This window comes from Streptomyces sp. NPDC096079 (assembly GCF_040303145.1).
In the GTDB taxonomy this organism is placed as follows: domain Bacteria; phylum Actinomycetota; class Actinomycetes; order Streptomycetales; family Streptomycetaceae; genus Streptomyces.
Genome location: NZ_JBEOST010000003.1, coordinates 56,109 through 111,440, shown reverse-complemented (window position 1 = coordinate 111,440; position 55,332 = coordinate 56,109). Strand labels below are relative to the sequence as shown.

The 55,332-nt window shown below is 72.8% G+C and carries 54 protein-coding genes, 4 tRNA genes and 1 pseudogene (2 of these 59 running past the window's edge); 34 read left to right on the top strand and 25 right to left on the bottom strand.

Annotated elements, in window-relative coordinates:
- Positions 1-1,092 carry the 5' portion of a PP2C family protein-serine/threonine phosphatase gene (locus ABTY59_RS07910; protein ID WP_403537232.1) on the bottom strand. Its footprint begins 360 nt before the window's first position, so the window shows 1,092 of its 1,452 coding nt (coding positions 1-1,092); it begins with the start codon at positions 1,090-1,092; its stop codon lies off the left edge, out of view.
- Positions 1,093-1,614: 522 nt separating this feature from the next.
- On the opposite strand from ABTY59_RS07910, the gene ABTY59_RS07905 reads away from it, so the two are divergent.
- Both ABTY59_RS07905 and ABTY59_RS07900 read left to right on the top strand, forming a co-directional pair.
- Positions 1,615-2,295 (top strand): bifunctional DNA primase/polymerase, encoded by a 681-nt coding sequence (locus ABTY59_RS07905; RefSeq protein WP_352018033.1) that lies wholly within the window; start codon positions 1,615-1,617, stop codon positions 2,293-2,295.
- A 142-nt stretch (positions 2,296-2,437) separates the two neighbouring features.
- Positions 2,438-3,028, top strand: coding sequence for a hypothetical protein (locus tag ABTY59_RS07900; protein WP_352018032.1), 591 nt, complete (start codon positions 2,438-2,440; stop codon positions 3,026-3,028).
- 221 nt (positions 3,029-3,249) lie between these two features.
- On the opposite strand, the gene ABTY59_RS07895 is transcribed toward ABTY59_RS07900, so the two are convergent.
- From ABTY59_RS07895 to ABTY59_RS07885, 3 genes are all read right to left on the bottom strand, one after another.
- On the bottom strand, positions 3,250-4,227 hold the full coding sequence (locus ABTY59_RS07895; RefSeq protein ID WP_352018031.1) for a DUF5926 family protein: 978 nt from the start codon (positions 4,225-4,227) through the stop codon (positions 3,250-3,252).
- Between the two features lie 302 nt (positions 4,228-4,529).
- The gene (locus ABTY59_RS07890) at positions 4,530-5,132 is read right to left on the bottom strand and encodes an ATP-binding protein (protein ID WP_352018030.1); all 603 of its coding nucleotides are present in this window, start codon (positions 5,130-5,132) and stop codon (positions 4,530-4,532) included.
- Between the two features lie 104 nt (positions 5,133-5,236).
- A complete protein-coding gene (locus ABTY59_RS07885) occupies positions 5,237-6,058 on the bottom strand; it encodes a glycerophosphodiester phosphodiesterase (RefSeq protein WP_352018029.1) in 822 nt (273 codons plus the stop codon).
- 198 nt (positions 6,059-6,256) lie between these two features.
- On the opposite strand from ABTY59_RS07885, the gene ABTY59_RS07880 reads away from it, so the two are divergent.
- The 13 genes from ABTY59_RS07880 (at position 6,257) to ABTY59_RS07820 (ending at position 18,508) form a co-directional block, all read left to right on the top strand.
- A complete protein-coding gene (locus tag ABTY59_RS07880) occupies positions 6,257-7,765 on the top strand; it encodes a S1C family serine protease (protein WP_352018028.1) in 1,509 nt (502 codons plus the stop codon).
- Between the two features lie 62 nt (positions 7,766-7,827).
- Positions 7,828-7,912 (top strand) — tRNA-Ser (locus ABTY59_RS07875).
- A 145-nt stretch (positions 7,913-8,057) separates the two neighbouring features.
- A complete protein-coding gene (locus tag ABTY59_RS07870) occupies positions 8,058-8,249 on the top strand; it encodes an antitoxin (protein ID WP_352018027.1) in 192 nt (63 codons plus the stop codon).
- A gap of 125 nt (positions 8,250-8,374) precedes the next feature.
- The gene (locus ABTY59_RS07865; RefSeq protein WP_352018026.1) at positions 8,375-8,893 is read left to right on the top strand and encodes an O-acetyl-ADP-ribose deacetylase; all 519 of its coding nucleotides are present in this window, start codon (positions 8,375-8,377) and stop codon (positions 8,891-8,893) included.
- A gap of 436 nt (positions 8,894-9,329) precedes the next feature.
- Positions 9,330-9,635: a hypothetical protein gene (locus ABTY59_RS07860; RefSeq protein ID WP_352018025.1), complete on the top strand. Its 306-nt coding sequence runs from the start codon at positions 9,330-9,332 to the stop codon at positions 9,633-9,635.
- A gap of 172 nt (positions 9,636-9,807) precedes the next feature.
- On the top strand, positions 9,808-10,974 hold the full coding sequence (locus ABTY59_RS07855) for an acyl-CoA dehydrogenase family protein (RefSeq protein ID WP_352018024.1): 1,167 nt from the start codon (positions 9,808-9,810) through the stop codon (positions 10,972-10,974).
- Entirely contained in the window at positions 10,971-11,942 is a 972-nt protein-coding gene (locus ABTY59_RS07850) for a bifunctional MaoC family dehydratase N-terminal/OB-fold nucleic acid binding domain-containing protein (protein WP_352018023.1), read from the top strand. The genes ABTY59_RS07855 and ABTY59_RS07850 overlap by 4 nt, the downstream gene beginning before the upstream one ends.
- 1 nt (position 11,943) lies before the next feature.
- Complete coding sequence (locus ABTY59_RS07845; RefSeq protein WP_352018022.1) at positions 11,944-13,011, top strand: acyl-CoA dehydrogenase family protein; 1,068 nt, start codon at positions 11,944-11,946, stop codon at positions 13,009-13,011.
- 14 nt (positions 13,012-13,025) lie between these two features.
- The gene (locus tag ABTY59_RS07840; protein WP_352018492.1) at positions 13,026-13,409 is read left to right on the top strand and encodes a MaoC family dehydratase; all 384 of its coding nucleotides are present in this window, start codon (positions 13,026-13,028) and stop codon (positions 13,407-13,409) included.
- Positions 13,406-14,572 carry a lipid-transfer protein gene (locus ABTY59_RS07835; RefSeq protein ID WP_352018021.1) on the top strand — a complete coding sequence of 389 codons (1,167 nt, stop codon included), beginning with the start codon at positions 13,406-13,408 and terminating at the stop codon, positions 14,570-14,572. Before ABTY59_RS07840 ends, ABTY59_RS07835 begins: the two co-directional genes overlap by 4 nt.
- A 52-nt stretch (positions 14,573-14,624) precedes the next feature.
- The gene (locus ABTY59_RS07830; RefSeq protein ID WP_352018020.1) at positions 14,625-15,977 is read left to right on the top strand and encodes a DUF1906 domain-containing protein; all 1,353 of its coding nucleotides are present in this window, start codon (positions 14,625-14,627) and stop codon (positions 15,975-15,977) included.
- A 195-nt stretch (positions 15,978-16,172) separates the two neighbouring features.
- On the top strand, positions 16,173-16,718 hold the full coding sequence (locus ABTY59_RS07825) for a SigE family RNA polymerase sigma factor (protein WP_352018019.1): 546 nt from the start codon (positions 16,173-16,175) through the stop codon (positions 16,716-16,718).
- Between the two features lie 137 nt (positions 16,719-16,855).
- Positions 16,856-18,508 (top strand): long-chain fatty acid--CoA ligase, encoded by a 1,653-nt coding sequence (locus tag ABTY59_RS07820; protein ID WP_352018018.1) that lies wholly within the window; start codon positions 16,856-16,858, stop codon positions 18,506-18,508.
- 77 nt (positions 18,509-18,585) lie between these two features.
- Here ABTY59_RS07820 and ABTY59_RS07815 read toward each other — a convergent pair whose 3' ends face one another.
- Positions 18,586-22,278 (bottom strand): PAS domain-containing protein, encoded by a 3,693-nt coding sequence (locus ABTY59_RS07815; RefSeq protein WP_352018017.1) that lies wholly within the window; start codon positions 22,276-22,278, stop codon positions 18,586-18,588.
- Positions 22,279-22,393: 115 nt separating this feature from the next.
- Positions 22,394-22,816, bottom strand: a complete 423-nt coding sequence (locus ABTY59_RS07810) for an SSI family serine proteinase inhibitor (RefSeq protein ID WP_352018491.1) — start codon at positions 22,814-22,816, stop codon at positions 22,394-22,396.
- A gap of 243 nt (positions 22,817-23,059) precedes the next feature.
- Between ABTY59_RS07810 and ABTY59_RS07805 the strand changes: the two genes are divergently transcribed.
- A tRNA-Ser gene (locus tag ABTY59_RS07805) sits at positions 23,060-23,150 on the top strand.
- A 297-nt stretch (positions 23,151-23,447) separates the two neighbouring features.
- A tRNA-Arg gene (locus tag ABTY59_RS07800) sits at positions 23,448-23,520 on the top strand.
- A 148-nt stretch (positions 23,521-23,668) separates the two neighbouring features.
- On the opposite strand, the gene ABTY59_RS07795 is transcribed toward ABTY59_RS07800, so the two are convergent.
- Together ABTY59_RS07795 and sigJ are read right to left on the bottom strand one after the other, a co-directional pair.
- Positions 23,669-24,865, bottom strand: coding sequence for an NAD(P)/FAD-dependent oxidoreductase (locus ABTY59_RS07795; protein WP_352018016.1), 1,197 nt, complete (start codon positions 24,863-24,865; stop codon positions 23,669-23,671).
- A gap of 105 nt (positions 24,866-24,970) precedes the next feature.
- Positions 24,971-25,918 (bottom strand): RNA polymerase sigma factor SigJ, encoded by a 948-nt coding sequence (sigJ, locus tag ABTY59_RS07790; RefSeq protein ID WP_352018015.1) that lies wholly within the window; start codon positions 25,916-25,918, stop codon positions 24,971-24,973.
- Between the two features lie 102 nt (positions 25,919-26,020).
- Between sigJ and ABTY59_RS07785 the strand changes: the two genes are divergently transcribed.
- Together ABTY59_RS07785 and ABTY59_RS07780 are read left to right on the top strand one after the other, a co-directional pair.
- A complete protein-coding gene (locus ABTY59_RS07785; protein ID WP_352018014.1) occupies positions 26,021-26,386 on the top strand; it encodes a PH domain-containing protein in 366 nt (121 codons plus the stop codon).
- A 147-nt stretch (positions 26,387-26,533) separates the two neighbouring features.
- A complete protein-coding gene (locus ABTY59_RS07780) occupies positions 26,534-27,361 on the top strand; it encodes a BRO family protein (protein WP_352018013.1) in 828 nt (275 codons plus the stop codon).
- On the opposite strand, the gene ABTY59_RS07775 is transcribed toward ABTY59_RS07780, so the two are convergent.
- Positions 27,346-27,762, bottom strand: a complete 417-nt coding sequence (locus ABTY59_RS07775) for a hypothetical protein (protein WP_352018012.1) — start codon at positions 27,760-27,762, stop codon at positions 27,346-27,348. The two genes, ABTY59_RS07780 and ABTY59_RS07775, sit on opposite strands and share 16 nt — an antisense overlap.
- 27 nt (positions 27,763-27,789) lie before the next feature.
- Between ABTY59_RS07775 and ABTY59_RS07770 the strand changes: the two genes are divergently transcribed.
- The 9 genes from ABTY59_RS07770 (at position 27,790) to ABTY59_RS07730 (ending at position 38,266) form a co-directional block, all read left to right on the top strand.
- Positions 27,790-28,659, top strand: coding sequence for a DUF2797 domain-containing protein (locus tag ABTY59_RS07770; protein WP_352018011.1), 870 nt, complete (start codon positions 27,790-27,792; stop codon positions 28,657-28,659).
- A gap of 128 nt (positions 28,660-28,787) precedes the next feature.
- On the top strand, positions 28,788-29,123 hold the full coding sequence (locus ABTY59_RS07765; RefSeq protein ID WP_352018010.1) for an antibiotic biosynthesis monooxygenase family protein: 336 nt from the start codon (positions 28,788-28,790) through the stop codon (positions 29,121-29,123).
- Entirely contained in the window at positions 29,110-29,985 is an 876-nt protein-coding gene (locus ABTY59_RS07760; RefSeq protein WP_352018009.1) for an amidohydrolase family protein, read from the top strand. The genes ABTY59_RS07765 and ABTY59_RS07760 overlap by 14 nt, the downstream gene beginning before the upstream one ends.
- Before the next feature lie 80 nt (positions 29,986-30,065).
- The gene (locus ABTY59_RS07755) at positions 30,066-30,809 is read left to right on the top strand and encodes a response regulator transcription factor (protein WP_352018008.1); all 744 of its coding nucleotides are present in this window, start codon (positions 30,066-30,068) and stop codon (positions 30,807-30,809) included.
- Between the two features lie 5 nt (positions 30,810-30,814).
- Entirely contained in the window at positions 30,815-32,395 is a 1,581-nt protein-coding gene (locus ABTY59_RS07750; protein ID WP_352018007.1) for a sensor histidine kinase, read from the top strand.
- 26 nt (positions 32,396-32,421) lie between these two features.
- The gene (locus ABTY59_RS07745) at positions 32,422-33,681 is read left to right on the top strand and encodes a bifunctional glycosyltransferase family 2/GtrA family protein (RefSeq protein ID WP_352018006.1); all 1,260 of its coding nucleotides are present in this window, start codon (positions 32,422-32,424) and stop codon (positions 33,679-33,681) included.
- Positions 33,678-35,861: an ArnT family glycosyltransferase gene (locus ABTY59_RS07740; protein WP_352018005.1), complete on the top strand. Its 2,184-nt coding sequence runs from the start codon at positions 33,678-33,680 to the stop codon at positions 35,859-35,861. The genes ABTY59_RS07745 and ABTY59_RS07740 overlap by 4 nt, the downstream gene beginning before the upstream one ends.
- A gap of 75 nt (positions 35,862-35,936) precedes the next feature.
- Positions 35,937-37,436, top strand: a complete 1,500-nt coding sequence (locus ABTY59_RS07735; protein WP_352018004.1) for an MFS transporter — start codon at positions 35,937-35,939, stop codon at positions 37,434-37,436.
- A 35-nt stretch (positions 37,437-37,471) separates the two neighbouring features.
- The gene (locus ABTY59_RS07730; RefSeq protein WP_352018003.1) at positions 37,472-38,266 is read left to right on the top strand and encodes a TetR/AcrR family transcriptional regulator; all 795 of its coding nucleotides are present in this window, start codon (positions 37,472-37,474) and stop codon (positions 38,264-38,266) included.
- Between the two features lie 87 nt (positions 38,267-38,353).
- On the opposite strand, the pseudogene ABTY59_RS07725 reads toward ABTY59_RS07730, so the two are convergent.
- Both ABTY59_RS07725 and ABTY59_RS07720 read right to left on the bottom strand, forming a co-directional pair.
- A pseudogene (locus ABTY59_RS07725) lies at positions 38,354-39,868 on the bottom strand (MDR family MFS transporter); the annotation flags it as partial.
- A 92-nt stretch (positions 39,869-39,960) separates the two neighbouring features.
- Entirely contained in the window at positions 39,961-40,410 is a 450-nt protein-coding gene (locus ABTY59_RS07720) for a MarR family winged helix-turn-helix transcriptional regulator (protein WP_352018001.1), read from the bottom strand.
- 159 nt (positions 40,411-40,569) lie between these two features.
- Between ABTY59_RS07720 and ABTY59_RS07715 the strand changes: the two genes are divergently transcribed.
- Positions 40,570-40,803, top strand: a complete 234-nt coding sequence (locus tag ABTY59_RS07715; RefSeq protein ID WP_352018000.1) for a hypothetical protein — start codon at positions 40,570-40,572, stop codon at positions 40,801-40,803.
- 195 nt (positions 40,804-40,998) lie between these two features.
- On the opposite strand, the gene ABTY59_RS07710 is transcribed toward ABTY59_RS07715, so the two are convergent.
- Positions 40,999-41,628 (bottom strand): TetR family transcriptional regulator, encoded by a 630-nt coding sequence (locus tag ABTY59_RS07710; protein ID WP_352017999.1) that lies wholly within the window; start codon positions 41,626-41,628, stop codon positions 40,999-41,001.
- A gap of 48 nt (positions 41,629-41,676) precedes the next feature.
- On the opposite strand from ABTY59_RS07710, the gene ABTY59_RS07705 reads away from it, so the two are divergent.
- The 3 genes from ABTY59_RS07705 to ABTY59_RS07695 all read left to right on the top strand — a co-directional run bounded on the left by ABTY59_RS07705 (position 41,677) and on the right by ABTY59_RS07695 (position 44,075).
- Positions 41,677-42,600, top strand: a complete 924-nt coding sequence (locus tag ABTY59_RS07705; RefSeq protein WP_352017998.1) for an oxidoreductase — start codon at positions 41,677-41,679, stop codon at positions 42,598-42,600.
- An 81-nt stretch (positions 42,601-42,681) separates the two neighbouring features.
- Positions 42,682-43,254: a TetR/AcrR family transcriptional regulator gene (locus ABTY59_RS07700; RefSeq protein ID WP_352017997.1), complete on the top strand. Its 573-nt coding sequence runs from the start codon at positions 42,682-42,684 to the stop codon at positions 43,252-43,254.
- Positions 43,251-44,075, top strand: coding sequence for an alpha/beta fold hydrolase (locus tag ABTY59_RS07695; protein WP_352017996.1), 825 nt, complete (start codon positions 43,251-43,253; stop codon positions 44,073-44,075). The genes ABTY59_RS07700 and ABTY59_RS07695 overlap by 4 nt, the downstream gene beginning before the upstream one ends.
- On the opposite strand, the gene ABTY59_RS07690 is transcribed toward ABTY59_RS07695, so the two are convergent.
- The 9 genes from ABTY59_RS07690 to ABTY59_RS07650 all read right to left on the bottom strand — a co-directional run bounded on the left by ABTY59_RS07690 (position 44,056) and on the right by ABTY59_RS07650 (position 49,646).
- Positions 44,056-44,874, bottom strand: coding sequence for a hypothetical protein (locus tag ABTY59_RS07690; protein WP_352017995.1), 819 nt, complete (start codon positions 44,872-44,874; stop codon positions 44,056-44,058). The genes ABTY59_RS07695 and ABTY59_RS07690 overlap by 20 nt on opposite strands.
- A gap of 51 nt (positions 44,875-44,925) precedes the next feature.
- The gene (locus ABTY59_RS07685) at positions 44,926-45,831 is read right to left on the bottom strand and encodes an RNA polymerase sigma factor SigF (RefSeq protein WP_352017994.1); all 906 of its coding nucleotides are present in this window, start codon (positions 45,829-45,831) and stop codon (positions 44,926-44,928) included.
- A 235-nt stretch (positions 45,832-46,066) separates the two neighbouring features.
- Complete coding sequence (locus ABTY59_RS07680; RefSeq protein ID WP_352017993.1) at positions 46,067-46,915, bottom strand: RNA polymerase sigma factor SigF; 849 nt, start codon at positions 46,913-46,915, stop codon at positions 46,067-46,069.
- A gap of 214 nt (positions 46,916-47,129) precedes the next feature.
- Entirely contained in the window at positions 47,130-47,423 is a 294-nt protein-coding gene (locus ABTY59_RS07675; protein ID WP_352017992.1) for a Dabb family protein, read from the bottom strand.
- Between the two features lie 9 nt (positions 47,424-47,432).
- Entirely contained in the window at positions 47,433-47,597 is a 165-nt protein-coding gene (locus tag ABTY59_RS07670) for a hypothetical protein (RefSeq protein WP_352017991.1), read from the bottom strand.
- A gap of 439 nt (positions 47,598-48,036) precedes the next feature.
- A tRNA-Ser gene (locus tag ABTY59_RS07665) sits at positions 48,037-48,121 on the bottom strand.
- 55 nt (positions 48,122-48,176) lie between these two features.
- Complete coding sequence (gene tadA / locus ABTY59_RS07660; protein ID WP_352018490.1) at positions 48,177-48,605, bottom strand: tRNA adenosine(34) deaminase TadA; 429 nt, start codon at positions 48,603-48,605, stop codon at positions 48,177-48,179.
- An 89-nt stretch (positions 48,606-48,694) separates the two neighbouring features.
- On the bottom strand, positions 48,695-49,231 hold the full coding sequence (locus tag ABTY59_RS07655; protein ID WP_352018489.1) for a tRNA adenosine deaminase-associated protein: 537 nt from the start codon (positions 49,229-49,231) through the stop codon (positions 48,695-48,697).
- A 205-nt stretch (positions 49,232-49,436) separates the two neighbouring features.
- Positions 49,437-49,646: a hypothetical protein gene (locus ABTY59_RS07650; protein WP_352017990.1), complete on the bottom strand. Its 210-nt coding sequence runs from the start codon at positions 49,644-49,646 to the stop codon at positions 49,437-49,439.
- A gap of 92 nt (positions 49,647-49,738) precedes the next feature.
- Here ABTY59_RS07650 and upp point away from each other — a divergent pair, with 92 nt between their 5' ends.
- Positions 49,739-50,374 (top strand): uracil phosphoribosyltransferase, encoded by a 636-nt coding sequence (upp, locus tag ABTY59_RS07645; RefSeq protein ID WP_015034991.1) that lies wholly within the window; start codon positions 49,739-49,741, stop codon positions 50,372-50,374.
- A 28-nt stretch (positions 50,375-50,402) separates the two neighbouring features.
- Here upp and ABTY59_RS07640 read toward each other — a convergent pair whose 3' ends face one another.
- Entirely contained in the window at positions 50,403-51,029 is a 627-nt protein-coding gene (locus tag ABTY59_RS07640) for a LytR C-terminal domain-containing protein (protein ID WP_352017989.1), read from the bottom strand.
- Between the two features lie 112 nt (positions 51,030-51,141).
- The gene (locus ABTY59_RS07635) at positions 51,142-51,438 is read right to left on the bottom strand and encodes a type II toxin-antitoxin system VapB family antitoxin (RefSeq protein WP_030209440.1); all 297 of its coding nucleotides are present in this window, start codon (positions 51,436-51,438) and stop codon (positions 51,142-51,144) included.
- A gap of 97 nt (positions 51,439-51,535) precedes the next feature.
- Here ABTY59_RS07635 and ABTY59_RS07630 point away from each other — a divergent pair, with 97 nt between their 5' ends.
- Positions 51,536-53,191 (top strand): helicase HerA-like domain-containing protein, encoded by a 1,656-nt coding sequence (locus tag ABTY59_RS07630; protein WP_352017988.1) that lies wholly within the window; start codon positions 51,536-51,538, stop codon positions 53,189-53,191.
- Positions 53,192-53,219: 28 nt separating this feature from the next.
- On the opposite strand, the gene ABTY59_RS07625 is transcribed toward ABTY59_RS07630, so the two are convergent.
- Positions 53,220-54,773, bottom strand: a complete 1,554-nt coding sequence (locus ABTY59_RS07625; RefSeq protein WP_352017987.1) for a M28 family metallopeptidase — start codon at positions 54,771-54,773, stop codon at positions 53,220-53,222.
- 114 nt (positions 54,774-54,887) lie between these two features.
- Positions 54,888-55,332, bottom strand: the 3' portion of a protein-coding gene (locus ABTY59_RS07620; RefSeq protein ID WP_352017986.1) for an HhH-GPD-type base excision DNA repair protein. Its footprint extends 176 nt past the window's final position; the window shows 445 of its 621 coding nt (coding positions 177-621); its start codon lies beyond the right edge, outside the window — the gene reads right to left on this strand; its stop codon occupies positions 54,888-54,890.

Below are 55,332 nucleotides of genomic sequence, written 5' to 3'. Positions count from 1 at the left end.
GACGATCCGGCGCCGGGCGGGCTCGGCGTAGGCGAAGAGCGCGGTCGCCGAGCGGGCCGGTTCGGTGAGCCGGAGCAGGAGTTCCAGGTCGGAGAGGACGGCGACGGGGTCCTCGCCCTCCATCACCGCGTACGCCCGGAGGGAGGCGCGCAGCCGGCCCATGGCGGCGAGCGCGCTGGGTCCGGTGCCGGACACGGAGCCGACGGCCAGACCGAGGGCGCCGTCGGGCAGCGGCAGCGCGTCGTACCAGTCGCCGCCGCCCGTCGGTCCCGTGCGGTGGCGGGCGGCGAGCTGGACGCCGGGGACGCGGGGGAGTCGGCTGGGGAGCAGCTCCTCGGCGACGGTGGCGACCTGGACGCTCGCGCGCTCGACCTGGAGGAGCCGGGCGAGGTGCTCGGTGGCGAAGCGGCCGTAGAGCCCGATGAGGTGGCGCTGCCGGTCGGTGGGTTCGGCGGGCTCGTCGTAGAGCCAGACGGCCGCGCCGAGCCGGCCGGCCTCCTGGGTGGCGAGCGGCAGGGCGTAGCTGGCGGCGTAGCCGAGGCGGGCGGCGACCTCGCGGTGGCGCGGGTCGAGGCCCTCCTCCGTGCGGACGTCACGGATGGCGATCGGGTCGGGGACGCGCTCCGGGTGCCCGGGATCGGGCAGGCCGTCGAGGAGGCGGCCGTAGCTGGTGGCGCCGCGCGGGACGGTCTCGATGGTGCCGAGGTCGGAGTGGGCGAGGCCGAGGCCGATGGTGCTGGTGGGGCCGTGGCCGTCGGCCGGTTCGAGGACGGCCATGCCGCGGCGGGCGCCGACGAGGGCGGCGCCGGCGCCGAGCACCTCACGGAGGGCCTCGTCGAGGGAGGCGGTCCTGATGAGGCGCTCGGTGAGTTCGTGGAGGGTGGTGAGGTCGGAGACCCAGGAGGCCAGTCGGTCCTGGATCAGGGCACCGGGTGGGAGGGCCGCGTCGGCGGGTCCTGCCGCTGCGGGGACCCCGGAGAGGGGCGACGTAGTGTGCGGGGGACCGGGAACCGTGGAATCGATTCCGGCCACTTTCGGCATGTGCGGGACGCTCATGTCAGTCGGCTTTCCGACCGGTGCGTTTGACGCCATAGCATCGCAAACCCCCATGTCATTCTGAGCCGCTCGATGCATCCACATGTACACGCACAAGAGGAACGATGTCCAGCATTGTCCCCACGGGACTTGTGGTGTCCGTGAGGTCGTGCGCAGGGGTTGAAGTGGGCGGGAAGTTGGCCGAAAATTGCCCCCGGTGTGCACCTTTTGCGGTCGACTGGCGTCGTTTGAAAGCGCGTCATTCCAAGCGTGCTGGGTACGTAAACGGTGACAGGCAGGGGCAGTTGACACCGCCCCGGAACGTGACGCGGAACCCCGGCGTCTTTCCCGCCGCAGGCCGCAACCCGCCACCGCGTGGCGGGGAACGTGTTCTGACCCGCTCCGGCTCTGACCTGGCTCCACCCGGTTCCCCCGGGACCCACCCGGCACCGGCCCGGTCCGCACCGCCCCCCGGCGGTCCGGCACCCCGCCGACGCGGCACGCGCTGATACGCACGGTGAAGAGATCTGCACATGGTGTGATGTGGATTCGGCGTTCAACGGAAAGGAACGAGCGCTCATGCGCGAGATCCTCGGAAGGCGACGCAGGCTCCGGTTCCGGCGCAAGGAGAGGACCGCACGGCTCGACGCGGCGGTCGCCTTCGCGGTCGAGTGGAACTGGCCCGTCCTGCCGGGCGCGGGCCTGAGAGCGACGACCCGTACGGCCACGGGAGTGGCCTGCTCCTGTCCCGACCCCGACTGCGTGGTGCCCGGCGCGCACCCCTACGACCCCGGGCTGCTCGCGGCCACCACCGACGAGCGCATGGTCCGCTGGTGGTGGACCCGGCGTCCGGAGGCCCCCGTGGTGCTGGCCACGGGCGGCGGCGCTCCCTGCGCGGTCAGCCTGCCCGCGGTGGCGGGCGCGCGGGCGCTCGCCGCGCTCGACGCGACGGGCATGCGGCTCGGCCCGGTGGTGGCGACCCCGACCCGCTGGTCGATCCTGGTCGCCCCGTACGGCCTCGAACGGCTGGGCGAGCTGCTGTACGCGAAGGACAGCGTGCCCAGCTCGCTGCGCTTCCACGGCGAGGGCGGCTACCTGCTGCTGCCGCCGTCGGTCGCGGGGACCGGGCAGGTCCGCTGGGAGCGGGCACCGCTCGCGGGCTCGGCCCGGCCCTGGCTGCCCGACGTCGAGGCCGTGGTCGACGCCCTCGTCGAGGCGAGCACGAGCACGCCGGGCGGCGGGAGCAGGCTGGCGTACTGACGCCCCGGACCCGCTCGTTCACCCGAACGGGTGTGTCCTGGTCCGACTTGCACGGGAAACGGGCGCGCGGCCGACCGAGCGCCCGGATCCCGCCGCTATGTTCACCCCACCGTCCGAGATCGAGCAGGAGCAGGTGGGTCCCATGAGCCCGGTCAACCTCCGTGTGGTCGGCCTCGGGACCGCCGTCACGGTCGCCGTCCTGCTGCCGCTCGTCGCGACGGCGGGCCCGACGCGGGAGCCCGGACGTCCGGCCGGAGTGGGCGCGGAGGGCGACGCGAAGGCCGGGGACCTGCTGACGGGACTCGGCCTGGGGCCCCGTACACCGGACTCCACCACCCCCGCAACCGCTTCCGCGATTCCCGAGGCGCCGGCGGCGCCCGAGCGCGTCTCGCGTTGTGGGCCGGAACTCGCCTCTCCCGATGGGGCCGAGGCGCAGACCTGTGTCCTGAGCGAGGGGCCCGACGTCTGGGCCCGCACCTACTACCGGAACGCCACCGGCCGGCAGCTGGACGCGTTCCTGACCCTCATGGGCCCCGCCGGGCGGACCGTGCGAGTGGGCTGCCCGGTCCCGGCGCAGGACGAACCGGGAACCTGTGAAACGCCCAGGGAGCGCGTGCGGGGCATGGCCACCGCCTATACGGCGGTCGCGGAATTCGCGGGGGCCGGTGAGGGCGACAGCACGCCGCTGCTGTTGCGCGCGGGGAGCAACACGGCGGACGGCGAAGGAAGTTGAACGTCGGACGCCCCGGCCCTGCCGGAAGCGGACATGGAAAGGCCCGGTCGCTGGCGACGGGGGATGCACCAGCGACCGGGCTTCCAGAACGGTAACAAGAGATCTGCTGTTCGCAAATTCGATCTCGGTTATTCGGACAGGGATTTACCCGTCCGGAGACCCGCCTTGTGGCGGAAGTCACCGACTGGTCGGTCTGTCAGTCACCGATACCACCTGGGGTATCAGCTGAGAGTCACCTGACGGTTCGTGAGGCCGCCGCGCGCCCGACGCTCCTCCGCCGTCAGCGGGGCGTCGGAGGCGAGCGCCGCGGCGAGCCGCTCGGCGAACTCGGCCGCCGGCTTCTCGCACTCCTCGGCCGTCATCGACGTCGGCAGGTCCCACACCGGCACCATCAGGCCGTGCGCCCGGAAGGAGCCGACGAGGCGGGTGTCGCCGCCGAGCGAGGTGCCCTCGCCGGCATGGAGGCGGGCGAGCGCGTCGAGGAGCTTCTCCTCCGGGTGCGGCATGACCCAGCGCAGGTGGTTCTTGTCCGGGGTCTCGCACCAGTACGCGGAGTCGACGCCCGCCAGCTTCACGGTCGGGATCGCGGCCGCGTTGGCCCGCTCCAGGGAGGCCGCGACCTCCGGGTCCGCGCCGTCCGCCGACTGCGGGATCCAGAACTCGAAGCCCGAGTGGACCTCCGGCTCGAACGGGGCGTCCGCGTCGAGCAGCTCCTGCAGACGCGGACCCTCGGCCGACACGCGGCGCGCGGGCACCGGAGTGCCCGGCTCGACCTCCAGCGCGCGCTGGAGGGTGTCGGCGAGGTCACGGGCCAGGTCGCCCGAGGTCGAGTCGTTCTGCAGGGCGAGCAGGACGGAGCCGTCGTCGCGGCGGAGCGCCGGCCACGCCATCGGCAGCACGGTCGCGAGCGTCACGGACGGCACGCCCTCGGGCAGCCCGCCCTTCAGGGTGAGCGGCACGGTGGCGGCCGGCACCAGCTCGCGGAGCGCGACCCAGTCGCACTCGCCGGGCAGGCCCTCGAAGGGGCGCTGGACGAGCTCGGTCACGGCGTGCGCGGCGGCCCGGCCGTGACACGCCTTGTAGCGGCGGCCCGAACCGCACGGGCACGGCTCGCGCGCGCCGACGACCGGGATCTCCCCGCTCGTGACCTGTGCCTGGCCGGCCTTGCCGGCCTTCGTCTGGGGGCGCTTCTTGGCCATGGTGTGGCTATCTCCCGATCGCGGCTGTGCGGAGTGCGGTGCTGTATCGGGCGCGAGCCTAGCCGCACCGGGCGCCGACGCCGTTCAGGCGGGGCGGCGGGCGCTCGGGGCCGCGGGTCCCGGATCACCGACAACGGCCGCGCCGAGCTCAGGACCTGGTTCGAGAAGCCGGTCAGGACGTCTCGTACGGCCCGGGTGCGGCCTGGAGGCCCAAGGCCTCTCGTACGGCCCGGACATCACGAGGGCGTCCAGGCACCCCGTGCCCGAACGCCCCTCTTCGTCGCGGTCGCCGCTCCTCGGCGTCAGTCCAGATCGTCGTACGCGTCGAGGAAGTCGAGGCCCGGGCCGCCGCCGACGCGCGCCGCGAAGTCCTCGCGCCGGTGCCCCTCGGTGACCACCACCCAGACCGTGACCTCGCCGGTCGCGCTGTCCCGCACGCCCCAGTCCCGGGCCAGCGCCCCGATGATGTTCAGCCCGCGGCCGCCCCGTGCCGTGACCGAGGGCGTCGACGGGACGGGCCGTGTCGGGCCACCGCCGTCGGTCACCTCGACCCGCAGGCCGCCCGCCGGGTCGACCCGCCAGGCCGCCCGTACATCGCCCTCGCCCCGCTCCGCGTGTCCCAGCGGCCTGCCGTAGCGACAGGCATTGCTGAGCAGCTCGGAAAGGATCAGTACCGCGTCGTCGACGACCGATTCGGACACCCCGCTGCGGTACAGCTCGTCCCGCATCCGGTGTCGCGCCTCACCCACGCCCGCAGGGCCATGGGGTACGGCCATGCTCGACGACGTGGGCACCTCCTGTGCCACCACCAACGCCACCCCCGAGACCTCCTTTGCCCCACGCCACCGTGTGGATGCCCCAATGGCCTGGACCGGAAACCGGCCAATCAGCGTGGGATGAGGCACTCGTGACGATCGCGTACGCGCGGAACGCGCCGGTGCACACCCTGTGAGGGCCGCTACCCCTTGTGGCACAAGGGAAAGGAGCGGCGGGAGAGGTGCCCCGCAGCTCAGGCGCGGCCCAGCTGGCCGAGCACCTGCTTCGGCCTGTTGGTGATGATCGCGTCCACCCCCAGGCGCTCGCAGAGCTCGACGTCCTCGGCCTCGTCCACGGTCCACACGTGGACCTGGTGCCCGGCCTTCTGGAGCCGCAGGATCACCGCAGGATGGTGCCGGACGATCCGGATCGACGGGCCCGCGATGCGCGCGCCCGCGGGGAGCCGTCCGTCGCGCAGCCGGGGCGAGACGAACTGGGCGAGCGAGACCGTGGGCAGGGTCGGCGCGGCGGCGGCGATCCGGTGCAGGGACCGGGCCGAGAAGCTCATGACGCGTACGGGGGAGTCGGCGGGGGACGCGGGCGCGTCCAGGCCGAAACGCTTGAGGAGCTGGAGCAGCCGCTCCTCGACCTGGCCCGCCCAGCGGGTGGGGTGCTTGGTCTCGATGGCCAGCTCGACCCGGCGCCCGGCGTCGGAGACCAGCTCCAGGAGCCGTTCCAGGGTGAGGACGGAGGTGGCGCCGGGGTCCTTCCAGTCGGGGCTCTCGCCGGAGTCGTCCCGCCCCTTCCAGGTGCCGAAGTCGAGGGCGGCGAGGTCGGCGAGTTCCAGGGCGGACACGGCTCCGCGGCCGTTCGACGTGCGGTCGACGCGCCGGTCGTGGACGCAGACCAGGTGGCCGTCGGCGGTGAGCCGGACGTCGCACTCCAGGGCGTCGGCGCCGTCCTCGATGGCCTTCACATAGGCCGCCAGGGTGTGTTCCGGTGCGTCCTCGGAGGCTCCGCGGTGGGCGACGACCTGGAGGGGGACGCGGTTCGGGTGCTGCCGTGCGTGAGTCACGGCGTCATGGTGCCATTGGCGGGGTGGCGCGGGCACCCCTGATGCTGTCCGTTCTGTCCGTATATAAAGGATGGAGTGCGAACGCACAGCTCCGCCTTACAGCGGCCTGACGTCCTGTGGGAAAAGCTGGTGCAGCACCCTGGAGCCCGTGAGGACCCCGACCACCCGACCCCGCGCAGTCAACGAGGAGAGCGAGCTGTGAGCACCGAGAACGAGGGCACGCCGGTTCCGGCGGACCCGGCTGCGCCGTCCGCCCCTCCGACGCCTCCCGTACCGCCGAAGGCCGGCGAGCCGGCGGGCGAGACGCCGGCCCCGCAGTCCCAGGAGACCTCCCCGGCTTCCCCCGCCGCCCCGTCCGGCGACGAGCCGACGGCGGTCCAGGCCCCGGTCCCGGCCGAGGCCCCCGCACCGACGGCCCCGACCGTCCAGGCCCCCGCCCCCGCACCGACGGCCCCGACCGTCCAGGCCCCCGCGCCGGAGGCGGTCGCGGCCGCCCCCGCCGGCGGCTGGCCGCCGCCCCCTCCGGCCGTCCCCGCGTGGGGCGCCCCGCAGCAGCCCGTACCGGCCGCTCCCCCCGCCCCGCGCAAGCGGACCGGCGGCCTCGTGGCGGCCGTCCTCATCGCCTCGCTCGTCGCGGGCGGCATCGGCGGCGGCATCGGCTACTGGGCGGCCGAGCGCGGCGACAACGGCTTCAGCTCGACCACGGTCTCCTCCGGCCAGGCCCCGGCCTCCTTCAAGCGGGACCCGGGGACGGTCGCGGCGGTCGCGGCGAAGGCCCTGCCGAGCGTCGTCACGATCCAGGCCCAGTCCGGCGGCGCCCAGGAGGGCGAGGGCGGCACGGGCACCGGCTTCGTCTACGACCAGGAAGGCCACATCGTCACCAACAACCACGTGGTGGCGTCGGCGGCGGACGGCGGCACGCTGTCCGTGACGTTCTCGGACGGCAAGACGTACGACGCGGAGGTCGTCGGCCGGGCCGAGGGCTACGACGTGGCGGTCCTGAAGCTGAAGGACGCCCCGAAGGGGCTGACGCCGCTGCCGCTCGGGGACTCCGACAAGGTGGCGGTCGGCGACTCGACGATCGCGATCGGCGCCCCGTTCGGCCTGTCGAACACGGTCACGACGGGCATCGTCAGCGCCAAGAACCGCCCGGTCGCCTCAGGCGACGGCTCCGGCGGCGGCAACTCGTACATGAGCGCGCTGCAGACGGACGCCTCGATCAACCCGGGCAACTCCGGCGGGCCGCTGCTCGACGCGAGCGGCGCGGTCATCGGCATCAACTCGGCCATCCAGTCGACCAGCGGCGGGTTCGGCCAGTCGCAGGCCGGCTCGATCGGCCTCGGCTTCGCGATCCCGGTCAACCAGGCGAAGAACGTGGCCCAGCAGCTGATCAAGACGGGCAAGCCGGTCTACCCGGTGATCGGCGCGACCGTGAGCATGAACCAGAAGGGCGAGGGCGCGACGATCGCGAGCCAGGGCTCCGGTGGCACGGCCTCGGTCACGCCCGGCGGCCCGGCGGCGAAGGCGGGCCTGAAGGGCGGCGACGTGATCACCGGCTTCGACGACCACCCGATCGACAGCGGCCCCACCCTGATCAGCGAGATCTGGACGCACAAGCCGGGCGACTCGGTGAAGATCACCTACGAGCGCGACGGCAAGACCGCCACGGCCACGGTCGTCCTCGGCGAACGCACGGGCGACAGCTGACCCGCCCCACCCCCGCAGCCGGTACGCTGTAGCCCGCTCCACCCCAGGTGGGCCGGGGCGAGGGTGGGTTGCCCGAGCGGCCTAAGGGAACGGTCTTGAAAACCGTCGTGGCGCGAGTCACCGTGGGTTCAAATCCCACACCCACCGCAGCGGATCGGCGTATGCGCTGGTCACCAGGGGTGCTCCTGACAAGGAGCACCCCTTTCGCGTGGACGCCCGGGCGGTCTGCGGATGCGGTTGTGGTGAGGGGCCTCGATGCTGGAAGGGCTGGAACAGCGGCTAGGAGGTCAGGATGTCTGTGATGGACAAGCTCAAGCAGATGCTGAAGGGCCACGAGGACAAGGCCTCTCAGGGCGTCGACAAGGCCGGCGACTTCGCCGACGAGAAGACGCAGGGCAAGTACCAGAGCCAGGTCGACACCGCCCAGGACAAGCTCAAGCAGCAGCTGGGCGACCAGGGTCAGGACCGCCCGCCGCAGCAGTGACACACGCGTCAGGAGGGGGTGCCCCGGGCCGTTCCGGGGCGCCCCCTCTTTTTCGGTTGCCCGGTGTGGGCCGGGCGGTTTGAATCCGGGACCGGATACGGAGGGCCGGAGGGAAGGCTGTTGTCGTGGTGCGCATCGTGCTGGTCCAGGGGGACATCACCGCCGAGGCGGCGGACGCGGTGGTGAACGCCGCGAACTCCTCGCTGCTCGGCGGCGGAGGGGTCGACGGCGCCATCCACCGGAAGGGCGGTCCCGAGATCCTCGCCGCGTGCCAGGACCTGCGCCGCTCGCACTACGGCAAGGGGCTGCCGACCGGGCGGGCCGTGGCGACCACGGCGGGGCGGCTGCCGGCGCGGCACGTGATCCACACGGTCGGACCGGTCTGGTCGCGGGACGAGGACCGCTCGGAGCTGCTGGCCTCCTGCTACCGCGAGTCGCTGCGGGTCGCGGACGAGTCGGGGGACCGCACGGTCGCCTTCCCCGCGATCTCGACCGGGATCTACGGCTGGCCGATGGCGGACGGCGCCCGGATCGCCGTGGAGACGGTACGGGCGGCCCGCACCGAAGTGGAGGAGGTCCGCTTCGTGCTCTTCGACGCGGCGGCGTACGGGGCTTTCGAGGAGGCCCTGCGAGAGGCCTCGTAGCCACCGGCCGCGCGTTTTCCGAACACTCTTCCGTCGTGGAATTCCCTGTGCGATTCCTCGGCGGTCGAGACGCGCCGTCGTGGCGTTCCGAGAGAAGGATGGGAGGAAAATCTGCCGGAACGCTTCCTCCCTTGCGGCGCACCGGTCGTGCTGTCCCCGGCCGCTGTCAGGGCCCCCTCCGCCCGCGTGAGCTGCGGGTTTCCTCATCCTGCCGGGGTTTATCGGCTTGTCCTCACGCTTGCGGGGGAATCGGTCGCTCCGGGGTGGTTCGCCGGGGATTCGGTGGGCAACTCTGGATTCGCGACGTCGAGCACAACAACCGAGGCGGTAGGCCGACTGCCTTGGGAATGGCCCTAGTTCATGGAAATTCCGTAGAGAAGTTCCACAGCGCAGTTCCGTGCAGAAGCATCAGCTTTGAGTTCCCGGAGGAACAGACATGGCAAGCATCCGTACCGCCCGCATCCTCGCCGCTGCCGCCGCCCTGCCCCTCGCCGCCGCGCTCTTCACCGGGGTGGCCCAGGCCGACAACGGCGGTTTCGCGGACGACGGATCGAACACGAGCGTCGCCTCGATCATCGGCAGCGGCGTCGGTGGGGACAACTTCGGCAACTCGACCACGACGCAGCAGGTGGCGACCGGTTCCGGTGCCTCCAACCAGAACAACACCGCGAGCGTGAACGGCTCCGCCTTCACGAGCATCGGCCAGTCCAACAACGTGGTCAACTTCCACCCGTGGTGGTGACCCCCGCACGGACACCGGCCCGACGGGGGGCGTGACCGTGGTGTGAACGACGGCCCGCGCGACGGTACTTCGGTATCGCCGCGCGGGCCGTCCCGCTTTCCCGCGGCTTGACACCGGACCGGAATCTGACGGACAGTCAGAAACCTCAGTCGTCCCACGGGAGGCCGTCGCCGTGCACCTCGCCCCGACCGAGCGGCAGCTACGGCTGCGCGCCGAACTCCGCGCGTACTTCCGGAAGCTGATGCCCGACGGGCCGCCCGCCGCCGGCGACCGTGCCGCCCAGCGGCGGCTGCTCCGGCGGATCGGGGCGGACGGGCTTCTCGGCCTCGGCTGGCCCGAGGAGTACGGGGGGCAGGGCCGCGGGCCCGACGAGCAGTTCGTCTTCTTCGACGAGGCGTACCGCGCGGGCGCCCCCGTCTCGATGGTCACCCTCAACACCGTCGGACCCACGCTCATGGCGTACGGGACCGAGGAACAGAAGGCCACCTTCCTGCCCGGCATCCTGCGCGGCGAGACCGTCTTCGCCATCGGCTACAGCGAGCCCGAGGCGGGCACGGACCTCGCCTCCCTGCGCACCCGGGCCGTACGGGACGGGGACTCCTGGGTGATCGACGGACAGAAGATCTTCACCTCCAACGCGCAGAACGCCGACTGGATCTGGCTCGCCTGCCGCACCGACCCCGACGCGGCGCCGCACCGGGGCATCTCCATCCTCCTCGTCCCCACCGCCTCCCCCGGCTTCTCCTGGACGCCGATCGAGACCGTGGGCGGGCTGACCACGACCGCCACCTACTACGACGGCGTACGGGTCCCCGCGGAGCACCTCGTCGGACCCGAGCACGGCGGTTGGGGCCTCATCACCAGCCAGCTCAACCACGAGCGGGTCGCCCTGGCCGCGATCGGCATGCAGGCCGAGGACTTCTTCGCGGCCGTCCTCGACCGGGCGCGTACCCCCGATCCGGTGACGGGCAGGCGCCGCATTGACGAGCCGTGGGTACGGATCCGGGCCGCCGAAGCGCACGCCCGCCTGGCCGCGACACGCCTGCTGAACTGGCGTCTGGTGGGGGACGTGGGGGCCGGCCGGCTGGCCCCGGGGGACGCGAGCGGCGTGAAGTTCGCGGGAACCGAATCGGCGGTGGAGGTGTATCGAATATGTCAGGAGATCGCGGGCGGGCCGGGGACGGTGCGAGGCGGATCGCCGGGGGAGGTCGACGGCGGTGAGCTGGAGCGCATGAACCGGGCCGCGCAGATCAACACCTTCGGGGGAGGGGTGAGCGAGGTGCAGCGCGAGATCGTCGCGAGGATGCGGCTCGGCATGAAGGCGAGGGGCCGTCGATGAGCGGTACGGAGCGGTCGGACGGGGGCGGGAGGGAGCGTGCCGCCGCGGCCCGTACGGAACCGGCGGACGCGCTGTACGAGCGGCTGGTGGCCTTCGAGGGGCGGCCCGCCGCCACCGCGGGGACCGGCAAGGACCCGGTCAACCTGCCCATGATCAGGCACTGGTGCGAGGCCATGGGGGACACCCACCCCGCCTACGAGGGACCCGACGCCGTCGCGCCCCCCACGATGCTCCAGGCCTGGACGATGGGCGGTCTCTCCGGGCACACGGACCGGTCGTCCGCGTACGAGGAGCTGTTCGCCCTCCTCGACGGAGCGGGGTACACCTCGGTCGTCGCGACCGACTGCGAGCAGGAGTACCTGCGGCCGCTCCGCCCCGGGCAGCGGATCGGCTTCGACACCGTCATCGAGTCCGTGTCGGAGCGCAAGACCACCAAGCTGGGCACCGGGCACTTCGTGACCACGCGGACCGACGTCCGGGCGGACGGCGAGCTCGCGGGCACCCACCGCTTCCGCATCCTCAAGTACGCGCCCGCGGCCCGGAAGGCGGAGCCGCCGAAGCCCGCGGCCCGGCGGCCGCGGCCCGTCGTCAACCGGGACAACGCCGGCTTCTGGGAGGGTGTGGCCGCCCACCGGCTGCTGATCCAGCGCTGCCGCGACTGCGCGACCCCGCGCTTCCCCTGGCTGCCGGGCTGCGCCGACTGCGGCTCGCGGGAGTGGGACGCGGTCGAGGCGGCCGGCACCGGGACGGTCTTCTCGTACGTGGTGATGCACCACCCGTCCTTCCCGGCCTTCGAGCCCCCCTACGCGGTCGGACTGATCGAACTCGCCGAGGGGGTCCGGATGATCAGCAACGTGGTGGGGGTGCCGTACGACAAGGTGCGGATCGGGATGCCGGTGCGGCTGGAGTTCCTGCGGGTCGACGAGGAGCTGGAGCTTCCCGTCTTCCGCGCGGGAGGGGAGGACTGACATGGACTTCACCCCCACCGAGGAGCAGGAGGCCGCCCGGGAGCTGGCCGGGCGGATCTTCGCCGACCTCGCCACCCACGAGCGGCTCCGGGCCGCGGGGACCGGCACGGACACCGAACTGTGGAAGGCGCTCTGCGCCGCCGGACTGCCGGGCGCGGTCGAGGAGACCGGTCTGCTCGGTCTCGTCCTGCTCCTGGAGGAGCAGGGCCTCAGGACGGCACAGGTGCCGTTCGCCGCGAGCTGTGTGTACGGGATCCTCGCCGTCGCCCGGCACGGCACGGACGAGCAGCGCGCCCGCCTCCTCCCCGGGCTCCGGGACGGTACGACGGTGGTGACGGGCGCGCTCCCGGCACCGGGCACGATCGGCTCGCGCGGCGGCGAGCGGCTCAGCGGGGTCGTGGAGTGGGTGCCGTGGCTCAGGGACGCCACCCATGTGCTCGTGCCGGACGAGGACCGCGCCCTGTGGCTGGTCCGCACCGAGGACGCGGCCGCCGTCGAGGCCGTCGAGCTCACCGCGCCCTGGGCCGCCGCCCGGCTCGTCCTCGACGGGACGCCCGCCGAGCGGCTCGGGGCCCCGCCCGGCGCCGACGGGCCGGGTCGGGCCATCGCTCCCGGTGCGTACGACGACGTGCTCGCCGCCGCGCGGATCGCCTTCGCCGGGCTTCAGGCCGGGGTGTGCGCCGGGTCCCTCGCCCGCGCCGTGGAGTACACGTCGATACGGGAGCAGTTCGGGCGCCCGCTCTCGACCCACCAGGCGGTGCAACTGAGGGCCGCCGACGCCCACATGGACACCGAGGCCATCCGGGTCACCGCCTACGAGGCCGCCTGGCGGTTCGACGAGGGTCTCGACGCGGGCGGGCCGGCGCTCACCGCCGCCTGGTGGGCCTCCGAGGCGGGCAAACGGGTCGTGCACGCAGGGCAGCACCTGCACGGAGGCATGGGCGCCGACCTCGACCACCCCGTCCACCGGCACTTCCTGTGGGGCCGGCAGCTCGACGCCTACCTGGGCTGCGGCACCGAACTCCTCGCCGAACTCGGCGATCTGCTCGCGAAGGGAACCCCGTCATGACCGCCATGACCCCCATGAAGCCCGGAGACGAGCTGCCGCCGCTGCGGATCCCGATCACCCGCACCCTGATCGTCGCCGGGGCCATCGCCTCCCGTGACTACCAGGACGTGCACCACGACGCCGAACTGGCGCGGGAGAAGGGCTCCCCGGACGTCTTCATGAACATCCTCACGACCAACGGGCTCGTCGGCCGGTACATCACCGACCACTTCGGCCCCCGGGCCGTCCTGCGCCGGGTCGCGATCCGGCTCGGCGCCCCCAACTACCCCGGCGACACCATGGTCCTGACCGGCACGGTCACCGAGGTGGACGGCGCCACGGCGAGCGTCCGGGTGATCGGCGCCAACGGGCTCGGACACCACGTCACCGGCACGGTCACCGTGGAGGTGACGCCATGAGCGTCCGCACCAGGGACACGCTCGGCGGGCGTGCGGCCGTCGTGGGGATCGGGGCGACCGAGTTCTCCAAGGACTCGGGCCGCAGCGAACTCTCCCTCGCCGTCGAGGCCGTGCGCGCCGCCCTCGACGACGCCGGGCTCACCCCCGCCGACGTCGACGGCATGGTCACGTTCACCATGGACACCAACCCCGAGATCACCGTCGCCCAGGCGTCCGGCATCGGCGAGCTGTCGTTCTTCTCCCGCGTGCACTACGGGGGCGGTGCCGCCTGCGCCACCGTGCAGCAGGCCGCCCTCGCCGTCGCCTCGGGGGTCGCCGAGGTCGTCGTCTGCTACCGGGCGTTCAACGAGCGCTCCGGGCGCCGCTTCGGCTCGGGGGTCCAGCAGCGCGAGCCCTCCGCCGAGGGCGCCGCGCTCGGCTGGCAGCTGCCCTTCGGGCTGCTCACCCCGGCCTCCTGGGTCGCCATGGCGGCACAGCGGTACCTGCACACGTACGGTCTGACGCCGGACGCCTTCGGCCACGTCGCCGTCACCGACCGGCGTCACGCGGCCCGCAACCCCGCCGCGTACTTCCACGGGAAGCCCATCACCCTCGCCGACCACGCCGCCTCGCGCTGGATCGTCGAGCCGCTCAGACTCCTCGACTGCTGCCAGGAGACCGACGGCGGCCAGGCGATCGTCGTCACCTCCGTCGAGCGTGCCCGCGACCTGCCGCGCCCGCCCGCCGTGATCCTCGCGGCGGCCCAGGGCGCCGGCCGCAAGCAGGAGGCCATGACCAGCTTCTACCGGGACGACCTGACCGGGCTCCCGGAGATGGGCGTGGTGGCCCGGCAGCTCTGGCGGACGTCCGGACTGGCGCCCTCCGACATCGACGTGGGCATCCTCTACGACCACTTCACCCCGTTCGTGCTGATGCAGCTGGAGGAGTTCGGCTTCTGCGGACCGGGGGAGGCGGCCGATTTCGTCGCGGCCGACGCGCTTGCGCTGAACACCCACGGGGGGCAGCTCGGCGAGGCGTACCTGCACGGCATGAACGGCATCGCGGAGGCCGTCCGGCAGATCCGGGGCACCTCGGTGAACCAGATACCCGGCGCGGCCCGGACCTTGGTCACGGCGGGCACGGGGGTTCCCACGTCCGGGTTGATCCTGGGCACGGACGGCTGAGGCGACGGCCTGAGCGGTGGCCGGTCGGGGCGGGTGGATCTTCACTCGCGCCATGAGCACTCGTAGGTCGCCCGCATCCGAAGCCGCCCCCGCGTACGTCCCGGCCCCGCCCTCGGTCCCCGTCCGCCCCTGCACCGCGCCGCCTCCCGGGGCGCGGACCGTGGCCGCCGCCGTGCTGGTGGTGCTGGCCGGCGCGGCCCTCCTGAACGCCCCACCTCCGACGACCAGGTCCGACCGCCCCTCGACCGCCAGGGCCGCCACGACCGCCACCACGACCACCGCCGCCGCCACGACCGCCACCACGACCGCCGCCACCACGACCGCCGCCACCACGACCGCCGCCACGACGGCGTCCGCCGCGACCGCCTCCGTCAGGGCCGCGACCACCACCGGCTCCGTCCGGGCCACCACCATGACCGCCACCTCGATCAGGGCGGGTTCCCCCTCGGGGAGGGCCGCCACGACCGGGGCCACCGAATCCGGCCCCGGCACGCCCGCCCCCGGCGCCCCCGCGCCCGCACCCGGACCCGGACGCGCTCCCGGCGCCCCGGCGCCCGCACCCGGTGCCCCGCTCGCGGCGCCCCCGCTCGCGGCGCCCGTGCTCGCGGCGCCCGCGCTCGCGGCGCCCGTGCTCTTCGCCGGGAAGGCGTTCGACACCTGTGAGGCGCCGTCCCTCACGGTGATGAAGGCCTGGCGGGGGTCGCCGTACGGGGCCGTCGGGATCTACTTCGGGGGGCGGGGGCGCGGCTGCCCCGTCCAGAAGGAGCTCACGCCCGCCTGGGTCGCCTCCGCGCACTCCATGGGCTGGCGGCTGCTGCCGCTGTTCGTCGGCTCCCAGGCACCGTGCGTGGACTCGCTCGCCAAGCGGAAGTACGCCATCGGCAGCGCTCCCGTGACCCAGGGCACCAAGGAGGGCGGCGACGCGGTGAAGGCGGCGAAGGCGCTGGGGATCGGCACGAGCAGCCCGCTCTACCTCGACATCGAGGCGTACCGGCGGGACGACGCGAGCTGCGCCGCGACCACCCTCGCGTTCGTCCGTGCCTGGAACCGGGAGGTGCGGCGGCTGGGCTATGTGCCCGGTTTCTACAGCAGCGTGGACACGGGGGTGCGGGACATGGAGGCGCAGCGGCGGGCGGGGACGAAGGACCTGCCGGAGGTGATGTGGTTCGCGCGCTGGCGGGGGACGCCTGCGCTGCTCACCGAGTCGGTGCTGCATCCGGACGCCTGGACGCCGCACGCCCGGATCCACCAGTACGCGGGGAACGTCACGGAGACGTACGGCGGGCGTACCCTCGCGATCGACCGCAACGCGATCGACGCGCCCGTCGCGCGGGTCACCGCCCCGGCCCGGTCCACGGCACGGGTCCCGGTCCCCCTGACGTTCGTCGACTCGAGCCGCCCCTGAGCCCCGCCCGTCACCCGGGCCGCGCCGTGCGACGGGCCCCGGCGCCCCTCGCCCGCGCGCTCCGACCCTGAGCCGGGTGGAGACAGCCTCCACCCAGAGGAGGTGAGGGCATCCCCACCCCTACAACCTGAGGCGGACGGCGGGTCGGGACCTGGGGCCGATCCGCCGGGTGCCGCGCGCTCCTAGCGTGGAGTCATGACTCCGCCACCCTCTGGCCCCGTCTGCGCCGGTGCCTCGCAGTACGCGTCGTACCCGACCTTCACCTCGTACGTACGGGCGCGTGGGCCCGTGCTCCTGCGCACCGCGCGCTCCCTCACCGCCAACCCCTCGGACGCGGAGGACCTCCTCCAGACCGCGCTCGCCAAGACCTTCGTGGCCTGGGAGCGCATCGAGGACCACCGGGCGCTGGACGGCTACGTCCGCCGCGCGCTGCTGAACACCCGTACGTCGCAGTGGCGCAAGCGCAAGGTCGACGAGTTCGTGTGCGAGGAGCTGCCCGAGCCCGTCGGCCTCCCGGAGCCGGACCCGGCCGAGCGGCAGGTGCTGCACGACGCGATGTGGCGGGCGGTCCTGAAGCTGCCGGAGCGGCAGCGCCAGATGGTGGTCCTGCGGTACTACGAGGACCTCAGCGAGGCCCAGACGGCCGAAGTGCTCGGGGTGTCGGTCGGTACGGTCAAGAGCGCGGTGTCCCGGGCGCTCGGCAAGCTCCGCGAGGACCCGGAGCTGACGCCCGTGCGGTAGGAGCGGGCGAGGCCCTGGCGGCTCCCGCCAGTAATCACTGGCAATTTCCGTACTCTCGGGTAGTGACATACCGCGCGGTACGTGCGCAGAATCTCCACACCCCTTCTGCCACGTAGCGCCCACCGGGAGGACGCCCCGTGTACAGCACCATGCAGGACGTACAACTGACCGTGAGCCGCATCCTCCAGCACGGGATGACGATCCACGGGAAGTCCACCATCACCACCTGGACGGGCGAGCCCGAGCCGCAGCGCCGCACGTTCGCGGAGGCCGGAACGCGCGCGCACCAGCTGGCCCATGCCCTGCGCGACGAACTCGGCGTCACCGGCGACCAGCGCGTCGCCACCCTCATGTGGAACAACTCGGAGCACGTCGAGGCGTACTTCGCGATCCCCTCCATGGGCGCGGTGCTCCACACCCTCAACCTCCGTCTGCCGCCCGAGCAGCTGGTGTGGATCGTCAACCACGCCGCCGACCGGGTCGTCCTCGTCAACGGCTCGCTGCTCCCGCTCCTGGCCCCGCTGCTCCCGCACCTGCCGACGGTCGAGCACGTCGTCGTCGCGGGCCCGGGCGACCGCTCCCTCCTGGACGGCGCGGCCCCGCGCGTCCACGAGTACGAGGAGCTGATCGCCGGCCGCCCGACCGCGTACGCCTGGCCCGAGCTGGACGAGCGCTCGGCCGCCGCCATGTGCTACACCTCCGGCACCACGGGGGACCCCAAGGGCGTCGTGTACTCGCACCGTTCGATCTACCTGCACTCCATGCAGGTGAACATGGCCGAGTCGATGGGCCTGACCGACAAGGACACGACCCTGGTCGTCGTCCCGCAGTTCCACGTCAACGCCTGGGGCCTGCCGCACGCCACCTTCATGACCGGCATCAACATGCTCATGCCGGACCGTTTCCTCCAGCCGGCCCCGCTCGCCGAGATGATCGAGCGCGAGCGGCCGAGCCACGCGGCGGCCGTCCCCACCATCTGGCAGGGCCTGCTCGCCGAGGTCACCGCGAACCCCCGCGACCTCTCCTCGATGGCCCAGGTCACCATCGGCGGAGCCGCCTGTCCGCCCTCCCTCATGGAGGCGTACGACCGGCTCGGCGTCCGCCTCTGCCACGCCTGGGGCATGACCGAGACCTCCCCGCTGGGCACCATGGCCCACCCGCCGCACGGCCTCACCTCCGAGGAGGAGTGGCCCTACCGCGTCACCCAGGGCCGCTTCCCGGCCGGCGTCGAGGCCCGGCTGGTCGGCCCCGGCGGCGAACACCTGCCCTGGGACGGCGAGTCGGCCGGCGAGCTCGAAGTGCGCGGCACCTGGATCGCGGGCTCGTACTTCGGCGGCATCGACGCCGAGGAGATCCGGCCCGCCGACAAGTTCAGCGAGGACGGCTGGCTCAAGACCGGCGACGTCGGCGTGATCAGCCCCGACGGCTTCCTCACCCTCACCGACCGGGCCAAGGACGTCATCAAGTCCGGCGGCGAGTGGATCTCCAGCGTCGAGCTGGAGAACGCCCTCATGGCACACCCGGAGGTCGCCGAGGCGGCCGTCGTCGCGGTGCCGGACGAGAAGTGGGGCGAGCGTCCGCTCGCGACCGTGGTCCTCAAGGACGGCGCGACGGCGGACTACGCGATGCTGAAGGCCTTCCTCGCCGACGAGGGCGGCATCGCGAAGTGGCAGCTGCCGGAGCGGTGGGCGATCGTGCCGGCGGTGCCGAAGACGAGCGTCGGCAAGTTCGACAAGAAGGTCATCCGCAGGCAGTACGCGGAGGGCGAGCTGGACGTGACCCAGCTCTAGGGCTCTCCGGACGGGCACCGGCACGGACGGGAACGGGGAGGGCCGAGGCCCTCCCCGTTCCCGTCCGTGCCGGTGCCCTAGTTGGTGCCGATCTTCGCGAGCAGGTCGACGATCCGCGCCTGGACCTCGGCGCTGTTCGACCGCTCGGCGAGGAACAGGACCGTCTCGCCGGAGTCGAGCTTCGGCAGCTCCTCCTCGACGAGGTCCGCGGAGGTGTAGACGACGAGCGGCGTGCGGTTCAACTGCCCGTTCGCGCGCAGCCAGTCGATGATCCCGGCCCGGCGGCGGCGCACCTGCATCAGGTCCATCACCACCAGGTTCGGCCGGGTCTGGGTGGCCAGCGTGACCGCCTCGGTGTCCGTGGCGGCCCGCGCGACCTGCATCCCGCGCCGCTCCAGGGTGGCCGCGAGCGCGTCGGCGATCGACTCGTGCTCCTCGATCAGCAGGACCCGGGACGGGTGCTGCTCGCTGTCGCGGGGCGCCAGCGCCTTGAGGAGTACGGCCGGATCGGCGCCGTACGCCGCCTCCCGGGTCGCCTGCCCGAGCCCGGCCGCGAGCAGCACCGGCACCTCGGCGGCGACGGCGGCCTGACGCAGCGACTGGAGCGCGGTGCGGGTGATGGGACCGGTGAGCGGGTCGACGAAGAGCGCGGCGGGGAAGGCGGCGATCTGCGCGTCGACCTCCTCGCGGGAGTGCACGATCACCGGCCGGTAGCCGCGGTCGCTCAGCGCCTGCTGGGTGGAGACGTCGGGCGCGGGCCAGACGAGCAGCCGGCGGGGGTTGTCGAGGGGCTCGGGGGGCAGCTCGTCGTCGACGGGGCGCGGGGCGGGCCGGTTGGCGACCTCGACCGCGCCGCCGGGGCCGTCGAGCGGCTCGGGCCCCTCGGCGGAGCCTTCGGCGGGCGCTCCTATGGCGTACGCGCGGCCCTCGGCCGGGGTGTCGTGCGGCGAGGGAGCCGGTGCCGTCGGCTGCGGGTGCGGCCTGGCCTCGGGCGCGGGCAGCGCGGCCGGGACCGGCGGGTCGATCTCGGGCGGGGTGGCGAGCCTGCGCCGCCGCCCCGAGCCGTTGGAGGGCGCGGCGGAGGTGCCGGGCGCGACCGGACCGGCCGGCGGGACGAACGGGACGCCCTGCCCGAGCGTGCGGACGCTGAACGCCCGCCCCTGGGTCGAGTCCTTCGACACGGTCGCCGGCATCGGCAGCTCGGGCGGCAGCGGTACGGAACCGGTGCCGGTCCCGGCGGGCTTCCGGGACTCGGGCTGAAGCGCGGGCTCCGGCTGCGGGACCGTAACGGCCCGGCGCCGCCCGGTCGGCTCGACGGCCACGCCTTCGGCCTGCGGGTGCGGCTGCGGCGGCGCGTGGTCGCTGCCGGGGACGCCGCGTACGGCCTCGTGCTGTCCCTCGTCCGAGACGGGCAGCGGGGTCGCGGGAGCGGCCGCCGGGAGGACCGGTTCGGCGTCGCGGTCGGCTTCGGCGGGCGGCAGCGCGAACGGGGTGCGGGGCCCGGCCTCGGCGGCGGCGGCCCGCTCCTGCGCGGCGGCCAGCGCGCGCCGACGACGCCCGCTGGGCTGTGCCGGAGCCTCCTCGGGGGCGGACGGCGCGACGGCGGACGAGGCGACGGCGGGCAGCGCGAGGGCCTGCGCGGGGGCCCCGGAGGGCTCGACGGCCACGCCCTGCGGCGGTACGGCGGCGCCGAGCGCCGCACGTCCCTGGGCGCCCTCGGCGGCGGTCACCACGGAGCCCTCGGCGGGCCTGCCGCGACGGCGCCCGGTGGGCTCCACGGCGACGGGCGCGGGAGTCGGCGCCGGGACGGGGGCGGGCACGCCGGACGGCACCGGGCGCGCGGCGTCCACGGCCGCGTTCTGCTGGGCGGGGATCAGCTCGGCGGGACCGGCGGACTCTCCCGTACGGGCACGGCGGCGGCCACTGGGCTCGGTGGCCTCGGGCGCGACCGCGCTCTCCAGGAAGGCGTCGGTGGAGCCGCGCCGGGCCCGCCGCCGCCCGGAACCGGAGGCCTCGACACCCGCATCGGCGACGGGAACGGGCCCGGAGACCGAAGCGGGAACGGGCCCGGAAGCCAGACCGGGCGCGGACCCCGTACCGGAACCGGTGCTGGATCCCGCACCGGAACCCGGGTCCGCTCCGGCGGCCGGTCCCGAAGCCTGCGCGGGCAGGGCGAGGGCCTCGCGGCCGCCACCCGAGGGAGCACGGTCCGGAGCGGGGACCGTGCCCCGTCCCGCGCCGACCGGCACCTCGAGCACATAGGCACCGCCGCTCGTCCCCGGCACCTCGTGGGTCTGCACGACGCCGCCGTGCGCCGCCACGATGCCGCGCACGACGGGCCCGTGCACCGGGTCGCCGCCCGCGTACGGACCGCGGACCTCGATGCGTACGACATCACCGCGCTGCGCGGCCGCCACGACGATCGTGGAATCGCTCGGGGTCCGCTCGGCCTTGCTCTTGCCGGTCGCGTCGACGCCGGCGACGTCCGCGACGAGGTGCGCGAGCGCGGTCGTCAGCCGGGCCGCGTCCACCTCGGCCTCGATCGGCGGGGCGTGCACGGCGAACTGGGCGCGGCCGGGACCGATCAGCTCCACGGCGCCGTCGATGCCGCCGGACACGACCCCGTCGAGCAGCACCACGGCCTTGTCGAGCTTCTCGGCGCCCGCGTCGAGACGCTGGTAGCCGAGGACGTTGTCGACGAGGGCCGTCATCCGGGCGTACCCGGCGGCCAGGTGGTGCAGGACCTGGTTGGCCTCGGGCCACAGCTGCCCGGCGTCGTCGGCGGCGAGGGTGCCCAGCTGGGTGCGCAGCTCGTCCAGGGGCCCGCGCAGCGACTCGGCGAGGACGGCGGTCAGCTGCTCGTGGCGGGCGGCGAGGGAGGCGTACTTCTCCGCCTGCGCCTCGCGCTCCGCCGCGTGCCGCTCGGCGCGGTCGGCGAGCTCGGCGGCGTGCTCCTCGACGAGCTGCTCGTACGGCCTGCGGTCGGTGAAGGTCATCACGGCGCCGACGAGCTGGTCCCCGTCCCGCACCGGAGCGGTCGTCAGGTCGACCGGCACCCGGTCGCCCTTCTTCGCCCACAGGACCTGTCCGCGGACCCGGTGCTTGCGGCCGGACTTGAGGGTGTCCGCGAGGGGGGACTCCTCGTACGGGAAGGGCTCGCCGTCGGCCCGCTTGGCGAGGATCAGCGGGTGCAGCTCCTGGCCGCCGAGCTCCCCGGCGCGGTAGCCGAGGATCTGCGCGGCGGCGGGGTTCACGAGGACGACGCGGCCGTCCGTGTCGGTGCCGACGACGCCCTCGGAGGCGGCGCGCAGGATCATCTCGGTCTGCCGCTGCGAGCGGGCGAGTTCGGCCTCGGTGTCGAGGGTCCCGGTGAGGTCCCGCACGACGAGCATGAGCAGCTCGTCGCCGGTGTAGCCGCCGTACGAGTCGTAGGCCTCGCGGCCGTCCTCCAGGCTGGCGCTGGTCACCTCGACGGCGAACTCGCTGCCGTCGGTGCGGCGGGCGATCATCCGCGCGGGCTTGGTGCGGCCCCGCTCGTCGGTGCCCTCGGGGCGGCGCATGGAGCCGGGGATGAGGCGCGAGTCGAAGCCGGGCAGCAGGTCGAGCAGTCCGCGCCCGACGAGCGCGGTGCCGGGCGTCTCGAACATGCCGAGGGCGATGGTGTTGGCGTTGACGACCGTGCCGTTGCAGTTGACGAGCACGAGGCCGTCGGGGAGGGCGTCGAGTATGGCTGCGAGGCGAGCAGCGCCTCGGGATGGCCTGCTGCTCACGACGACGCTTCCTCCCTGACGCACTGCACGTGCTCGCCCTATCGGCCGGCCGGCCCCATCTTGCCCCTCGGGCCGCAGCCTGTCACTGAGGGGAGTCTAAGGGAGCCTCCGGGGCTCATCCCCGAACGAGGGGAAGCAAAGGCTCCAGATTCTCCCAGCGGTCGATCTCGCAGCCGTTCGCCCGGGAGAAACGGGCGTCGACCCGGCGGCCCTGCCAGGTGCCGGTGACATGGGCGAGGGCGGGCCCGCCGTACACCTGGGTGCACATCTGGTCCCGGGGGACGGGCCGGAACGGGTCGCCGCCCTCCTGGGCCAGCTGCCCCAGGCGCGTGCAGGCGTCCTCGGCGGCCGGGTGGTCGCCCTCGACGCGGTCGCCGCAGGTGAGCCGGAAGGTGCCGTCGGCCTCCTTGTGGCCGCTCTTCTCGACGGTCACGGTCAGCGTGTCGGGCGACGCGAACAGGTTCAGCGGCGGCAGGGGGCCGAGACCGGCGGTCCCGGCGGCGGTGGCGAGGGTGGCGAGGACGAGACGGCGCAGCATGCGGATCTCCAGGAGCACGGGGAGTACGGCGGGCGCGGGCGCACGGCACGCCCGCCCCCTCTAACGCTCCGGGCGCCGAGGCGTTGCGCAAGCGGGGTGCGCCGGGCGGGGACGGGGCGGGACTCGGGCGGGCAGGGCTTTGCCCTGAACCCCGGAGGGCTAGTACGGTGAGAATCGATTGGTGACAGCGGGTTCGCCTGTGTCATCATCTGCACGCACCACCCGCGTATGCGCGCGGTGCGAGGAGGCGTCGCCTAGTCCGGTCTATGGCGCCGCACTGCTAATGCGGTTTGGGTCTTAAAGCCCATCGAGGGTTCAAATCCCTCCGCCTCCGCCCCTACCGAAGCCCCGGCCCCCAAGGCCGGGGCTTCGGCCGTTCCCGGACCTCTCCACCGCCTCCGCCCCTCGAAGGGTGTGACCCCGGTCTCTTTCAGCGGATTCCCGCCCCGCCCACCCCCGCCACGCCCCCTCGCCGACCGCCCCTCACTCGACCCCCATCGCGACGTTTTCGCAGGTCACAACGGGTGGGGGGAATGGATTTCACATGACGGCGGGACTCATGTAATGTTCTTCCTGTCGCCGGGACAGCGGGCCGAAAGGGCCGGGGAACGGAGACAAGAACTAAAAACAAGCACTCGTAGCTTAACGGATAGAGCATCTGACTACGGATCAGAAGGTTGCAGGTTCGAATCCTGCCGAGTGCACACAGACAAGAGGCCCCGGAGAGATCCGGGGCCTCTTGCGTTGCGTGGGTTCGGGTGGGCGGGGTGTGTCGTCTGATGCCTTCCGCCCGCCCCCTCAGGTCGCGGGGAGCGGCCGGAGTCGGGGGCGGGGGCGGCTGGTGGTGGGGGGTCAGGCCGCGGCTTCGGCCGGGGTGGTGGCGGGGGCCGGGGTGCGCAGGATGCGGTGGCGGCGGGTCGGGAGGCCCATGGTGGGGTTGGCGACGCCCCAGACCGCGCCCTTGCAGACCAGCTCCTTGTAGCCGGCGGCGAACCGGCCCGTGAGGGCCGCGCGGACCGCGCGGTCGTCGGCGGTGACGTACTGGATCAGGCCTTCCTTGCGGCCCAGCGAGATGCACTGGTTGAAGTAGCGCGGCTGGGTCTTCGGGAGCTTCCTGCCGGTCAGGCGGGCCGCGATGGCGTCGGCGGCCTGCCAGGCCATCGGCGCGCCCGAGGCGCACGACATCCGCAGCGGCTTGTCGCCCGGGCCCATCGCCAGGGCCGCGTCGCCGACGGCGTACACGTCCGGGTGCGAGACCGAGCGCATGGTCGCGTCGACCACGATCCGGCCCGTGTCGGTGACCTCCAGGGTCGTGGCCCGTGCGATCGGGTGCACCGCGAAGCCGGTGGTCCAGACGGTGACCGCGGCCGGGACCGGGCCGGTGGTGGTGGTCACGCGGCCCTCCTCGACCGCCGTCACCTCGGTGTGCTCGTACGCCGTGACGCCGAGGCCCGTGAGGACCTTCCGCACGTGTGCGCGGCCCTTGTCCGAGAGCCAGTCGCCGAGTCCGCCGCGGGCGGCGAGGGCGACGTCGAGGTCCGGGCGGGCCTCGGCGATCTCGGTCGCGGCCTCAAGGCCGGTGAGGCCGCCGCCGACGACGACCACGGACTCCCCGGCCCGCAGGGCGGCGAGGCGTTCGCGCAGCCGCAGCGCTCCGGGGCGGCTCGAGACCTCGTGGGCGTGCTCCGCGGTGCCGGGGACGCCCTGGCTGTTCCAGCCGCTGCCGAGCGCGTACACGAGGGTGTCGTAGGTCAGTTCCTCGGCGCCGGCCGTCGTCGTGATGGTGACCGTCTTCCGGTCGGCGTCGACGGCCGTCACCTTCGCCAGCTTCAGCTCGACGCCGGTCCTCGCGAACATCTCGCTGAACGGCCGGGGCGTGAGCTCCTGGCCGGCGGCCAGCTGGTGCAGCCGGACGCGCTCGACGAAGTCGGGCTCGGCGTTGACGAGGGTGATCGCGACGTCTTCGCGGTGGAGCTGCTTGGCGAGGCGGCCGGCGGCGATGGCTCCGGTGTAGCCGGCCCCGAGGACGATGATCCGGTGCTGCTGCATGTCCCTGCTCCTGTCTCACGCGGTCTCTCACGCGGTGTCGACCCTTGAACCGGGCAGCCGCGCGATTCCTGACAGGTGGAGGGTGTGACGTGGGTCACATGCGCGCTAGAAGGCCGATTCCAGGAGTGGGGCGCCGTGGTCCGTCGTCGCCCACTGCCGCGTCGCGCGCTCCAGCTTGTCCGGGTTCACCTGGTTGCGGAAGGCCTTGATGCCGTCCTCGGTGACCTCCAGGCACATGATGCCGATGACCCGGCCGTCGAGGACCGCCACGGCGGCGGGGGAGCCGTTGGCGGTCGTGGCGTAGACCTCGGGCGAGCCGCCGACGATCTTCTGCTTGGCGATGCCGGGCTTGAAGAGACCGCGCATGAAGGTCGCGACCGCGAGGGCGCCCTCGAACGCCTTGGCGCGCGCCGGGACCTTGCCGCCGCCGTCGCCGATCGCGACGGCGTCTCCCGTGAGGAGCCGTACGAGCGGTTCGGTACGGCCGCTGATGGCGGCCGCGAGGAACTCCTCGACGATCCGCTTGGCCTCGGCCTCGTCGATCTCGGTGCGGGCCTTCCCCGCGGCGACGTGCTTCTTCGCGCGGTGGAAGATCTGCTGGCTGGCGGTCTCGGTGAGGTCGAGGATCTCGGCGATCTCGCGGTGCGGGTAGTCGAAGGCCTCCCGCAGCACGTACACCGCGCGCTCGTTGGGGGAGAGGCGTTCCATGACGGCGAGGACCGCGTACGAGACGGATTCGCGCTGCTCGGCGGTGTCGGCGGGACCCAGCATCGGGTCGCCGGCGAGGAGCGGTTCGGGCAGCCACTCGCCGACGTAGGTCTCGCGGCGGGCCCGGGCCGAGGTGAGCTGGTTGAGGCACAGGTTGGTGAGGACCTTCGTCAGCCAGGCCTCGGGGACCTCGATGCGGTCGACGTCGGCGGCCTGCCAGCGCAGGAAGGTGTCCTGCACGGCGTCCTCGGCCTCGCTCGCCGAGCCGAGGAGGCGGTAGGCGATCGCCTCCAGGCGGGGCCTGGCGGCCTCGAACCGGTCCACGTCGTTCATGGTCAGCACCATGCTCGGATCCTAGTCCGTGACCTCTCCGTCGTAGCGGGTGCTCCCGCGCGGGAGTTAGGGTCGGATGATCTTTCTTTCTCATCGGATGTGGGGGTTTGGGGCATGGCGCTCTTCGGGAACGCGCACGCGATCGATCCGGCGCAGGCGCAGCAGGACTTCGCGCGGCTGCTCGGTCAGGGGGAGCAGGTGCACGCCGCGTACCTGCTGATCCGCGACACGATCTTCTTCACCGACCGGCGGCTCGTGCTCGTCGACAAGCAGGGCATCACCGGCAAGAAGGTCGAGTACCACTCGATCCCCTACCGGAGCATCACGCACTTCGCCGTCGAGACGGCCGGCACGTTCGACCTGGACGCCGAGCTGAAGATCTGGATCTCGGGCACCTCGCTGCCGGTCACGAAGACCTTCACCAAGGGCGTCGACATCTACGAGGTGCAGGCGATCCTCACGCAGTTCGTCGCCAAGTAGGCGCAGGAACGTCGCCACGTAGGCGCAGGAAGGGGGAGGGGGCTCGGGTGAATCGCCGAGAACCCTCCCCTTTTGGGTGAACCTGTCTGATTTGCATGTCAGTTGAATATGCCTTCGGCCTAGCTTGCGAGGCGGAGGTGATGATCGATGGACGCGATCGACATCGATGACCTGGCGTACGTCGCCACCGGAGCGCGCCTTCGGCGGCTGACCGCGCCGGACGGCGCCCACTGGTTCCCGGTGGTGGACGTGGCGAAGCGGCTGGGCTACGCGGGGTCGCGGGAGGCGCTGCGGACCGTGGCCCTGGGCGAGGAGTGCCTGGCGGCCGCTCGGGACGTCAGCGGGGGCGAGGGCTTCTCCGGCCGGTCCTCCGGCATCCGGGCCTCGACGCGCATGGTGAGCCTGGAGGGGCTCGTCCAGCTCGTCGGGGCGTGCCGCAGACCCGAGGCCGGGCCGTTCCGGGCGTGGACGGCGGGGGTGGTGGCGGCGGTCCAGCGATACGGCGGGTACGGACTCGAACCCTCGCCGGTGCACTCCGGGTTCCTGCTGCCACCGGAGCTCGTGGACGTCCTCGTCCGCCTCGAAGGGCGGTTCGACGAGCGGGCCGCCGCGTACGCCGAGCACGTCGAGTACGCGGAGCTGCTCCGTGAGACCAGGCAGAGCCTCTCCCGGGTCGCCGACTCCCTGGAGCGGCTCGCCGTGCCCCGCCAGCGCACCGGCGCGGTCGTCGCGCTCACCCCGCAGGAGCTCGTCGAGTCCTGGGCCATCACCGGGGACGTGCGGACGGTCGCCTCCTGCCTGGCGCCGGCGCTCGTGCGGGGCGGGGTGCGCTACCGGGCCCAGGACGTCACCCGCCGCACCGGCCTCTCCGGCGAACGGGTGCGCGACTGCGTCCGCCTCCTCCTCGAACGGGGCTGCATGCGGGAGGTCGGCACCCCGGCCCCGGACGGGACCCGGATCTACGTGCTGCCGTGACCCGCCGCGTCCCGACGGGGCCGACCCACCGCCACCACCTGGTACGCGTCCTCGTACACGATCCGTCCCGGGTCCGCCGACTCCAGGCGCACGCAGGGCACGCCGTGGTCCCGCAGGATGCGCAGGTACGGGGCGACCCTGGCCAGCGCCTCGGTCGCCGTGGGCCGGAACCAGGCGGCGGCCCCCGGGTTCACCGCCGGGTCGTAGACCGTGGGGTCCACCGTCGTCGGGTTCGGGAAGTGCGCGTCGTACCAGTCGTTCGAGGCGCGCCAGACCGCGTACTCGTCGGCGGAGAGCCGGCCTTCGCGGGCCAGCGCGTTCGCCAGGCCGAAGACGCCGGGGTGGTGGCCCCGCGGGCTTCTGGCCGGGGACTGGAAGCGGATGTGGCGGAGACTGGGCATCAAGGGAGCGTAGGAGGAGTGGGCGGCGTGGAGTGGTGGTGCCGGGGGCTCGGGTGGGGCGGCGGTGTGCCCGGCCTGCGGTGGCGGGGCGGGAAGGTCAGTCCGCTCGTGTACGGGCAGCGGCTCGCCTTCCGTGCCGTCGGGGTCCGGCGGTGCCCCGGCGCCCGCGGGAACCCCTGCCCCCTGGCCGCCGTCGTGCCCGGCCGCACCACCGGCGGGCGGTGCCCGGAGTGCGCGCGGCTCGACCGGGCCCACTCGGTCGCGGCCGACACGATCGCGGACGACCCCCGGCCCTACCGCGTCTACCTGGCCTGGTTCGGGCCCGGGATGACCAAGGTCGGCATCACCGCCGAGGCCCGCGGCGAGGCCCGGCTCCTGGAGCAGGGGGCCGTCGCGTTCAGCTGGCTCGGCCGGGGCCCGCTCATGGCGGCGCGGCGCACCGAGGAGGTGCTGCGGCAGGCCCTCGGCGTGCCCGACCGGGTGGCGTACGAGCGGAAGCGGGCCGCCCGGCACGCCCTGCCGCCCGCGCCGGAGCGGGCCCGCGAGGTCGAGGAGCTGTACCGGCGCGCACGGGCGGTCGGCGGCTGGACGGAGACCCTGGAGCCGCTGGAGTTCGCCGCGCGCGACCACGCGGGGGCGTTCCACCTCGACGGGCTGCCCCGCCTCGACGGCACGGTCACCGAGCTCGTCGGCGGTGGGGTCGTCTCCGGGCGGCTGCTCGCCGCCGCCGGTCCCGACCTGCACCTCCGCGCCCCCGACGGCCGGTGTCTCGCGCTCGACACCCGGCTCATGGGCGGCTGGGTCCTGGAGGCCGCGGGGGAGGACGCCGAGGGCTTCTCGGTGCCGGTGACGGTGGCGGGCGGGGCGAACGAGGGTGCTCAGGAGGAGCTGTTCTGAGGGCGGGGCGGGGCGAACGAGGGTGCTCAGGAGGAGCTGTTCTGAGGGCGGGGCGGCTTCGTAAAGTCTTGGATCCCTTTCCCCGGCCGCCGTGGACATTCCGCCGCCGCCCCGGCGAGGGTGATCACATGACTCCCCAGCTGGTGGCGGGCCTCGAACCGCCCTACTACACCGCCGTGTTCACCTCCGTCCGTCCCGACGCGCCCGAGGGCTACGCGGAGACGGCCGTCCGGATGCAGGAGATCGTCCAGGACGTCCCCGGCTTCCTCGGCTACGAGTCCGCCCGTACTCCCGGCGGCATCGGCATCACCGTCGCCTACTTCCGGGACCTGGAGTCCCTGGACGCCTGGCGGCTGAACGGCGAGCACCAGGCCGCCAAGGCGCACGGGCGAGAGCACTGGTACGAGAGCTACAGCGTCCACATCGGCAAGGTCGAACGGAGCTACGGCTTTGAGCGTGAGTGAGCCGGACGAGCTGATCGCGCGGCTCGGCCTTCCCGGGCTCGTCGACGTGCACACGCACTTCATGCCGCAGAACGTCCTCGACAAGGTCTGGGCGTACTTCGACGCCGTCGGGCCGCTGACCGGCGTCGAGTGGCCCATCGCCTACCGGGAGGAGGAGGGACGCCGGCTCGCCCTCCTGCGCGGCTTCGGCGTGGTCGCCTTCACCGCGATGCTCTACCCGCACAAGCCCGGCATGGCCGCCTGGCTGAACTCCTGGTCCGCCGACTTCGCCGCCCGCACCCCCGACTGCCTGCACACGGCGACGCTGTTCCCCGAGCCGGGCGTCGACGCCTACGTCCGGCAGGCCCTCGACGCCGGGGCGCGGGTCTTCAAGGTGCACCTCCAGGTCGGCGGCTTCGATCCGACCGACGGCGCCCTCGACGGCTCCTGGGGGGCGCTGGCCGACAGCGGCACCCCCGTCGTCGTGCACTGTGGTTCCGGCCCGAGCCCGGGGACCTACACGGGTCCCGGGCCCATGGGGCGGCTGCTCGCCCGGCACCCCCGGCTGCGGGTGATCGTCGCCCACATGGGGATGCCGGAGTACGGCGAGTTCCTCGACCTGGCGGAGCGGTACGAGGGCGTGCACCTCGACACGACCATGGCCTTCACGGACTTCAGCGAGCGGCTCGCGCCCTTCCCGGCGGGTGAGCGCGGGCGGCTTCTCGACCTCGGCGACCGCATCCTGCTCGGCTCGGACTTCCCGAACATCCCCTACCCGTACGCCCATCAGCTGCACGCCCTCGACCGTCTCGGGCTCGGGGACGACTGGCTCCGGCGCGTCCTGTACGAGAACGGAGCCGCGTTGTTTCACGTGAAACCCTGAGCGGCCCGGGCGGGCCTTTCTCAGGGAATTCACAGGAAAGGGCAAGGGGCCTCTCAGCGGCGCTGGACACCGTGGACGTCATGACCGTCACCACACGCCGCACCGGCACCCGCGCCGACATGCTCCGCGCCGACGGAAGCGCCGTCCGGGTCCTCGTCGTCGACGACGAGGCCTCGCTCGCCGAACTGCTCTCCATGGCCCTGCGCTACGAGGGCTGGCAGGTCCGCAGCGCCGGGGACGGGGCCGCCGCCCTCCGCTCCGCGCGCGAGTTCCGGCCCGACGTGGTCATCCTCGACATCATGCTCCCGGACGTCGACGGGCTGAGCCTGCTCGGTTCGATCCGCCGCGAACTGCCCGACGTGCCCGTGCTGTTCCTGACCGCGAAGGACGCCGTCGAGGACCGCATCGCCGGGCTCACGGCCGGTGGGGACGACTACGTCACCAAGCCCTTCAGCCTGGAGGAGGTCGTGGCGCGGCTGCGCGGCCTCATCCGCAGGTCCGGGGCCGCGCAGACGCGCAGCGAGTCCCTGCTCGCCGTGGGGGACCTGACCCTCGACGAGGACAGCCACGAGGTCACCCGGGGTGGCGACTCCATCCATCTCACCGCGACGGAGTTCGAGCTGCTGCGCTACCTCATGCGCAATCCGCGCCGGGTGCTCAGCAAGGCGCAGATCCTCGACCGGGTCTGGTCGTACGACTTCGGCGGCCAGGCCAACGTCGTCGAGCTCTACATCTCCTACCTGCGCCGGAAGATCGACGCCGGCCGCTCCCCGATGATCCACACCCGGCGCGGAGCGGGCTATCTGATCAAGCCGGGGGAGTAGCGCCCGTGCGCGTACGAGGTGGGCGGCCGTGGTCGCTGCGGACGCGGCTCGTGGTCTCGGCGGTCGCGCTGATCGCGGTCGTCGCGACCGTGATCGGGACGGTGACGACCATCGCGTTCCGCTCGTACCTGTACGACCAGGCCGACGAGCAGGTCCGCATCGTCGCCGCGCGGGCGTCGGGCCCGCCGGCCGTCATGGCCCCCGGGCCCGGTCTGCTCGATCCGAGCCGCGTGCAGCAGCCGCTCGCCTTCGTCCAGGGGCCCGGCACCCCGATCGGGACCGTCGGCGCGGTCCTCGTGGACGGCGAGATCACCACGGCCGGCTACTCGGCGGAGGCGCGGGACGACGGGACGTCCGGGCGGAACGTCCGGACCGTGGAACTCGACGGGGCCCAGCGGGCCGCGCTCGCCGCCGTGCCCCGCGACGGCCGGCCGCACACCGTCGAACTGCCCGGCGGGCTCGGCTCGTACCGGGTCGCGTACGCCGCCGGCGTCCACGGCGCGTACGTCACCGGCATCCCCCTCACCGAGGTCGAGGACACCCTCTCCACGCTCGTCCTCGTCGAGGTGAGCGTCACCGGCGCCGGGCTCGTCGCGGCCTCGCTCGCCGGGACCGTGCTCGTCCGGGTCGCGCTCCGTCCGCTGCGGCGGGTCGCCGCCACCGCCCGCCAGGTCGCCCGGCTCCCGCTGCACAGCGGGGAGGTGGCGCTCCACCAGCGGGTCCCGGAGGCCGAGGCCGACCCGCGCACCGAGATCGGCCAGGTCGGCGCGGCCCTCAACCGGATGCTCGACCACGTCCACTCGGCGCTCGACGCCCGCCAGCAGAGCGAGACGCGGGTCCGGCAGTTCGTCGCGGACGCCAGCCACGAGCTGCGCACCCCGCTCGCCTCGATCCGGGGGTACGCGGAGCTGACCCGGCGCGGCCGTGAGGAGTGCGGGCCCGACACCCGGCACGCCCTCGGCCGGATCGAGTCCGAGGCGACCCGGATGACGGGCCTGGTCGAGGACCTCCTGTTGCTCGCCCGGCTCGACGCGGGCCGCCCCCTCTCGTACGGGACCACCGACCTCGTCCCGCTCGTCGTGGACGCCGTCAGCGACGCCCGCGCCGCCGGCCCCGACCACCACTGGCGCCTCGAACTGCCCGAGCGGGACGTGCTCGTACGGGCCGACGGCGCGCGGCTCCAGCAGGTCCTGGTGAATCTGCTGGCCAACGCCCGTACCCACACCCCGCCCGGCACCGAGGTCACGGCACGCGTCCGCACGGACGGCACGGGGACGTGCGTGGACGTCGAGGACGGCGGCCCCGGCATCCCGCCCGAGCTGCTGCCCGTCGTCTTCGAACGCTTCGCGCGCGGCGACGCCTCCCGCTCCCGGCACGCCGGATCCACCGGGCTCGGCCTCGCCATCGTCCGCGCGGTCGTGCTCGCGCACGGCGGTGACGTGACGGTGCGGAGCACCCCGGGCCGGACCGTCTTCACCGTCCGGCTCCCCGGCGCACAGGACGCCGCACAGGGCGCCCTTCCGGCCGGGGAACCGGTCGCCGTGCCGGACTCACAGGCAGGGCACAGGGTCATCACACAGCCGTGACAGCGGGGCCCGGAAGTGTCCCCGTCATGCGAACCCAAACCCTCGGGGAAGCCCTTCCCGCCCGGGAGCACCTGCCGGTGAACGTCGCCGGACGGCCCGTCCTGGACGTGGTGATCCCCGTCTACAACGAGGAGAAGGACCTGGAGCCGTGCGTCCGGCGGCTCCACGCGCATCTCCTCCGGACCTTCCCCTACGGCTTCCGCATCACCGTCGCCGACAACGCCTCCACCGACACGACGTCCGCCGTCGCCGCCGCCCTCGCGGCCGAGGTGGCCGAGGTGCGCTCCGTGCGGCTCGAACAGAAGGGCCGCGGCCGGGCGCTGCGGACCGTGTGGTCGGCCTCGGACGCGCCCGTCCTCGCCTACATGGACGTGGACCTGTCCACCGACCTCAACGCGCTGCTCCCGCTGGTCGCCCCGCTCATCTCCGGCCACTCGGACCTGGCGATCGGCTCCCGGCTCGCCCGCTCCTCGCGGGTGGTGCGCGGGCCGAAGCGGGAGTTCATCTCCCGGGCCTACAACCTGATCCTGCGCTCCTCGCTGGCCGCCCGGTTCTCCGACGCGCAGTGCGGCTTCAAGGCCATACGGCGGGAGGTCGCCGAGCGGCTGCTGCCGATGGTCGAGGACACCGGCTGGTTCTTCGACACCGAGATGCTGGTGCTCGCCGAGCGGGCGGGGCTGCGCATCCACGAGGTGCCGGTGGACTGGGTCGACGACCCCGACTCGACCGTGCACATCGTGAGGACGGCCACCGACGACCTGAAGGGCGTGTGGCGGGTGGGGCGGGCCCTCGCGACCGGTTCGCTGCCCCTCGACCGGCTCGCCCGGCCCTTCGGCGACGACCCACGGGACCGCGAGCTGAACGGCGTGCCGGGCGGTCTGGCCCGTCAGCTCGTCGGCTTCTGCGCGGTCGGCGCGCTGTCCACGCTCGTCTACCTCGCGCTGTACTCGGCCTTCCGGCTCGGTGTCGGTCCGCAGCTCGCGAACGCCGCCGCGCTCCTGGTGTCCGCCGTCGCCAACACGGCCGCCAACCGGCGCCTCACCTTCGGCGTACGGGGCCGGGACCGGGCCGTCCGCCACCAGGCGCAGGGACTCGTGGTCTTCGGCATCGGCCTCGCCCTGACCAGCGGTTCGCTCGCCGCCCTGGGGGCGGCGACCGGCGATCCGGCGCACTCCACCGAGCTGGCCGTCCTGATCGTCGCCAACCTCGCCGCGACCGTCCTGCGCTTCCTCCTCTTCCGGCTCTGGGTCTTCCCGGACCGCGCGTCAGCAAGGAACGAACGATGACCACCCTCTCTCCGGCCGTCCCCGCGGCGCCCCGTGCCGGCCGGCCCGCCCGGCTGTGGCGCGGACGCGCCGAGGACGCCCCCTGGGTCCGGCCCGCCTTCCTCGGCCTGCTCGTCGCCACCGGGCTGCTCTACCTGTGGAACCTGAGCGCCTCCGGCTACGCGAACTCCTTCTACTCCGCCGCCGTCCAGGCGGGCGGGGAGAGCTGGAAGGCCTTCTTCTTCGGCTCCCTCGACGCGGCCAACGCCATCACCGTCGACAAGCCGCCGGCCGCGCTGTGGCCGATGGCGCTGTCCGTCCGGCTCTTCGGGCTCGGTTCCTGGCAGATCCTGGTGCCCGAAGTGCTCATGGGCGTGGGCACGGTGGCCGTGCTCTACGCGGCCGTGCGGCGCCGGTTCGGCGCGGGCGCGGGGCTGATCGCGGGCGCGGCCCTGGCGCTGACGCCGGTCGCCGCGCTGATGTTCCGCTTCAACAACCCGGACGCGCTGCTCGCGCTGCTGATGACGGTCGCCGTGTACTGCGTGCTGCGCGCCCTGGAGCAGGAGCGGGGCGCCGCGACGTGGCTGGTGTGGGCGGGGGTGGCCTTCGGTTTCGCGTTCCTCGCGAAGACCCTCCAGGCCTTCCTGATCCTGCCGCCGCTCGCGGTCGTGTACCTGGTGTGCGCGCCCGGCGGGTTCGGCCGGCGGCTCGGGCGGCTGGCCCTGGGGGGCCTGGCGCTGCTGGTGTCGGCGGGCTGGTGGGTGGCCCTGGTCGAGTGGTGGCCGGCGTCCTCCCGTCCGTACGTCGGAGGCTCGCAGAACAACAGCTTCCTGGAGCTGACCTTCGGCTACAACGGCCTCGGCCGCATCAACGGCGACGAGACCGGCAGCGTCGGCGGCGGTGGCGGCCCGGGCGGCGGCATGGGCGGCGGCCGCTGGGGCGAGACCGGCATCGTCCGGATGTTCAACGACTCGGTCGGCGGTCAGATCTCCTGGCTGCTGCCGGCCGCGCTGGTCCTGCTCGTCGCGGGGCTCGTCGTCACCTGGCGGGCGCCCCGGACGGACACGGCGCGCGCCGCGTTCCTGGTGTGGGGCGGTGCGCTCCTGATGACGCTCGCCGTGTTCAGCTTCATGGCCGGCATCTTCCACGAGTACTACACGGTGGCCCTGGCCCCGTACCTCGCGGCGCTGGCCGGCATGGGCGCGGCGGTGCTGTGGGAGGAGCGGACGCGGTGGCCCGCCTCGGCGGCGCTCGCGGTGACGGTGGCGGTGACGGCCTGGTGGGCCTGGACGCTGCTGGGCCGTACGCCGGACTGGCTGCCGTGGCTGCGCTGGACGGTCCTGGCGGCGGGCGCGGTGGCCGCGCTCGGGCTGCTGTTCGCGGGCCGGGTCGACCGGCGGCTGGGGCTCGGGGTGGCGGGCCTGGGCCTGGCGGCGGGGCTCGCGGGGCCGTTCGCGTACACCGTGGAGACGGTGAACGCCGGTCACCAGGGCTCGATCGTGACGGCGGGCCCGGCGGGCGGCGCGTTCGGCGGCCGGGGCCCGGGCGGCGGCGGCCGCCTCTTCGAGATCGGGATGATGCCGCAGGGCGGCCAGGGCGGCCAGGGCGGCCAGGGCGGCCAGGGCGGCCAGGGCGGCCGGGGCGGCCAAGCCGGTCAGATGCCGGGCGGCGGCCAGATGCCCGGCGGTGGTCAGCTCCCCGGTGGTCAGCCGCCCGGTGGTCAGGGCGGTCGCGGGATGCCCGCCGGCACCCCGCCCGGCGGCGCCGCCCCGGAGGGCTTCGGCCCCGGCGGAAACCTGCGCACCGGTGGCGGCATGGGCGGTCTCCTCAACGGGGCCAGTGTCGGCGCGAAGGCCAAGACCGCGCTGCTCGCGGACGCCGACGCGTACACCTGGGTCGCGGCCACGGTCGGCGCGCAGAACGCCGCGAGCTACCAGCTCGCCACGGAGAAGCCGGTCATGGCGATCGGCGGCTTCAACGGCAGCGACCCGTCCCCGACGCTCGCCCGGTTCAAGGAGTACGTCGCGGAGGGCAGGATCCACTACTTCATCGGCGGCGACTCCGAGGGCGAGGGCGGTGGCCGCATGGGCGGCGGTCCCGGTGGCGGCAACTCCGAGATCTCCACCTGGGTGTCGGAGAACTTCACGAAGGTGACCGTCGACGGCGCCACCTTCTACGACCTGACCCAGCAGAGGAAATAACCCCTATACAGCGTACGAGAGTCCCTATACGGTGTACGAGCCTTGGTCTCGTACACCGTATAGGAGTCTTCTGTCATGACAGCTACCGGCGGCCATCCACAGCGCTGGCTGATCCTCGGCGTCATCTGTCTCGCCCAGCTCACCGTGCTGCTCGACAACACCGTGCTCAGCGTCGCCATCCCCTCGCTGACCTCCGAACTCCACGCCTCCACCACCGACATCCAGTGGATGATCAACGCCTATTCGCTCGTCCAGTCCGGACTGCTGCTCACCGCCGGGAACGCCGCCGACCGCTACGGCCGCAAGAAGCTCCTCGCCGCCGGTCTCGCGCTCTTCGGCCTCGGCTCGCTCGCCGCCGGCCTCGCCGGCTCCACCGGGCAGCTCATCGCCGCCCGTGCGGGCATGGGCGTCGGCGGGGCGCTCCTGATGACCACGACCCTCGCCGTCGTCATGCAGATCTTCGACGACTCCGAGCGGGTCAAGGCCATCGCGCTCTGGTCCACGGTCGCGTCGCTCGGCTTCGCCGGCGGCCCGCTGGTCGGCGGCGTGATCCTCAACCACTTCTGGTGGGGAATGATCTTCCTGATCAACATCCCGGTCGCCGTCGTCGCGCTCGTCGCCGTCCTCAAGCTCGTCCCCGAGTCCAAGAACCCGCAGGGCGAGCGCCCCGACCTGCTGGGCGCGCTGCTGTCCACCATCGGCATGACCGCCGTCGTGTACGCGATCATCAGCGGCCCCGAGCACGGCTGGCTCTCCGGGCAGGTCCTGGTCCCGGCCGCGATCGGTGTCGCCGGGCTCGGTGCCTTCGCGCTGTGGGAGCTGCACACCCCGTACCCGATGCTCGACATGCACTTCTTCCGGAACCAGAAGTTCATCGGCGCCATCGGCGGCTCGATCCTGGTCGTCTTCGGCATGGGCGGCTCGCTCTTCCTGCTCACCCAGCACCTGCAGTTCGTCCTCGGGTACGAGCCGCTCGAAGCCGGCCTGCGGATGGCGCCGCTCGCCCTGACGATCGTCGGCCTCAACCTGACCGGCGTCGGCCCGCGGATCGTCATGAAGCTCGGCACCCCGCCCACCGTCGTCCTCGGCATGACGCTGGTCGCCGCGGGCCTCACCTCGATCTCGCTGCTCGGCGGCGGCACGGACGGCAGCTACGGGGGCATGCTGCTCGGCCTGGTCCTGATGGGCGTCGGCATCGCCGTCTCCTCCCCGGCCATGGCCAACGCGGTGATGAGCGCGATCCCGCCGGAGAAGGCGGGCGTGGGCGCCGGCATCAACGGCACCCTGGCCGAGTTCGGCAACGGCCTGGGCGTCGCCGTCCTCGGCGCCGTGCTCAACGCCCGGTTCGCCGTGCTCGTCGCCGTCACTGCGACCTCCCTGCCGGCCGCCCTCGCGGCGGCCGGGAACGACGCCGAGCGGGCGCAGATCTCCGACGCCTTCGCCTCCGGCCTCCAGACCAGCCAGCTGGTCGGCGCGATCGCCGTCTTCGTGGGCGGTCTGGTCGCGGCGGCGCTGCTCAGGCGGGCCGAGCGCGCGGAGAAGGCCGTGGCGCCCGAGCAGCCTGTCGCTGCCTAGCATGGTCACGGACCGCTGACAGACGGAGGAACGTGATGGTCAAGGCAGCCGACCGGGCCAAGAACCCGACGCGTTCCAGCGTCTGGCTGGAGAAGCGGGCCGCCCGCAGCGGTGGCGGCCCGGCCGGGCTCGACCGGGACCGGATCGTCGCCGCCTCGATCCGGATGCTCGACGAGGAGGGCCTGGCCAAGCTGTCGATGCGCAAGCTCGCGACCGAGCTGGGCGTCACGGCCATGTCCCTCTACTGGTACGTGGACACCAAGGACGACATCCTCGAGTACGCGATGGACAGCGTCTACGGCGAGATCGACCTGGCGGCGGTCGACGCCGCCGCTGACTGGCGGGACCGGATCCGGCTGCTCGCCCTGGACTACCGGCGGATGCTGGTCCGCCACGCGTGGATGTCGCCGAGCGCCGGCCAGTACCTGAACATCGGCCCGCACGCCATCGCCGTCGGCCAGAAGATCCACGAGACGGTCGCGGAGACCGGCCTGCCGCTGGATCGCCGGCCCAGCGCGATGTCGGCGGTGTTCCAGTTCGTGTACGGCTATGGGACGGTCGAGTCCCAGTTCGGCCGGCGGGCGGCGGAGGCCGGCATGTCGCAGGACGAGTTCTACGTGGACTCGGTGAACGCCTTCCGCGACGACCCGGACCTCACCGAACAGGTGGACGGGCTGAGGGAGATTCTCGACGAGCGGACCTCGCACGACAGCCTCAGCGTCATCTGGGACCGGGACTTCGGCTACGCCCTGGACGTCCTGATCGCCGGCATCGAGGTCATGGTCGCGCGCGAGGCCGAAGCCGCACGGCGCACGGACGAACAAAAATGACGGAGCGGCGGGCCGTCCCCTGCCCGCCGCTCCGTACTCGACCCGGCCGCGCCTCCGCTCGAAGCGCGGCCGGGAGCTTTCCTATTCGGCTTCCGCCTTCGCCGTGTTGCTCTTCAGGGCGACTTCCTTGATGAACAGGGTCACCACGAAGGCGAGCAGCGCGAACGGCGCGGAGTAGAGGAAGACGTCGGCGACACCGTGGCCGTACGCGTCCTCCATGACCGTGCGGATCGGGGCCGGCAGCTTGTCCATGTCGGGGATGCCGCCGCCGGAGCCGCCCTTGCCCATGGCGGCCGCGGCCTTCGGGCCGAGCTCGGCCAGGCCTTCCTTGACGTAGTCCGTGACCCGGTGGGCCATGACCGCGCCGAGCGCCGAGACACCGATCGCACCGCCCAGGGAGCGGAAGAAGGTGACGACGGAGGAGGCGGCGCCGAGGTCGGCGGGGGCCACCTGGTTCTGGGTGCAGAGCACCAGGTTCTGCATCATCATGCCGAGGCCGAGGCCGAGGACCGCCATGAAGAGCGCGATGTGCCAGTACGCCGTGTCGTAGCGGATCGTGCCGAGCAGGCCGAGTCCGCCGGCGGCCAGGGCGCCGCCGCTGACCAGCCAGGCCTTCCAGCGGCCGGTCTTGGTGATGACGAGGCCGGAGACGGTGGAGGAGACGAACAGGCCGCCGATCATCGGGATGGTGAGGACGCCGGACATGGTCGGCGACTCGTTCCGGGCCAGCTGGAAGTACTGGCTGAAGAAGACCGTGCCGGCGAACATCGCGACGCCCACGGCGAGCGAGGCGAGCGAGGCGAGGGTGATCGTCCGGTTGCGGAAGAGGCGGAGCGGGATGATCGGCTCGCTCGCCTTGGACTCGACGAGCACGAAGACCGCGCCGAGGAGGACCGAGCCGCCGACCATGGCGGCGGTCTGCCAGGACATCCAGTCGTACTTGTCGCCCGCGAAGGTCACCCAGACGAGGAGCAGGGAGACGGCGGCGCTGATGAAGAAGGCGCCTGCCCAGTCGACCTTGACCTGGCGCTTCACCACGGGGAGCTTCAGGGTCTTCTGCAGGACGATCAGGGCGATGATCGCGAAGGGCACGCCCACGTAGAAGCACCAGCGCCAGCCGAGCCAGTCGGTGTCGGTGATGACGCCGCCGAGCAGCGGGCCGCCGACGGTGGCGACGGCGAAGGTCGCGCCGAGGTAGCCGCTGTAGCGGCCGCGCTCACGCGGGGCGATCATCGCGGCCAGGATGATCTGGGAGAGGGCGGTCAGACCGCCGACGCCGACGCCCTGGACGACTCGGCAGGCGATGAGCATGCCGGTGCTCTGCGAGAGGCCGGCGACGATCGAGCCCGTGACGTAGACGATCAGGGCTATCTGGACGAGCAGCTTCTTGGAGAAGAGGTCGGCGAGCTTGCCCCAGAGCGGGGTGGTCGCGGTCATCGCCAGGAGGGAGGCGGTGACGACCCAGGTGTAGGCGGACTGGCCGCCGCCGAGGTCGGTGATGATCTGCGGGAGGGCGTTGGAGACGATCGTCGAGGACAGGATGGCGACGAACATGCCGAGCAGCAGCCCGGACAGCGCCTCCATGATCTGCCGGTGCGTCATCGGGGCGGTCGCGCCGCCACCGCCGCTACCGGTGACGCCGTCCCGCGCACCGGTGTCGGGCGTGGTCGTCGTAGCCATGAACTTCCTTTTTCTCAAGCGTGGTGGGCCTGGGCCCGGCAGTCCCCGAAGGAGTCGCGCAGGCGGGCGAGCAGGTGGGTGAGGAGTTCGACGTCGTCGTCGGTCCAGTCCGCGAGGTGACGGGAGAAGGCCTCGGTCACCCGGCGGTCGAGTTCGCCGAGCATCGCGTGGCCCGGTTCCGTCAGCCGCAGGATGCGCGAGCGCTTGTCGTCCGGGTCGGGCAGGCGCTCGATCCAGCCGTGTTCCACCGTGTGGGCCACATGACGGCTGCACACGGACATGTCGACGGCCATCAGTTCGGCGAGCCGGCTCGTCCGCATGTCGCCGTGGTGGTTGACCAGGGCGAGTACGGCGGCGGAGCCGCCCTGGCATTCGACGGGCAGGACGCGGGCGAGTCCGCGCTTCACGGCTCCGATCGCGCTCACGGAGCGGGCGAGCTCCTCGTACCTGTTCCGTGTCGCCATCGGGCACCCCCGGCCATCTTGTTGCTTAGGGCAACCATAGAGATGGATGGTTGCTTCAGGCAAACTAAATCGGTCAAACGGCGCTAAAGAATCGGTAAAGGTGAAGGGGTGGTGCCGGGGCTTGGGCCCCCCACCCGGACTTCGCTAGGGTCCTGGCCCATGGCACACAACCCCCAAGCACCGTACGGCCAGGGCCAGCCCCCTCAGGGCCCCGAGGGTTACGACCCCGCCGGCAGCACGCAGATGTTCCGCGCCTTCGTCGACGAGGGCACCCCGCAGCAGCGGCAGCCGCAGGCCGCGACCCAGTCGGGCGGGCCGCGCGTCGGCCTGATCGTCGGCGTCGTCGCCGTGATCGTCGTCCTGGCGGCCGTCGCCTGGCTGGCGCTGGGCTGACCGCTCCGTACCTCGAACAGGTGGGCCGGATCCGCATCACGCGGATCCGGCCCACTGTGCTTGTACGCGGATCCGGCCCACTGTGCTTGTACGCGGACCCGGCCCACTGTGCTTGTGCGCGGACCCGGCCCACTGTGCTTGTGCGCGGACCCGGCCCACCCACTGCGACTCCTCGCGCCCGGGTCCGGACCGCTCCTAAGCGGATACGGAATCCAGGGCCGGCGCGAGCGTCGCGAAGGCCTCCTCGATCAGCGCGCCGGGATCCTCGGCGCCCTCGCCCTCGCTCCACCGGTGCAGCACGGCGTCGAAGGCGGCCAGGGCCATGCCCGCCGCGAGCCGCGGGAAGAGGTCGGTCCCGGGATCGCGGCCGAGGCGGGCCGCCAGCTCCTCCGTCAGCTCCTCGCGCCAGCGCGCCTCGTGCTCCAGGAAGCGGGCGAGCAGGGCCGGCGTCCGCAGGATCAGCCGGACCACCGGCAGGGCGCGGTCGGCGTGGTCGCCGCAGGTCGCCAGCGGTACGGAGACGGTGTGGAGGAGCGCCTCGGAGGGGCGCTCGCCGACGGGTCGGGCGGCGAGCCCCGCGCGCATGTCGGCGCCCATGCCGGCCAGGAACTGGACGACCACGTCCTCCTTGGACGCGAAGTACCGGAAGAAGGTCCGCTTGGAGACGCCCGCGGTGGTCGCGATCTCGTCGACGGTCACCGCGTCGAAGCCCCGGAGGGCGAGCAGCTGGAGCGCCGCCTCGGTGAGTTCGGTCGCGACGAGCTGGCGTTTGCGCTGGGCGAGGGTGGTCACGGCCCGATGGTACTGCGGTGACGGCCATGGCATCCAGAGTCGTGCTTGACACTCGGTGACACGAACGGCAACGTGTGCCGTATGACTGACAAGCAGCGCTGGACCGCCGACCGGATCCCGGACCAGACCGGGCGGGTCTTCGTCGTCACCGGGGCCAACAGCGGTCTCGGCCTCGCCACCACCCGCGAGCTCGCCCGCCGGGGCGCGCGCGTGATCCTCGCCGTACGGGACGAGGGGAAGGGCCGCCGCGCCGTCGAGGGCCTCGACGTCGACGCCCGGCTCCTCTCCGTGCGGCGGATCGACCTCGCCGACCTCGACTCGGTGCGCGCCTTCGCCGACCGCGTCCGCGCGGAGCATCCGCGCCTCGATGTGCTCGTGAACAACGCGGGAGTGATGGCGCCGCCCCGCACGCTCAGCGCCCAGGGTCATGAGCTCCAGTTCGCCGCCAACCACCTCGGCCACTTCGCGCTCACCGGGCTGCTGCTCGACGGGCTCGCCGCCGGGACCGATCCCCGGGTGGTCACAGTCAGCTCGATCAACCACCGGCAGGGCAGTCTCCGCTTCGAGGACCTGAGCGGGGAGCGCGGCTACGCGCCCATGGCCTTCTACAACCAGTCCAAGTTCGCCAACGCCGTCTTCGGCAAGGAGCTGCACCGCCGGCTGACCGCGGCCGCGGGCCCGGTCCGCAGTGTGCTCGCCCACCCGGGCTACACCGCCACCAGCCTCCAGATGAAGGACACCTCGGGCCTGACGAAGCTGTTCTTCGGGCGCGTCGGCAACCCGCTGCTCGCCCAGCGGCCGGAGCGGGGTGCGCTGTCCCAGCTGTACGCGGCGACCGATCCGTCCGTCGCGGGTGGCGAGTTCATCGGCCCGGGCGGCATGGGTGAACTGCGGGGTGCCCCGACCCGCGTACGGCTCTCCGACGCGGCGGACGATCCCGCGACGGGCCGCAGGCTGTGGGAGGAGTCGGAGCGCCTGACGGGAGTGCGCTTTCTCAGTTCCTGACCGAACCTAGGAGTGCTAGCTTTCTTCCTAGGGGTCCTAGGAACTCGGGGACTCCTGGGAATCCTGGGAAGGGAGCTGCCCGTGGTGCGCGCGGGAATCACCGTCGACGGGCTCGTCCGGGCCGCCGCCGAGCTGGCGGACGCCGACGGCCTCGACGAGGTCACCGTCTCGGCGCTGGCACGCCGCTTCGGCGTCAAGGACGCGAGCCTCTACTCGCACATCAGGAACCTGCGGGACCTGCGGGTGCGGCTCGCGCTCCTCGCCTCGGCCGAGATGAACGACGCCATCGGTGCCGCCGTCGCCGGCCGCTCCGGCAAGGAGGCGCTCGTCGCGTTCGCCGGCGCCTACCGCGACTACGCCCTCGCGCACCCCGGGCGCTACGCGGCCACGCAGCAGCGCATCGAACTCGACGAGGTCGCCGACACCGCCGTCTTCCGGCGGGCCGTCGAGCTCACGTACGGCATGCTCCACGGCTACGGCCTCGGGGAGCCCGACCTCACCGACGCGGGCCGTCTGCTCCGCAGCACCTTCCACGGCTACGTCCACCTCGAACTGAGCGGCGGCTTCGCGCACTCCCGCCCCGTCGCCGAGTCCTGGGCGCGCTCGCTCGACGCGCTCCACCACATCCTGGAGAACTGGGGGAACAGCTCATGAACGTCGACGTGCTGGAGGTTCCGGGTGCCCGTCTGCGGTACGAGACCCGCGGCGACGGGCCCGTCCTGCTGCTGATCCCGGGCGGTGCGGGCGACGCCGGGATGTTCGAGGGGATGGCCGGCCCGCTCGCCGACGCCGGGCACACGGTGGTCTCGTACGACCAGCGCGGACTCTCGCGCAGCCCGCTCGACGAGCCCCTCGGCGACCAGCGGGTGGCCGAGTGGCGCGCGGACGCCCTCGCCGTCCTGGACGCGGTCTCGCCGGACGAGCCCGCGTACGTCTTCGGCGGCAGCTCCGGCGGCATCGTCGCGCTGGACCTGCTCGCCGCCCGCCCGGACCGGGTGCGCCGGCTCGTCGCCCACGAGCCGCCCCTGGTGGAGCTGCTCGACGACCCCGTCCCGTACCGCGACCACTTCGCCGAGGTGCGCGCGCTGCACCGCACGCGGGGGCTCGGACCCGCCATGGCCCGGTTCTCCGAGACGCCGGACGGCCGGAAGCCGGAGCGGGAGCACACCGAACTGCCGGCCTCCCTCAGGGCGATGGCCTCCCGCATGGCGGCCAACATGCCGGTCTTCCTGGAGCACGTCCTGTGCCCGTTCTCCTCTTCCGCCCCGGACCTGGAGGGGCTGCGGGCGGCCGCGGGGAAGCTGGTGCTCGGTGTCGGACGGGAGACGGCGGACCAGGAGGCGCTCACCGGTCCTTCCCGGCGGATCGCCGAGCTGACCGGGGCGGAGACCCTCGCGTTCCCCGGTGGTCACGTGGGCTGTGTGGAGCACCCGGAGGAGTTCGCGGAGGTGCTGGTCAGCGCCCTTCGACGGTGACCTCGCGGGTGTCGACCCGCATGCCGAGCGGCACCCGCCAGGAGTCCACGCACACCGTGTACGTCCGGGTCCTGGCCGTCCCGGCGGCGATCGGCGCGGGCAGCGGCTGACGGGATTCGACCGTCGCCCAGTCGGTGCCGAGCAGCCCGATGACGTGCGTCGCGAAGCGGACCGTGCCCGAAGTGGCGGCGGTCCCGCCGGTGTTGCGGAAGGTGACGGTCACGCGCTGGCACCAGCGCTGGTCGCCGGCCGCGAGGACGGGCGCGGAGACGCTGAGCACGGCGGGCCCCGGAGGGGTGGTCGGCGCGGGGGAGGACGGCGGCGCCCCGGTGCCGGGCGTCGCGGACGGGGTACGGGGCGGGGTGCCGGTGCCGCCGTGGCCGGGCGGGGTCGTCGGAGGCGTACCGGAGCCGGAGCCCGAGTCGGAACCGGAGTCCGCGCCGGAGCCCGATCCCGTACCCGGGGCCGTACCCGTGCCCGTGCCCGTACGGGACGGGCCGGAGGTTCCGGAGGCGCCAGGGGTCCCGGCGGCTCCGGAGGGGCCAGGAGAGGGCTCGCTCCCGGCCGTGCCGGGCGTCCCGGGGGCCGCGGGCGAAGGAGACGACGTGCTGGACGTCGTCCCGCTCTCCGAGGGCTCCAGGGGGACCAGGGTGACCACGCCCGAAGGGGCGACCGCGCCCTTGGGGGAGGGGCCGGCGCCGACCGCCGCGTACCCCTCGCCGTCACCGCCGCCGCACGCGGTCAGCGCTCCGCCGAGGCAGAGCGCCACCGCCGCGAGTACCGGCTTCCTTCGCCTCATGCGCCCCAGTGTGGCTGACGGAGCGTCAACAAGGCGGCGTTTCCGGGGAAGTCAGTCGGAGATGAGACCCTCGCGCAGCTGGGCGAGGGTGCGGGTGAGCAGCCGCGAGACGTGCATCTGGGAGATGCCGACCTCCTCGCCGATCTGCGACTGGGTCATGTTCGCGAAGAAGCGGAGCATGATGATCTGCCGCTCGCGGGGCGGGAGTTTGGCGAGGAGCGGCTTGAGAGACTCGCGGTACTCGACGCCTTCGAGGGCCGTGTCCTCGTAGCCCAGGCGGTCCGCGAGGGAGCCCTCGCCGCCGTCGTCCTCGGGCGACGGGGAGTCCAGCGAGGAGGCCGTGTACGCGTTGCCGACGGCGAGGCCGTCGACCACGTCCTCCTCCGACACCCCGAGCACGGCGGCCAGTTCGGGCACGGTGGGGGAGCGGTCGAGCTTCTGGGCGAGCTCGTCGCTGGCCTTGGTGAGGGCGAGCCGCAGCTCCTGGAGCCGGCGCGGGACGCGCACCGACCACGAGGTGTCGCGGAAGAAGCGCTTGATCTCGCCGACGACGGTCGGCATCGCGAACGTCGGGAACTCCACGCCCCGTTCGCAGTCGAAGCGGTCGATCGCCTTGATCAGGCCGATGGTGCCGACCTGGACGATGTCCTCCATCGGCTCGTTCCGGGAGCGGAAGCGGGCCGCCGCGTACCGCACGAGCGGGAGGTTGAGCTCGATGAGCGTGTCGCGGACGTAGGTCCGCTCCGGGCTGTCGGCCGCGGCGCCCTCGGTGTCGAGGGCGCGCAGCCGCAGGAACAGGGAGCGGGAGAGGGTGCGGGTGTCGAGGGCTCCCGGCGTGACCGTGATCGGCGGCGGCGTCGTCTCCGCGCTGTCGGTCGCCGTCGGCGCCGTCGTCTGCGTGGGCACGGGAACGGGCGTGAGCGTGAGCACCTTCGAGCTGCCCAGTTCTGTGGACATGCCACCCCCTTGAGGTCGCGGACGGTCGCGGTGGCCGCGACCATCTGAGGAACGCAGCCTCCACCTGAATACCGGCGGCGGGGCTGCGGCAAACTCGGTTCCAGCAGAATGTCACATGTCGGCAACACGCTGTAGTGACTTGTCGACACTGCGAGGGGTCATTTCCGCAGGAAACAAGGGGTGTACGGCATTTGGGGCGCCGGATAACTGCTCCGAACCGGTCTACCCGTTCTGGTTACGCTTCGATCCTGTTTGCGGATCTCAAGCGGGCGAAGCTGCGGGCGAGGAGCCTTGACACGTGCATCTGCGAGACGCCCAGCTCCTGACTGATCTGAGACTGGGTCAAGTTGCTGTAGTAGCGCAGCATCAGGATCCGCTGCTCCCGCTCGGGCAGCTGGACGAGCAGATGGCGCACCAGGTCGCGGTGCTCGACACCGGCCAGGGCCGGGTCCTCGTAGCCGAGCCGGTCGAGCAGTCCGGGGAGCCCGTCGCCCTCCTGCGCGGCCTCCAGGGAGGTCGCGTGGTACGAGCGGCCCGCCTCGATGCAGGCGAGCACCTCGTCCTCGCCGATGCGCAGCCGTTCGGCGATCTCGGCGGTCGTGGGGGAGCGGCCGTGAGCGGTCGTCAGGTCCTCGGTGGCGCCGTTCACCTGGACCCAGAGCTCGTGCAGCCGGCGGGGCACGTGCACGGTCCGGACGTTGTCGCGGAAGTACCGCTTGATCTCGCCGACGACGGTCGGCATGGCGAAGGTGGGGAACTGCACGCCCCGGTCGGGGTCGAAGCGGTCGATGGCGTTGATCAGGCCGATGGTGCCGACCTGGACGACGTCCTCCATCGGCTCGTTCCGGGAGCGGAAGCGGGCCGCCGCGTACCGCACGAGCGGCAGGTTGGCCTCGATGAGGGCCCCGCGCACCCGGTGGTGCTCCGCGCTGCCCGGTTCCAGGTTCTTGAGCTGCCCGAAGAGCACCTGGGTGAGGGCGCGGGTGTCGGCGCCGCGGGTGCTCTGGGGGCGCGCGCGGGGGGCCTCCTGGCCGCCGCCCGCCTCGTGCTGGGGAGGGACCTGAGGTGCTGTACTGGCCGGCACGTTCACGCCACCCCTTTGGCTGGTGTTGCTGGTCGACTGGGTCAACTACGGTCAACTCATCCGTCAAAAGCGGTCATAGCATCACAAGACATGTCCACTGTGTGCAAGCACCGCATAGCACCGTGTTGAGGGCATGGTGGCGGAAAAAGGGGAGGTCACGCACGGAAAAGGCCCCCCGCCGCGACGGCAGGGGGCCTCGGAGTGAAACGAAGCCCTAGAAGGCGTAGTCCGCGATCACCCAGGTCGCGAACTCGCGCCACTGCGCGACGCCCGCCTGGTGCGCCGGGTGGTCCAGGTAGCGCTGGAGCGCGTCCGTGTCCTCGACGGCCGAGTTGATGGCGAAGTCGTACGCGATCGGGCGGTCCGTGATGTTCCAGTCGCACTCCCAGAAGCGCAGCTCCGGGATCTGGTCGCCGAGCGCGCGGAACGCCTCGACGCCGGCGACCACGCGCGGCTCGTCGCGCGAGACGCCGTCGTTGAGCTTGAAGAGGACCAGATGGCGGATCACGGAGAGCTCCTAGTTGACGAGTTCGGTCATGAACTGGCCGACTCCCTGGGCGGCGCTGGAAATGCCCTCGAACCCTACCTGCACCAGATCGGCGGCCCGGGCCGGGGAGGTGACGATCGTGTACAGCACAAAGACCACGACCGCGTACAGCGCGATCTTCTTCGCCTGCGCCATCTGCCCAGCCCTCCCCTGTTCCCCCGCCGTACGAACCGCGCCACTCTAACCGAGCCCTTATGGACCAAGGGCCCTGCGATCGAGGCCTTTCGCCGCCCCCCGGAAGGGTGACGGGCGCGCAGTATGGATGTCGAGCCCGGCGGATCTGGCAGGAATCGGCGGGGCTCGAAGGAACCGGCCCGCACTGCGGGGTCCGCGCCGCGAGCTTCCCCCTGAACGCGGCGCAGGACCGGCAGGTCCGGTTCTCATCGGGGGGAGCGGCTTGTCCCCCCGATGCCGTTCCCCCCGTCCTCCGTGAGAAGGCCCCGGTCCGCGCCGTGCGCGCGGACCGGGGCCTTCCTCGTCCGTGGGCCTCTTCCTCCGTCCGCGCGCCTTCTCCGTGCGCGCGGGAGATACGCCGAAGGGCCCGACGCTGATGCGTCGGGCCCTTCGATCGAAGCGGTAGCGGAGGGATTTGAACCCTCGGTGAGTTTCCCCACACTCGCTTTCGAGGCGAGCTCCTTCGGCCGCTCGGACACGCTACCGAGAGAGAGCTTAGCCCAAAGTCCCGCTGCGATGAAATCCGTATCCCGCCGCAGGTCAGCGGGCGCGGAAGAAGGCCGTCAACTGGGCGGCGCACTCCTCGCCGAGAACGCCCTGGATCACCTCGGGCCGGTGGTTGAGCCGCCGGTCCCGGACGAGGTCCCAGAGCGAACCGGTCGCGCCCGCCTTCTCGTCGAGCGCCCCGAACACCACCCGCTCGACGCGCGACTGGACGAGCGCGCCCGCGCACATCACGCACGGCTCCAGGGTCACGACCAGCGTGCACCCCGTCAGCCGCCACTCCCCGGTCACCGCGGCCGCCCGGCGCAGGGCGAGCACCTCGGCGTGCGCCGTGGGGTCGCCGGTGGCCTCCCGCTCGTTGTGCGCGCGGGCGAGGACCGCGCCGTCCGGGCCGAGCACGACCGCGCCGACCGGTACGTCACCGGCCGGCGCGGCCGCGTCGGCCTCGGCGAGGGCGAGCCGCATGGCGTCCCGCCAGGGGTCCCGCACGGGGTCGGGCACGGCGTCCGCGACGCGCGCGTCCGCCGGCTCGGGAACAGGTACCGCGGATGCCACTAGCGGACGGCCTCCAGGACCTCGGCGGCGCCGAGCGCGTCGGCGATCTCCGTGAGCGCGTCGCTGTCGAGGGCCAGCAGGTCCTCCGCCGACATCCCGAGGTCCGCCAGGATCAGCCGGTCGCCCACCGGAGCGGCCGGGACGGCCTCGGCGGCGACGGAGCCCGCCTCGTCGTCCTCGTCCGCGTCGCCGTCGAGCGGCTCACCGTCCTCGGTGCCGTCGAGGTCCAGCGTCTCCAGGTCGTCGACCAGGTCGTCCAGGTCGTCACCGAGGAGCTCCCGGGTGAGCATCTCCCCGTACGAGGAACGGGCGGCGGCGGCTCCGTCCGAGACGTAGATGCGAGGGTCTTCCTCACCCTCGATCCGGACGATCCCGAACCACGCGTCCTCCTGCTCGATGAAGACGATCACCGTGTCGTCGTCCGAGGCCTCACGGGCCAGCTCGGCCAGATCCGACAGGGTCTCCACGTCGTCGAGCTCCGTGTCGCTCGCTTCCCACCCGTCTTCGGTGCGCGCGAGCAGTGCGGCGAAGTACACCTGACTCTCTCCCACTGATCAGAGGTGTGACGTTCCGGCGGCGCGCTCCTGATGCCCCGCCCAATCGGCATCGTGACAGAAACGACGCGATCAGGAGAGGTCTTCGGCTCTTGCGTCGTGCATCAGTCTGAACGACCCCGCGATCGGGCGGGCGCGCGACCCCGGCGCACGATGGGGGCGCACAGCGGATCCCCCGGCCGTGACCTCACCACCGGAAGGTCCTCATCCGCATCGCCTGGCGCATCCGTGCCGCCCGGGCGCGTCGCGGCTGGACGCGCTCGCGCAGCGCCTTGGCCTCGCCCAGCTCGCGGAGGAACTGGGCGCGGCGCCTGCGGCGCTCCGCGTCGGTCTCCGGTGCCGGCGCCCGTGCCGCCCCCTCGGCGGCTTCGTCGGCCGGTTCTTCCAGGTCGGGCATGGGCCACACCACCCCATCGCTGGGTCCCTGTGCCCCCACCTTCCCCCAGCGCGGTGGGTCGACGCCAGTGTTCGGCGGGCTACTGTTGAGTCATGCGTCTCCACGTCGTCGACCACCCCCTGGTCGCCCACAAGCTCACCACCCTGCGCGACAAGCGAACGGACTCCGCGACCTTCCGCCGTCTCGCCGACGAGCTGGTCACCCTGCTCGCCTACGAGGCCACCCGGGACGTGCGGACCGAGCAGGTCGACATCGAGACCCCCGTCACGCCCACGACCGGCGTGAAGCTGTCGTACCCGCGTCCGCTGGTGGTCCCGATCCTGCGCGCCGGGCTCGGCATGCTCGACGGCATGGTCCGGCTGCTCCCGACGGCCGAGGTCGGCTTCCTGGGCATGATCCGCAACGAGGAGACGCTGGAGGCGTCGACCTACGCGACGCGGATGCCGGAGGACCTCTCGGGCCGCCAGGTGTACGTCCTGGACCCGATGCTGGCGACCGGCGGCACGCTGGTCGCGGCGATCCAGGAGCTGATCAAGCGCGGCGCCGACGACGTGACCGCGGTCGTGCTCCTCGCCGCCCCGGAGGGCGTCGAGGTCATGGAGCGCGAGCTCGCGGGCACGCCGGTGACCGTCGTGACGGCCTCGGTCGACGAGCGTCTCAACGAGAACGGCTACATCGTCCCGGGCCTGGGCGACGCGGGCGACCGCATGTACGGCTCCGCCGAGTAGGCAACAGCCGGCTCCGCCGAGGAGGAGCTCAGCACTTCCCGGTGGGAGCGGGCGCGGGCTTGGTCAGGGTGACCAGGGCCGCGTCCGCCGTCGCCTTCGGGGAGAGCGTCTTGAACGCGGTCCCGATGATCAGGTCGACGTCGGCCGTGCCCCGGGTGTCCGTCTTGGCCGTGGCGCCCGCGAGCTGGGTGCCGAGGACCGGAAGGGCGCCCTTGGTGGCCGTGGGCGCGCCGAGGAGCAGACCGGCGCCCGGGACCTTCTTGTCGTAGGCGGCGGGCGCGTTGCCCACCTTGCCGATCTTGAAGCCGCGTTTCCTGAGCTCGTCGGCGGTCGTCTTGGCGAGCCCGCTGCGCGGGGTCGCGTTGTAGACGTTGACCGTGATCTGCGCGGGCTTGGGAAGGGCGGCGGCGGGTGCCGTGGTCGCCTTCGGCGCGGGCTTGCAGTCGGCCTGTTTCCCGGCCGTCGTCTTCGTGCCGTCGCCGGAGAACACGTCGACGAGCTGCAGCGTCCCCCAGCCGGCCGCGCCGAGCACGACCACGGCGGCGGCGGACGCGAGGACGATCCTGCGCCGGCGGTGGGGGCGGCGCATGCGGGGGTAGACATCCCCCGTGATGCGGTACTTTCCGCCCATGCCGGGGGGAGTGAGCATGCTCATGAACGCAGCGTAATGCCGCCCGTCGGCGATGCCTACTTGATGATCATGTGATCGCGTCCGGATGGGCGTGAACTGACCCCGAAAGGGTCAGCCGGTCAGGGGACCGGAGGCCTCAGTCGAGCTCCAGGACGCGCGCGTGCAGCACCTGGCGCTGCTGGAGCGCCGCGCGGACGGCGCGGTGCAGTCCGTCCTCGAGGTAGAGGTCGCCCTGCCACTTCACGACGTGCGCGAAGAGGTCGCCGTAGAAGGTGGAGTCCTCGGCGAGCAGGGTCTCCAGGTCCAGCTGGCCCTTGGTGGTCACCAGCTGGTCGAGGCGGACCGGGCGCGGCGCGACGTCCGCCCACTGCCGGGTGCTTTCCCGGCCGTGGTCGGGATACGGCTTTCCGTTTCCGATGCGCTTGAAGATCACACGGAAAGCCTACCGGGCGAGCGGCTCCCGGCGCAGCCACGCGAGGGCAGTGGGATGCTGGTCCAAACCGTGACAAAACCGGAATCGGGGTCCCGTCATGAGCGTCAGCGAGCCGCCGCCCGCCTCTCCCACGGGGCCGCCCGCGCCCCCTGCCGCGTCGCCCGCGGCCCCCCTGACGCCGCCCGCAGCCCCCCAGGCGCCCGCCTCCCTCGCGGCCCCCGCCGCCGAGATCGCCGCCGGGTACGCCTTCGACGGACCCGCACTCGAACTGGGGGCTCTGCTCTGGGACGGCGTCTGTCACCCGGAAGCGCGCATCCGCGTCCCGCTGCCCGTCCTCAACCGCCACGGTCTGGTCGCCGGAGCCACCGGCACCGGCAAGACGAAGACGCTCCAGCTGATCGCCGAGCAGCTCTCGGCGAACGGGGTCCCGGTCTTCCTCGCCGACATCAAGGGCGACGTCTCCGGGATCTCGGCGCCCGGCGCGGACGGCGAGAAGGTGCGGGAGCGCGCCGGGCAGGTGGGCCAGGAGTGGCAGGCGCGCGGATTCCCCTGCGCCTTCTACGGGCTGGGCGGCACCGGCCCCGGCATCCCGGTCCGCGCGACGGTGACGAGCTTCGGTCCGCTGCTGCTCTCCAAGGTGCTCCAGCTCAACCAGACGCAGGAGCAGTCGCTCGGCCTGATCTTCCACTACGCCGACGCCAAGGGCCTGGAGCTGTTCGACCTCAAGGACCTGCGGGCGGTGGTCGCGTTCCTGGTCTCGGACACCGGGAAGGCCGAGCTGAAGGGGATCGGCGGGCTCTCGACGGCGACGGCCGGGGTGATCCTGCGGGCGATCACGGCCTTCGAGCAGCAGGGCGCGGGGGACTTCTTCGGGGAGCCGGAGTTCGACACGAGCGAGTTCCTGCGGACGGCGGAGGACGGGCGCGGGGTCGTGTCCGTCCTGGAGCTGCCGGCCGTGCAGGACAAGCCGCAGCTGTTCTCGACCTTCCTGATGTGGATGCTGGCGGACCTCTTCGCCGACCTGCCCGAGGTCGGCGACCTGGAGAAGCCGAAGCTGGTCTTCTTCTTCGACGAGGCGCACCTGCTCTTCAAGGGGGCCTCGAAGGCCTTCCTGGAGTCGATCACCCAGACGGTGCGGCTGATCCGCTCGAAGGGCGTCGGGGTCTTCTTCGTGACGCAGACCCCGAAGGACGTGCCCTCGGACGTGCTGGCGCAGCTCGGCAACCGGGTGCAGCACGCGCTGCGCGCCTTCACCCCCGACGACGCGAAGGCCCTGAAGGCGACGGTGCGGACCTTCCCGAACTCGCCGTACGACCTGGAGGAGGTGCTCACGGGCCTCGGTACGGGCGAGGCCGTGGTCACCGTACTGAGCGAGAAGGGGGCTCCGACGCCGGTGGCGGCGACCCGACTGCGGGCCCCGGAGTCGCTGATGGGCCCGGTCGGGGCGGCGGCCCTGGAGGCGGCGGTGAAGGCCTCGCCGCTGTACGGGCGGTACGCGGAGGCGGTGGACCGGGAGTCGGCGTACGAGAAGCTGACCGCCGAACAGCGGGCGGCGGAGGAGGCGGCGCTCCGGGCGGCGGAGGAGAAGGAAGCAGCGAGGGCTCCCGCTCCGAAGGGTCGGAAGGAGGAGCCCTCGCTCGCCGAACAGGTGGTGGGCAGCGGGATCTTCACGTCCCTGGCCCGCTCGGTCGGCACCCAGCTGGGCCGGGAGATCAGCCGCTCGCTGTTCGGGACGGCCCGCCGCAGACGCTGACCGGGCGGGCGGCCCACGCCACGGCTGACTAGGCGGTCACCTCGTCGTGGTCGCCGTGCAGGCCGCCGCCGCTGCCCGCGTCACCGGTGGTCGGTGTGGAGACGACCGGCTTGCGCAGGGAGGAGATGTCGTGGGCGTAGGTGCCCACGGCGTTGGCGATGACGTCGATGTTGACGTCGAAGGCCTTCATGTCGACGTTCGCGAGGTCGTCGCCCTTGGCGTGGTAGTTCACGTCGTACGCGACGCCCGCCGTGCCGCCGAACTTGGCCGCCTGGGCGGCGGTCTTGATGCCCTCGGCGCCGGTGAAGGTGCCGCCGGAGGGGATGCCGACCGCGATGAACGGGCCGTAGTCGGAGCGGCCGGTGAAGTCGGTGCCCTCGTGCGGGACCCCGCGCCCGTCCATGAAGTCGGTGATGTCGCGCTCCAGTTGGGCGGAGCCCTCGGGGCCTGCGCCCGAGCCGACGCCGTCCGAGTTGTCGCCGTCGTACACGAACAGGCCGTAGTTCGGCGAGGCGATCATGTCGAAGTTCAGGTAGAGCTTGATCTCCTTGCGGCCCAGCTCGCTCAGGGTGTCGACGTAGTGCTCGGAGCCGAGCAGGCCGACCTCCTCCGCCGACCACCAGGCGAAGCGGACCTTGTTGCGGACCTTGTCCTTCGACTTGGCGAGTTCGAGGGCGGTCTGCAGGAGACCGGCCGAGCCGGAGCCGTTGTCGTTGATGCCGGGGCCCGCGGTGACGGAGTCGAGGTGGGAGCCGAGCATGACGGTGTTGGCGGCGTTGCCGCCGCGGGTCTCCGCGATGACGTTGTTGGTGACGCGCTTCTCCTGGAGCTGGCGGATCTCGAAGGAGAGCGAGACCGGGCCCTTGGCGAGGTCGGCGGCGAGCTGCGTGCCCTCGGCGAGGCTGATCCCGCCGGTGGGGATCTTCCCGGAGGCCGGGTCGCCGAGGGTGCCGGAGAGGACGCCGTCGACGTTGTTGTAGACGACGGCGCCGACGGCGCCGGCCGCGGCGGCGTTCTGCTGCTTGATGGCGAAGGAGCAGACTCCGCGCTTGATCAGCGCGATCTTCCCGGTGAAGGCGCCGGTGGCGAAGTCGCCCGGCTCGCAGCCGGTGGAGCCGTCGGCGTCGACCGGGACGGCGGCGAGGTCGGCGGTGACGCCGCCGACCGGGGTGGACTTCGTGTACGTCATGGCCCTGATGTCGAGCGCGCGGGGCGCGGGCGCGACGACGGAGGCCTTCTCGGCGAGCGTCTGGGTGTAGATGAAGTCGAACTGCTGGTACCGGACGTCGTATCCGGCCTTCTTCAGCTGCGTGTACACATACGCGGCGGAGGCGTCGTGGCCGAGGGTGCCGGCCGCCCGGTTGCCGCCGGCCGAGTCGGCTATCGCCTGGAACTTCTGCAGGTGCTTGTAGGCGTCCTGGGCGGTGGTTTCGCGGACCAGCTTCTTCGCCAGCCTGGCGGCGTCGCGGGCGGGTGCGGCGCCCGGGTCCTGTCCCGCGGTGGCGGGGGAGGCAAGGACCAGCGGGGTGGCGAGGGCGGCGGCGGCGAGGATGGCCGCGGCTCGGCGCTGGGATGCGTTCACAGAAGTCCTTCCCGGTACGGACGAGGTTGAGGGGAAGCTAGCGATCTGGGGGCATTCTGTGAACAGATCCGACGCAATTCCTGTCAGGTCGCACAGGAATGACATACGGACTTCTCAATTCCCGTCCGAATGGCCGCCCTTCGGTGCTTTCGCGGCCTTCGCCGCCTTGGCGGCCGCCTTCATCTCCTGCTTGTGCGCGCGCACCTTCGCGAGCGACTCGGGCCCGGTGATGTCCGCCGCCGAGCGGTGACAGTCCTCCTCGCCGTAGAGCCCGGCCGCCTCCCGCCAGCCCGTGGGCCGCACCCCGTACTGCTTGCCGAGCAGGGCCAGGAAGATCTGCGCCTTCTGCTTCCCGAAGCCGGGCAGCGCCTGGAGCCGCGCGAGCAGCTCCTTCCCGGTCGCCGCGTCCGCCCAGACGGCCTCGGCGTCGCCCCCGTACTCCTCGACGAGGAACTGGCACAGCTGCTGGATCCGGTGCGCCATCGAGCCCGGGTAGCGGTGCACGGCGGGCTTCTCGGAGAGCAGCGCGGCGAACTCCTCGGGGTCCCGGACGGCGATC

Bases quoted from the DNA above. Each gene is read 5' to 3' on its own strand.
- sigJ (WP_352018015.1), bottom strand. From the start codon at position 25,918: ATGGTGCTGACCATGAACGACGTGGACCGGTTCGAGGCCGCCAGGCCC.
- ABTY59_RS07630 (WP_352017988.1), top strand. From the start codon at position 51,536: ATGAGCGTCAGCGAGCCGCCGCCCGCCTCTCCCACGGGGCCGCCCGCG.
- ABTY59_RS07835 (WP_352018021.1), top strand. From the start codon at position 13,406: ATGAGCGTCCGCACCAGGGACACGCTCGGCGGGCGTGCGGCCGTCGTG.
- ABTY59_RS07810 (WP_352018491.1), bottom strand. From the start codon at position 22,816: ATGCTGCGCCGTCTCGTCCTCGCCACCCTCGCCACCGCCGCCGGGACC.
- ABTY59_RS07825 (WP_352018019.1), top strand. From the start codon at position 16,173: ATGACTCCGCCACCCTCTGGCCCCGTCTGCGCCGGTGCCTCGCAGTAC.
- ABTY59_RS07755 (WP_352018008.1), top strand. From the start codon at position 30,066: ATGACCGTCACCACACGCCGCACCGGCACCCGCGCCGACATGCTCCGC.
- ABTY59_RS07845 (WP_352018022.1), top strand. From the start codon at position 11,944: ATGGACTTCACCCCCACCGAGGAGCAGGAGGCCGCCCGGGAGCTGGCC.
- ABTY59_RS07730 (WP_352018003.1), top strand. From the start codon at position 37,472: ATGGTCAAGGCAGCCGACCGGGCCAAGAACCCGACGCGTTCCAGCGTC.
- ABTY59_RS07720 (WP_352018001.1), bottom strand. From the start codon at position 40,410: ATGGCGACACGGAACAGGTACGAGGAGCTCGCCCGCTCCGTGAGCGCG.
- ABTY59_RS07840 (WP_352018492.1), top strand. From the start codon at position 13,026: ATGAAGCCCGGAGACGAGCTGCCGCCGCTGCGGATCCCGATCACCCGC.
- ABTY59_RS07765 (WP_352018010.1), top strand. From the start codon at position 28,788: ATGACTCCCCAGCTGGTGGCGGGCCTCGAACCGCCCTACTACACCGCC.
- ABTY59_RS07860 (WP_352018025.1), top strand. From the start codon at position 9,330: ATGGCAAGCATCCGTACCGCCCGCATCCTCGCCGCTGCCGCCGCCCTG.
- ABTY59_RS07740 (WP_352018005.1), top strand. From the start codon at position 33,678: ATGACCACCCTCTCTCCGGCCGTCCCCGCGGCGCCCCGTGCCGGCCGG.
- tadA (WP_352018490.1), bottom strand. From the start codon at position 48,605: ATGCGGCTCGCCCTCGCCGAGGCCGACGCGGCCGCGCCGGCCGGTGAC.
- upp (WP_015034991.1), top strand. From the start codon at position 49,739: ATGCGTCTCCACGTCGTCGACCACCCCCTGGTCGCCCACAAGCTCACC.
- ABTY59_RS07735 (WP_352018004.1), top strand. From the start codon at position 35,937: ATGACAGCTACCGGCGGCCATCCACAGCGCTGGCTGATCCTCGGCGTC.
- ABTY59_RS07905 (WP_352018033.1), top strand. From the start codon at position 1,615: ATGCGCGAGATCCTCGGAAGGCGACGCAGGCTCCGGTTCCGGCGCAAG.
- ABTY59_RS07705 (WP_352017998.1), top strand. From the start codon at position 41,677: ATGACTGACAAGCAGCGCTGGACCGCCGACCGGATCCCGGACCAGACC.
- ABTY59_RS07830 (WP_352018020.1), top strand. From the start codon at position 14,625: ATGAGCACTCGTAGGTCGCCCGCATCCGAAGCCGCCCCCGCGTACGTC.
- ABTY59_RS07685 (WP_352017994.1), bottom strand. From the start codon at position 45,831: ATGTCCACAGAACTGGGCAGCTCGAAGGTGCTCACGCTCACGCCCGTT.
- ABTY59_RS07795 (WP_352018016.1), bottom strand. From the start codon at position 24,865: ATGCAGCAGCACCGGATCATCGTCCTCGGGGCCGGCTACACCGGAGCC.
- ABTY59_RS07695 (WP_352017996.1), top strand. From the start codon at position 43,251: ATGAACGTCGACGTGCTGGAGGTTCCGGGTGCCCGTCTGCGGTACGAG.
- ABTY59_RS07895 (WP_352018031.1), bottom strand. From the start codon at position 4,227: ATGGCCAAGAAGCGCCCCCAGACGAAGGCCGGCAAGGCCGGCCAGGCA.
- ABTY59_RS07775 (WP_352018012.1), bottom strand. From the start codon at position 27,762: ATGCCCAGTCTCCGCCACATCCGCTTCCAGTCCCCGGCCAGAAGCCCG.
- ABTY59_RS07690 (WP_352017995.1), bottom strand. From the start codon at position 44,874: ATGAGGCGAAGGAAGCCGGTACTCGCGGCGGTGGCGCTCTGCCTCGGC.
- ABTY59_RS07870 (WP_352018027.1), top strand. From the start codon at position 8,058: ATGTCTGTGATGGACAAGCTCAAGCAGATGCTGAAGGGCCACGAGGAC.
- ABTY59_RS07785 (WP_352018014.1), top strand. From the start codon at position 26,021: ATGGCGCTCTTCGGGAACGCGCACGCGATCGATCCGGCGCAGGCGCAG.
- ABTY59_RS07780 (WP_352018013.1), top strand. From the start codon at position 26,534: ATGGACGCGATCGACATCGATGACCTGGCGTACGTCGCCACCGGAGCG.
- ABTY59_RS07850 (WP_352018023.1), top strand. From the start codon at position 10,971: ATGAGCGGTACGGAGCGGTCGGACGGGGGCGGGAGGGAGCGTGCCGCC.
- ABTY59_RS07640 (WP_352017989.1), bottom strand. From the start codon at position 51,029: ATGAGCATGCTCACTCCCCCCGGCATGGGCGGAAAGTACCGCATCACG.
- ABTY59_RS07745 (WP_352018006.1), top strand. From the start codon at position 32,422: ATGCGAACCCAAACCCTCGGGGAAGCCCTTCCCGCCCGGGAGCACCTG.
- ABTY59_RS07710 (WP_352017999.1), bottom strand. From the start codon at position 41,628: ATGCCATGGCCGTCACCGCAGTACCATCGGGCCGTGACCACCCTCGCC.
- ABTY59_RS07715 (WP_352018000.1), top strand. From the start codon at position 40,570: ATGGCACACAACCCCCAAGCACCGTACGGCCAGGGCCAGCCCCCTCAG.
- ABTY59_RS07650 (WP_352017990.1), bottom strand. From the start codon at position 49,646: ATGCCCGACCTGGAAGAACCGGCCGACGAAGCCGCCGAGGGGGCGGCA.
- ABTY59_RS07670 (WP_352017991.1), bottom strand. From the start codon at position 47,597: ATGGCGCAGGCGAAGAAGATCGCGCTGTACGCGGTCGTGGTCTTTGTG.
- ABTY59_RS07900 (WP_352018032.1), top strand. From the start codon at position 2,438: ATGAGCCCGGTCAACCTCCGTGTGGTCGGCCTCGGGACCGCCGTCACG.